Raw genomic sequence first — 57,259 nt, forward strand, 5'->3', positions numbered from 1 at the left:
CCAGTTTTAGCGGCCCGGACAGGAAACGGCGCACCCATGTTCGTAATACTTGGCACCCTCATCGTCCTCGGCTGCATCCTGGCCGGCTTCGTCCTGGAAAAAGGCAACTTCGACCTGATCCTGTCGGCCGCCCCGCCGGAACTGCTCATGATCGGCGGCGGCGCGCTCGGGGCCCTGGTCATCAGTTCGCCCAAGGAAGTGCTTATCGCCACCTTCAAGGGGGCCATGACCATTTTCGGCGGCATGACCACCAGCAAGGCCTATTATACGGAACTGTTGACCACCCTGTCCGGGCTGTACATGAAGATCCGCCGCGAGGGTCTGGTGGCCATTGAAAAAGACGTGGAACGGCCGGCGGAAAGTCCGATCTTCGCCAATTTCGCCAAGAACAAGAAAAACCACGAAGTGCTGGTTTTTATCTGCGACACCATGCGTATTTTTTCCACGGTCAACATCGAGGCCCACGAGTTCGACACCATCATGGAGGCGGATATCGAGGCCACGGTGCACGAGGCGCTTTTGCCGGCCCACAGCATCAGCAAGGTGGCCGACGGTATGCCGGCCCTGGGTATCGTGGCCTGCGTTCTGGGCGTCGTCATCACCATGGGCAAGCTCAACGAGCCGGCCGAAGTGCTCGGCCACAGCATCGGCGCGGCCCTGGTCGGCACCTTCATGGGCGTTTTGCTGGCGTACGGCTTCATCGGCCCCATCTCCACCAACATCGAGTACCGGGCCAAGGAAACCGAGTCCATTTTGCTGGTGGCCAAGGCCTCGCTGACCGCCTTTGTCGGCGGCAACCCGCCGCCGGTGGCCCTGGAAGCCGGCCGCCGGGCCATCCCCATCCACCAGCGCCCGACCTTTGAAGAACTCGAAGAAGCCATCAAGGCCAGCAAGGGCAAATAGGCCGCTACAGATAATCCGGCACGGCCAGGGCCGGGCAGGGCAGCGGACTGGCCCTGGCCACCAGATCGGCGATGACGCCGATGTCCAGGGGGAAGGAGGCAAAGGCCCCGCCGGCCGTGTAGGCCTGTCCCTCGGCCGAGACGAAATCAACGGTTCCGTTTTTGCCCACGGCCAGCGACAGGATCAGAAAAGCCCGGGCCCCAAGCCGACTCCCGGCGGCCGGGGCCGGACAGCCCAGAGCCGCCTTGCCCGGAGCGTATTCGACGGCCAGACGCACGAGCGGTTCCCCGGCCGGGCCGTCGTAGGACTCCCAGGTCGCACCCACAAGGCCCGGAGACACGGCAATAAGTTGCCCCAGGCTCTGGCCGCCGGCCCCCTGCGGCCGCCAGTTGCGGGCCACCGCCTCGGGTCCGGGAGCCAGGCAGCCCGCCACCGCCAAGACCAGGACCATCGCCGCCGCCATGGCTGCCAATCGACCCATATGCCCTCCTGCTGCCGCCAATCGCCCCTGTCCCGGACAATCATCCGGAACAGGGTTTCTTTTCGGCATTTTTTTGCTAGTCATCAAACCTCGGCAGCCGCGTTTCGCCGCCGCCAAACCCCATACCCGGAGAATACCCATGATCCGCTTCATCCGCATCGTCAGTCTGGCCTTCGTGGCCCTGACCATGTGCTGCGGCACCGCCCTGGCCATAGCACCGTATGATGTCTACGACGGCAGCGTCCTGCATCAGGTCGTCAAACGCGGCAAACTCGTCGTCGGCATGGAACTCAAGTTCTGGCCCTTCGAATACGTGGACGAGCAAGGCAAACCCGTCGGCTTTGACGTGGACATCGCCCGCACCCTGGCCGAACGCCTGGGCGTGGAACTGGAAATCAAGGACATGGAGTGGACCGGGCTTATCCCGGCACTCACCGCCGGCAAAGTCGACATCATCATTTCCGGCATCACCGGCACCCTGGAACGGGCCAAATCCATCACCTTCTCCTCACCCTATTTCACCACCGGCCTGTGCGCCCTGGTCAGCGTCAAAAAGGCCCCGGACCTGACCGACGTGGCCGCACTCGACGCCCCGGGCCGGGTCATTGCCGTCAAGACCGGCACCACCGCCGACCTGACCGCCGCCAAGCGCTTCCCCAAGGCCACCATCAACCGCTACCAGGAAGAGACGGCCTGCGCCAGGGATGTGGCCACCGGCCGGGCCGACGCCTTTCTCTACGACCAGATCTCCATTGCCAAGCACCAGAAGCAAAATCCCGACACCACCCGGGCGCTCCTCACGCCGTTTACCTACGAGCCTTTCTGCATCGCCCTGCAAAAGGGTGATTTCGACTTGTGGCAGTATCTTGAAATGTATATCGCCACCATCAAGGCCGACGGCACCCTGGAGACCCTGCGCGCCAAGCACTTCAAGGAACTCCTCGGCCAATAGGCCCAACCCTGGTCCGCCGCCCGAAGCCGGGTCGCGCGCCCCACGCAACTGTCCCGGCAAGGCCCGACGCCGCGCCTTGCCGGGACCCGCCGGCCGGATTTGCCCTGCCGCCCGGACCCTGCCGGTCCCGGCCCAGGCAGACCCCGCCGGCAAAAGGAATCGGCATGACCAAGCCTTTGCGCCTTGTGCTTCTGGCCCTTTTTACCCTCTGCCTGGCCGGGCCTGTGCCGGCCCGGGCCGACACCGTGCAGGTTTTTGCCCATGTGTTTATCGTGCCGGCCACCCTGGCCGACGGCTCGGACGCCGCCGTACGCGTGCCGGACTTCGAGGCCTGGCTGGCCGAGACCTTCGGCGGCTACACCCGGCTTGGGACCGGGGGCGGCGGCTGGAAAAACGAAACCGGCCAGGTTGAGACCGAGGTCAACACCACCTACCTGACCACGGCCGGGCGCGACTGCTCCAAGGACATCGCCGCCCGGCTGGTCCAGGAGTTCGGGATGCGGGTGCCCTACGTCCTGGTGGTGCCGGCCGGGGCCTTTGTCGCCCGGAGCCGCTAAATGGTCCGGATTGCGGTTCGGTTGGCCATCCTGGCCGTGTTTGGCGGGCTGTTGTGGCTGGTGCTGTCCCGGCTGCAGTACCACTGGGACTGGTCGGCGGTCTGGGCCTACCGGGAGCTGTTCGTCCGGGGCCTGGGCATGACCGTGGCCGTGTCGGTGGGGGCCATTGCCCTGGGGCTGGGCTTGGGGCTGGCCTCGGGCTTGGCCGCGGTCTCGGGCAATGTGGTCCTTAGCGAACTGGCCGCCCTCTATGTCGGGGCCTTTCGGGGCACGCCGCTTTTGGTGCAGATCCTCATCTTCTATTTCTGCGTCGGCGTGGTGGTCCGGGTGGACAGCCCCTTTCTCATCGGCACGGCCACCCTGGGCTTTTTTTCCGGAGCCTATATTTCGGAGATGGTCCGGGCCGGGGTGGAATCCGTGGAGCGCGGCCAGTGGGAGACGGCCCTGTCCTCGGGCATGAACCATCGCCAAACGCTCCTCTACGTCATCCTGCCCCAGGCCGCCCGGCGCATCGTGCCGCCGGTGACCGGCCAGTTCGTGTCGTGCATCAAGGATTCCTCCCTGCTTTCGGTCATTAGCCTTCGCGAGCTGACCAAGGCGGCCGAGGTGGTCAACGCCACCACCTACCGGACCTTTGAGACCTACCTGCCCCTGGCCGTGCTCTACCTGCTTTTGACCTGGCCCCTTTCGCACTTGACCCGGCGTCTGGAAAAAGGAATACGAAACGGAACGTACTATACGCCACGTTAGTGCCTCGCTTTCAAGGAGAATGCCATGACTGCGGAAATCAAGGTCTACGCCCTGACCACCTGCGTGCATTGCAAGCACGCCAAGGAATTTCTCGACGATAAGCACATCCCCTACGATTGCGTCCATGTGGACAATCTGACGGGCGAAGAGCGCGCCGCAGTCATGGACGTCGTGCGCAAACTCAACCCGGCCCTGTCCTTTCCCACCATCGTCATTGGCAACAAGGTCATCGTGGGCTTTCGCCGCGATGAACTCGAAACCGCCCTCGGGGCCTGTGGCAAATGATGGACGCGCAGGAACTCTACGAAAAGCTCGCCCCCATCCAGGCAGCCAAAGGCTTTTTCTTCAATCCCGACACCGCCATGGTCCTCGACCTCATGGCCGGACTGCTGACCAACAAGGCGCGCTACGGCTACATGGCCTGCCCCTGCCGGCTGGGGTCCGGGACCTTCGAACTGGATAAGGATGTCGTTTGCCCCTGCGCCTACCGCGCGGCCGACGTGGCCGAATACGGAGCCTGCTTTTGCGGCCTGTACGTCTCGGCCGCCGTGCGCGACGGCGAAATGCCCCTGCCCACGGTGCCGGAACGACGGCCCGTGGAAAAGACCCTGGCCGCCCTGGGCTGAAAACGGCCGGCACCTCCGTTTGCACCTTCGCGCCCGGGCCGTCGTACTGCCGGCCGGCTCCATCCGGCCTTAATCGTACAAAACCCCGGCACGCCGCAGCTCCCCCCGGTGGAGGGCGGCAGGTGCCGGGGTTGATCTCCTGGAGAGCCCGGGCGTGGACATGATTTCATGGACTGCTGCAGCCGCCTTCGCAGTGCTGCTTGCCCCGGCCGGCCTCTTCGCCGGCCGGGCCTTGTTCGGCCGGCGGACCGGCCGCCTCCGCCATGACGATCCCTTTCTGGCCCGGGTGGTCGACACCATGTCCGACCCGTTTTTCGTCAAGGACCCCGAGCATCGCTTCTTCCTGGTCAACGATGCATTTTGCGCCCTGGCCGGCCGGTCCCGGCAGGCTATTCTCGGCCGCACGGCCGAGGCCGTGTTTCCCGAGGCCAAGGCCGCCTCCTCCATCATAAACGACGCCATGGTCCTGGCTTGCGGCCAGGAGGACATTGCCGAGGAAAGGGCCTACGACGCCGATGGCGGGCGGGGCACGTTTATGACCCGCAAAAGCCTGCATATCGACGACGCCGGCAACCGCTACGTTGTCGGCGTCATCCGCGACATCACCACCCGCAAACAGGCCGAACGCCGTCTGGCCGACAGCGAAGCCCGCTACCGCCGCATCGTCGAAACAGCCAACGAGGGCATCTGGGCCGTGGACGCCCATTGGCACACCACCTACGCCAATGCCGTCATGGGAACCCTGCTCGGCCTGTCCCCCGAGGATATGCTCGGCCGGCCGGTGTCGGATTTTCTGTTTGCCGAGGACGAAGCCCTCAACCGGGCCATGGTCCGCCGCGAGGCCACGCCCCCGGGCGGCGGACTCTACGAGCGGCGGTTGCGACGGGCCGACGGCCGGGAATTGTGGACGCTTATTGCCGTCAGCAGCGAATACAACGCGGCCGGCGGATTTGTCGGCGGGTTTGGCATGTTCACCAACATCACCGAGCGCAAACTGGCCGAGGAGTCCCTGCGCCTGTCCGAAACCCGGCTGGCTGCGGCCAAGGAAGCCGCCGACGCCGCCAACAAGGCCAAGAGCGAATTTCTGGCCAACATGAGCCATGAAATCCGTACCCCCTTAAACGGCCTGCTCGGGATGCTCCAGCTCCTGGAAGACACCGGCCTTGATACCGAGCAACGCGACTGCGTGGCCACGGCCCTGGACTGCGGACGCCGCCTCACCCGCCTTTTGACCGACATCCTCGACCTCTCCAGGGTCGAATCCGGCAAGCTCGAGCTGGCCATCAAGCCCTTTGCCCTGGACGAGGTCATAAGCGCCACCCGGGCCGTGTTCCAAACCGCCCTGGCCAACCAGGATATCCGCCTCAAAAGCGCCATCGACCCGTCCGTGCCGGACCGGCTGCTTGGCGACGAGGGGCGCATCCGGCAGATCCTGCTCAATCTCGTCGGCAACGCCATCAAGTTCACCCGCAGCGGCGTCATCACCCTGGAAGCCGGGGCCTCCCCCGACACCGCCCCCGGCCGGATCCGCCTGGTGCTGTCGGTCAGCGACACCGGCATCGGCATCCCCGGCAACATGCTCGGCACGGTCCTGGACCCGTTCACCCAGGTCGATGCCTCGAACACCCGCATCCACCAGGGGGCGGGGCTTGGGCTGTCCATTGTCGACCGTCTGGCCCGGCTCATGGGCGGCGAGGTGCAGATCGAAAGCGAACCCGGAGTCGGCACCCACGTCCTTTGCACCCTGCTTGTGGGCCGGGCCGAGCCCGGCGAGCCTGCGGCCACGGTCGAAGCTCCCGCAGCGGCCCTGCCGCCGCTTCGCATCCTTGTGGTCGAAGACGAACGCATCAGCCGCCTGACCCTGGGCGCGTTGCTGCGCCGCCACGGCCACACGGTGCTGGAAGCCTCGTCGGGCCAGTCGGCCCTGGATGTTTTCGAAACCGAACCCGTGGACGTCGTGCTGCTCGACATCCAGATGCCCGGCATAAGCGGCCTGGACACCATGGCCATACTGCGCGACCAGAGCATCCACGGCCCCAAGGCCACGGTGCCGGTCATCGTGGTCACCGCCCACGCCATGGCCGGCGACCGGGAACGGTTCCTGGCCGCCGGCGCCGACGGCTACCTGGCCAAACCCGTGGAGGATGCGGCCCTGCAGGCCGCCCTGGCCGGGGTCATGCGGGAAAAAAGCGGAGAAGAGGCGGGGACGGAGGTCTAGGCCGGGGTCACAAGCGGGACACGCAAAAAATATTTGTCATTCCGGAATTGTTAAAGTAGTTTGTATAAAATTTCTATACTTACGATTGTTCCATAACTTATTGATCTTCAATGCCTTTGTGCAATGAGCCGGCGCAATTGCCGCGGGCAGGAAGATTTCTCTACAAAAAATCATTCCGGACATCCCCTCAACGCCCATTGGCCGAACAGTATACCCTTTGCCCGAGGAACCGGATTCGATTGAACAATCTACGCCAACAACGCGGATTGGCTAAGAAATGTGCATATAAACAACAGTCAAGAACATAATACTGATGGAGAGAAGCCATGCGCCTCGGTAATAGTATTTTCCAAAAGCTGGCCCTTGTCTTTTCATTGGTCCTGTTTCTCACATCAAACAGCGTGTCGTTGGCAAGCATTACGCCAAAGCAGGCTGAAGAATCCGCAGCTACAGCCTCTCAAGACTCGCCACCATCTGATGTTGGCCTTTCCGCCGCTGCCATGGAAAATTTCAAGCAGCAAATCACAATTTTGAATGAAGAAAAGAAAAATCTGACACCGGCTCAGAAAAAAATAAATTCCGCTATTGTCCGCACGCTGCACAGCGTCGTCCTTAAAGATAAGCAATCCGGTCTTCCGATGCTTGAGAACAGCATCAAACTGACGGAATCAAATACAATTACAGTGGACATCAAAGCCGATGTCACGGACGTCCTGCTGGACTTCATCAGAGCCCAGGGCGGAACCATCATCAACTCCTTTCCGCAATATAATGCCATCCGGGCACAGATTCCGATAACCGCGGTGGAGACCATTGCCGCCCAGTCCGGCGTGCGTTTCATCGACAGGGCTCAGGAGTATATCCTGCACAAGTCCACCACCACGGAAGGCGACGTCGCCCACAGCGCGCCAATCGTCAGAACGGCCGGCTACACGGGAACAAGCGTCAAGATCGGCGTCATTTCCGATTCCGTGGACTATCTGGCCCAGCTCCAGGCCACAGGCGACCTGCCGGCCACCGTGACCGTGTTGCAAGATGCTCCGGGCAACACAGGGGAGGGGACGGCGATGCTCGAAATCGTCTACGATCTCGCCCCCGCCGCTTCGCTGTACTTCGCCACCGCCTGGGGCGGCATGGCCAATTTCGCCAACAATATCATTGCCCTCAAAGATGCCGGATGCAAGGTCATCGTGGATGATGTCGGCTATTTTGCCGAATCCTCCTTTCAGGATGACGTCATCTCCCAGGCTGTGACGACGGTGACGGATGCCGGGGTCTTCTATTTTTCATCCGCAGCCAACGATGGAAATCTTCATTCCAATACTTCGGGAACATATGAGGGGAACTATAACGACGATGGGTCCGCTAACCATTGGCATATGTTCAGCGGCACGAACACATATAATACCATCACAGTCGACCCCGGAGTCATTACTCTACAGTGGTCTGATCCCCTTGGTGCCTCGGCGAACGATTACGATCTGTATCTTCTTGATAGCGCAGGAAATGTCTACAACACGTCGACGAACACTCAAGACGGTACACAGGATCCGTACGAACAGATCAACACCAGCGCAAACCTCACCGGATACAAGCTCGCCATCCAGCTGTGGTCCGGGGAAGCGAGATTTCTGCATCTAAGCGCCAGCCGCGGGGTTCTCACCTACAGCACCAACGGCGCGACCAAGGGCCACTCCACCGTTGACAAGGCCTTCGGCGTGGCCGCCGTCTCCGCCTCCGGACGCACCACCGCGTTTACGGGCACCGAGGCCGTGGAGACGTTTTCAAGCGACGGCCCGCGCCGCATCTTTTTCAACCCGGACGGTTCAGCCATCACCCCCGGGGACTTCCTGGCCAGCGGCGGCCGGGTGCGGCAAAAGCCCGACATCACCGCGGCCGACTGCGTGGCCACCTCCTGGCCCGGACACACCAGATTCTGCGGCACCTCCGCCGCCGCCCCCCACGCTGCGGCCATCGCCGGACTGCTCGTCTCCTTCAAACCGACCATCACCTCTACGGAGATGTTTCGCGCCCTCACCTCCACGGCCCTTCCCTTGCCGTCCACATGGACAGACTATTCCGGCCTGGGCATCATCATGGCCAACAAGGCCTACGACTCGCTCATCCCCGGCAACGGGCTCGGATGCCAGCCGTCCATGCTGCTTTTATTGCAATAATGGGGCATGCCGCCGGTGAGGACCAACCCCTTGAATGAACGGATATTCAAGCGGCCAGTGGTTTGCCGGTGTTTGCCCACGTTCGGGCACGTCCAGCACAATTCCCATCAACACTCTAATTTATTTAACTTTTCCGAGTAAGTACACCCTGTGCTTGCACCGAAGTGCCTGCCAGCTCTGGAAGTGGTCGAACGCTCGCCCGTGAGCGTGGTGCGGCCCCCCAGGACGCCCTGGCCCGGGGCATGCGGGGAAAACGCGGGAAGAGGCGCAGACGACGGCCTCGGCCGTATGTACAGGGAGCAATCCTGTCCGGCAGGAAAAACGATGCTTTGTTTCGGAGGGAAAGCCGGCAGAGGCTGCCGGCAAATGGGGCAATAAATCCTACTGCGCCGCCAACCGGGCGGACACGGCCTGCCACACGGCCAGGGCCACCGCGTCCGGAGCGGGTGTCGCGTCGATCCGGACAAACCGCTTGGGCTGGGCTGCGGCCAGGGCCAGATACCCCTGGCGCACGCGGGCGTGGAAATCGAGATGTTCGGCCTCGAAGCGGCCTTCGCTGACAGCCGTGCCGGCGGCGTCATTGCGGGCCAGGGCCCGGGTCAGGCCCGTGGCCGGATCGAGGTCGAGCAGGATCGTCAGGTCGGGCATGAGGCCATCGACGGCCACGGCGTTAAGCCGCAGCAGCAGGTCCACATCAAGCCCCCGGCCATAGCCCTGATACGCCACCGTGGAATCCACATACCGGTCGCACACCACCACCTGCCCGGCCGCCACGGCCGGCCCGATAACCTCGGCCACATGCTGGGCCCGGTCGGCCAGATACAGAAACAACTCGGCCCGGTCGCTCAAATTGCTGCTCTGCTGCGAGAGCAGGATGGCCCGCAGGGTGCGCCCAAGCTCACAGCCGCCGGGCTGGCGCGTGACCAGAACCGGGCGGCCAAGCGTTTCCAGGGCGGTGCAAAGCCGTCCGATCTGGGTGGATTTGCCCGAGCCCTCTACGCCTTCAAAGGTAACAAACACTGGTGGGCGTCCTTTTCCTTGGGTTTCGGGGCTTTTTTCGGGCACGGCCCGGGGGGTGCGCGGCGGATTGTAGAGATAGCGTTCAAGGGTGCGCACATAGGGCGACCACGTTCCGGCCTCGTCGGTTTCGTCGTCAAAGGTCCCGAAAATCTGGTTCATCTTGGCGTCGATGTTGTCGGCGAAATGGAGCACAAAGGCTTCGGCGGTCTTGGGCCGGCGCGGCGAACCAAAGGCGTATTCACCGTGGTGGGCCAGAAGGATGTGCTTGAAATGGAGCGCCAGTTCCGGTTCGACCCCGCTTTTTTTGAGCACCGGCTCCAACAGTTCCATGGCGATGACGATATGGCCCAAAAGCCGCCCGGCATCGGTGTAATCCCGTCCCGGACCGCTTGTCAGTTCCCAGGCCTTGCCCAGGTCGTGGCACACGGCTGCGGCGAGCAGCGTGTCGCGATCCAGGGTCGGATAGCGGTCGCAGATGGAAAGCACCAGCCTGGACACGGCCAGGGTGTGCTCCAAAAGGCCGCCCCGGTAGGAATGATGCACGCTCTTGGCTCCGGGAGCCTCGATCAGCCGGTCCCGGAAATCGGCATGGGTCAGGACCCGGGCCGTGAATTTGCGCCACGGCGCATGGGAAATCTCGGCCCGGCACAGCTCGGCCAGCTTCTCCAAAAGCCCCTCGGGCGGCTCGGCGCTCGACGGCACGAAAAGCGCCAGGTCCGGGGTGAACTGCTCGGGTGAAAGCACCTGCAGCCGGTCGATATTGACTTGCGGCCGGTCGCGGTAGGCCCCGACCTGGCCCTCGACCCAGACGAACTGGCCCGGGGCCAGATCAGCGTAGGCCTGGGCCGCCGGACTCCAGATCTTGGCCTCGATCTGGCCGGTGACGTCCTCAAGGACCAGGGTCCAGAACGGGCCGTTTTTGGCCTGCCCCAGCCGGGCCGCGCCGAGGCAAAACACATCGGCGGCGGTCTGGCCGGCAGCAAGATCTTTGACGAATCGGCTTTTTTCTATCACGGCGGCAGCGTCCGGCATGGCTTGGGTTACGTGGGTACGCGAGGTTGCCCGTGGCGGCAGCGGTTGTCAATGCCAGCCGCCTTGGGCATACTTCCCCGGCCGGACCACATACGGCCGGCCGGGAGACACCATGCGCATTCTTTTGACCAACGACGACGGCATCCAGGCCGTCGGCATCCGCCATCTTTACAAGGGCCTCGTGGCCGCCGGGCACGACGTGGTGGTGGCTGCCCCCATCTCCGAGCAGTCGGCCGTGGGACACGCCATCACCATTGCCTCGCCGCTTCGGGTCAAGGAATTTGCCGAAAACGGCTTCCGGGGCCTTGGCGTTTCCGGCACCCCGGCCGATTGCGTCAAGCTGGCCCTGACCACGCTCATGACCGAAAAACCCGACCTCGTCGTTTCCGGCATCAACGCCGGAGCCAACGTCGGCGTGGACATCCTCTATTCCGGCACGGTCTCGGCCGCAACCGAAGGCGCGCTCATGGGCTACCCGGCCGTGGCCGTCTCCGCCGACAACTACGCCCCGACCGATCTGACCGGCCAGGGCGAATACGTGGCCGGCTTCATTGCCAACCGGCCCTGGGAAGCCGCCCCGCCCCGCTGCGTCCTCAACCTCAATTTTCCCAACCGCCCGGTGCCCGAAACCCTGGGCCTTCGCATCTGCCCGCCAACCTCGGCCGTCTACAATGACTGGTACGTCACCCGGCAGGACCCGCGCGGCCGCGATTACCATTGGCTCACCGGAATCATCCCCCCCGAAGCGCTCACCCCGGACACGGACCGGGCCCTTCTGACCCAGGGCTATATCACCCTGACGCCGCTGCGCTTTGATTTCACCGACCGCGATACCATGCACAGTCTCGCCACCCATCTGGGACTGCCGCATTGCGGTTGACGGTTGCTTTTTTCCCGCGATCCGTCATTATCTCCATCGTGAAATACAGCATCTCCGGCATGGTCAGCCAGGACGCGCCACGGAACATTGCGTCCTTTGCGACGACCAAACGTCCCTTGAACATATCGTGGCAAACAGTCTCCTTGGGACCGGCATGAATATCCTCATCGTGGACGACTCGGATTCCTCACGACTGCTCCTTTCCACCATTCTTAAGGGAGCCGGATACGTCGATCCCCTGTGTGCCGGATCTGCCGGTGAAGCCCTGGCCCTGCTTGACGATCGCTGCCGCAAATACGACATCCCGGACATCGACCTCATCCTCATGGACGTGGTCATGCCCGACATGGACGGTATAGACGCCACCCGGCTCATCAAGGCCGACCACCGGCTGCGCGACATTCCCATCATCATCGTCACGGTCAAGGACGAAGCTGTGAGCCTGGAACGCGCCTTCGAGGCCGGGGCCATGGATTTCCTGGCCAAACCGGTCAACAGCATGGAACTGCGCGCCCGGGTCCGCTCCGCCCTTCGCCTCAAGGAAGAGATGGACCAGCGCAAGGCCCGCGAACGCGAACTCGAAGCGCTGACCCGCAAATTCGAACAGCTCTCCAACCAGGACGGCCTCACCGGCGTGCCCAACCGGCGCTGCTTCGAAGACGCCTTTCGCAAGGAATGGCTGCGCTCGCGCCGCGACGGCACCCCGCTCTCGGCGCTCATGATCGATATCGACTGCTTCAAGGCCTACAACGACACCTACGGCCACCTGCAGGGCGACCTGTGCCTGCGGCGCGTGGCCGAAGCCCTGGTCGCCGCCCTCAAACGCCCCGGCGACTTTGCCGCCCGCTATGGCGGCGAGGAATTCGTGGCCCTGTTGCCCGGCACCGACCCGGCCGGCGCGCTCTCCATCGCCGGCCTGATCCGCAGCAATGTCCGGGCCGCCGGCATTGAACACGCCACCTCGCCCGTGGCCGATCTGGTCACCGTCAGCATCGGCATCTCCGGCGTGGTCCCCAACATGGACCTTGAACCGGAAACCCTGCTCGCCGCCTCGGACGCCGCCCTCTACCAGGCCAAAAGCGCCGGGCGCAACCGCGTCGAAGTCCGCCCGCCTGTGTAAGGCGGGACATTGCCGCCCCGCCGCCGCTTCCCCATGCCCCCAAAAGCCTCCCGGCCAATACCAGCGACCTGGCCGGCCGTTACCGCCGGGACCAGTTCGATGCGATAAACGAACGCTTCCAGCACGAATTTGCCTAGTTTCGCCACCCCAGGCTGTAACGGGGGGAGAGCTTCAAGCCAAAGCGGGCCGCCTCAGGTGAGGCGGCCCGCTTTATTTCGGGCTCCGACCAGGGGGGGAAGGCGGCGCGGTCCTAGGGCGAAACGACAAGCCGCATGATGTCGGCCGGAGTGCGGTTGTTTTCCAGGGCCAGCTCTTCAAAGCTCATGTCACCAAAGGCGGTGATGCGGTGCCGGCCCAGGCGTTGCACGGCCGTGGACAGCGGGATGTCGTATTCGCGGCAAAAGCTTTGCAGCATCATTTTTTCCAGGCCCGGCGGCGGCGTGGCCGGCGCGGCCACGGCCGGCGGGGCAAGGGGGACGGTCCCAGAGCCCGGGGCATGGCCCGGGAGGGCCGAACCATAGCCGGGGGCGGCCGGGGCATAACCGGGAGCCGACGGCGCAACGCCCGGGGCGGCAGCCGGGCCCGGCGGAGCCGGCACCGCAGCCGAGCCATAGCCCGGAGCCGAGGCCGGCGAGGCAGCGCCATAGCCCGGCGCGGCCGGGGCCGGGGCCGGGGCGGCAGGCTGGGGCGCATGGCCGGAAGTGGCGGCACTGGTCCCCGGCGCGGCCGGCGCAGAGCCGGGAGCCGGGGGGATGGCGGCGGGTTGCGCGGCCGGCAGGGCCGGTGTCGGGGCCGGTGTCGAAACCGGGGCCGGGGCCGGGCTGGCGTGCTGGGCCGGCGTCGGCGTGGCTTCGACCGGGCTGGCCGAGGGCTGCTTGACCGGCTCACTGCCCGAAGTCACCTCCACCGGCGTGGGCGTGGGAATTTTTTCCGAGCGCAGCGCCTCATACACCGTAATGGGCAGGATATTGTTGGCCTTGGCCGTCTCGGTCAGGGTCCAGGCCGGCTGGGCCTTGTAGCCGGCGGCCGTGAGCCGGGACAGGGCCTGGGCCATATCCAGGCCGTATTCTTCACAGATGTCGGAGAGCTTGCGCCGTCCAAGGCCCGGAGGCGGGTCCTTGGGCAGTCCCGGCGGCGTGCCGCCGGAGGGTTCCATGACCATTTTGAGGGCCTCGAACACGCCGCCCGGGGCCACCCGGTTTTGCCGGGCGATCTGGGCCAGGGTCAGGTCGGCCGACTCGGCCTTGATATTGCGCAGGCGAAGAAGGGCCAGGGCCTTGTCGGTCTCCAGGCCCATGCGCCGGGCAAAATCGGCCAGGGTCGAGCGTTCGGCCAGGGAGTACGGCGGCTCGCCGTAGGTTTCGACCGTGCGTTCCTTGATGTGCCCGGACAGGGCCACGAGCTGGCCCACGGGCGGCAGCCCGGCCAGGGCTGCGGCAAAGACGCCGATGGTGAGCAGCAGGCCAAGGACAAAGGGCTTGGTAAAAATGACGACCATCCCCTCGTCGTCGCGCAAATGGTCGAGGAGTTCGTCGATGTGGAGCAGCAGATGGGCCACGCCGGCAGCCAGAAACAGCAGGCCCATGGCCAGATGGGCGCCCTCCCAGGCCGGGCGCGAGAGGCCGAGAAAACTCCAGTCGGCCCAGGAAGCCACCCGGGTCGGCGGAACGATGTACATGACAAGGGCTGTCAGGAACATGAAAAAGATCGAAAAGAACAGAACCATCGTGACTATTTTTTTGGGCATCAAAAGACTCCGTGGCCCGGCGGCAGGCCGGTCGCGTCGTGTTGCCGGCCATCTAGCACGCCTCGCCGGCTTTGCCCATCCCCGGCGGCGGCCCGGTCCCGGCGCGCCCTGGCCGGCGTCCCCCGCATCAGTTGACGAGGCGTTGCAAAGGCGCTACCTCCCGGCCACGCAAGCGGCAGGCTTGCGCGGCCAAGGCCGCGCCACAGCCCGCTCCCGGACCGCGATCCACATTCCGAGGCCAGTCCCCGTCACCTAAGTATCCGGAGCCTTTATGAGCACCATCGTCACCCGTTTCGCCCCGAGTCCCACGGGCTATCTGCATATCGGCGGCGCGCGCACGGCCATCTTCAACTGGCTGCTGGCCCGCCATTTCGGCGGCAAGTTTCTGCTGCGCATCGAGGACACCGACCTGGCCCGGTCCCAGTCGGACATGACCCAGTCGATTCTCGACGCCATGGCCTGGCTTGGCCTCGACCATGACGGCGAGATCACCTACCAGAGCCAGCGTTTCGACATCTATAATGAATACATCGACAAGCTGCTGGATACCGGCCACGCCTACTGGTGTTCCTGCACCCCGGAAGAGGTGGAGGCCATGCGTGAGGAGGCCCGGCAAAAGGGGCTTAAGCCCAAGTATTCCGGCCGTTGCCGGGAAGCCGGCCTCGGACCCGGTCCGGGCCGGGTGGTGCGCCTCAAGGCCCCGGTGACCGGGGCCACCGTGGTCCACGACATGGTCAAGGGTTCGGTCTCCATCGACAACGCCGAGATGGACGACATGGTGCTGCGCCGGGGCGACGGCTCGCCCACCTACAACATGGCCGTGGTGGTGGACGACGCCACCATGGGCGTCACCCACATCATCCGGGGCGACGACCATTTAAACAACACCCCGCGCCAGATCCTCATCTACAAGGCTCTGGGCTTCGAACTGCCGCGCTTTGGCCATGTGCCCATGATCCTTGGCCCGGACAAAAAGAAGCTGTCCAAGCGCCACGGGGCCACGGCCGTGATGGAATACGAGACCGAGGGCTTTTTGCCCGAGGCCATGTTAAACGGCCTGGTGCGCCTGGGCTGGGCCCACGGCGACCAGGAGATTTTATCGCGCGAGGAGCTGGTGGACCTTTTCACCGCCGACAACCTCGGTTCCTCGGCCGCCGTCTTTGACAAGGCCAAGCTCCTGTGGCTCAACGCCCACTACATCAAGGAAAGCCCGGCGGCGCGTCTGGCCGTCATCGTCAACGCTTTCCTGGAGCGCCGGGGCCATGCCGACCTCGACCTCGACTATCTGGCCCACATCGTGCCGCTGTTGCAGCCGCGCGCCCAGACCATGGAAGAGATGGCCCAAAAGGCCGAATGCTTTGTGGTGGCCGATGCAGCCCTGGAATACGACATGGCTGCGGTCAAAAAGTTTTTCACCGACGACGTGCGCGGCCATCTGGCCCGGCTGCGCGAGATCCTGGCCGGCCTTTGCTGCTTCAACCAGGCCTCCATGGAGGCGGCGGTCCAGGGCTATCTGGACGAACGCGAACTCAAGTTCAAGCTCATCGCCCAGCCGCTTCGGGTGGCGATCACCGGAGCCACGGCCAGCCCCGGCCTGTTCGAGACCATGGAAGTGATGGGCCGCGACCGGGTGCTCACCCGCCTGGACCGGGCCCTGTCGGTCTAGCGGCCGGACCGTGAAACGACCAAGCCCCCGGATGCGTGCCGCATCCGGGGGCTTTTTGCGTCTTTTCCCGACACTGGCCGCCAGCCTCAGGCCCGGGGCCTGCGCCGGCCCGCCCAGGCCCGGGCGATGGTTTGGCGCAGGGCCTCGAAGTCCACGGGTTTGGCCAGGTAGGCGTCCATGCCGCAGGCCAGGAAACGCTCCTCGTCGCCCTTCATGGCGTGGGCGGTCAGGGCGATGATGGGGATGCCGGCCGGCCCGTGTTCCATGGCCCGGATAGAGCGGGTGGCCGCCTCGCCGTCCATGACCGGCATCCGGATATCCATGAGCACTACATCAAATCGCTGGCGGGCGAGCAGTTGCAAGGCCACCTGCCCATTTTCCGCCATGACGGCCACATGCCCCATCTTGTCCAGGAACTTGCCCATGGTGATCTGGTTGATGCGTTCGTCCTCGACCACAAGCACGGTCAGGCCGCCGGCCAGCCCGACAGCGGCATCGGCCTCCGGGGCCTGTTCCCCACGGCCTTGCCGGATGGTGTCCGGCCCGGCCGGGCGGCCCACCCGCACCGTGAGATAAAAGGTCGTGCCCTGGCCCACCGTGCTGTCCACGCACACGCAGCCGCCAAGCAGCCCGACAAAGCGCTGCACAATGGCCAGCCCCAGTCCCAGTCCGCCGTATTGCCGGGCCAGCCCATCGTCCACCTGGCTAAACCGGTTAAAGACATAGCCGATCTTGTCGTCGGCAATGCCCGGACCGGTGTCGGACACCATGAAAAGCAGCGTCCAGCCGCCATTGGCCGGGCGCACCGGCAGCGGCCCGGCCCATAGTTCGATGCGCCCGGAGCGCGTGAACTTCGCGGCGTTGCCCACAAGATTGAACAGAATCTGGCGCAGCCGGCCCTCATCGGTCACCACCGCCTCGGGCATCCCCTCGTCCACCACCACGTCCATGGCCAGTCCGCGTTCGCGCACGGCCGCAGTGAAAATGCCGGCCACCGACGGCAGCAGGCGGCCCGGGTCCACCTCCTCCTGGCACAGCACCACCTTGCCGGCCTCGATGCGGGCGATGTCCAGGATGTCGTTTAGGATGGTGAGCAGCTTGCGCGAGGACTCCAGGGCAATGGAGACGATTTCCGCCTGCTCCGGGGGCAGGCTCAGGCTGCTTTGCATCTGCAACATGCCCATGATGCCATTGAGCGGCGTTCGCACTTCATGGCTCATGGTGGCCAAGAACTGGGTCTTGGCCCGATTAGCCGCCTCGGCCGCTTCCCGGGCCGCCTCAATGGCTTCCTCGGACCGCTTGCGCCCGGTCACGTCGCGGTTGCTGCCGCGCCGGCCAAGAAAGGTGCCGTCCGGGGCGAAGATGGCCCGGCAGCAGTGTTCGATCCACACGAGGCTGCCGTCACGGCGGATGATGCGAAAATTGAGGGTGCACATGTCCGGGGTGGCCTCGGTGGCCACACGCATGTGCGCGGCGATGATCGGGCGGTCCTCGGGAGGGGCGATGGACACGAGAAAGTGCGGATCGTCCAGAAACCGCTCGGGCGGATAGCCGGTGATGCGCCGGCAAGCCGGGGCCACCCACTCAAACCGCCCGTCCGGGGCGATCCAGTATTCCCAGTCGTAGGTGAAGTCGGCAATGGAGCGAAAGCGTTCCTCGGAACGGTACAAGGCCGAAACATCCTTGCCGATGGCGAAATAGGCCGGTTTTCCGGCCCAGACGCCGCGCACAACCCGGGTTTCCATGGCCACGCGTTCCCCCTGGCTGGTCAGCATGGGGACGCCAAGCGTTGCCACCTCGCCTTCGGCCAGACTCTCCATGCGCTGGCGGATGCTCGTGCCGCCGGAGGCCTCATACAGCAAGAGCAGGCCCTGCCCGGCCAGCTCGGCCTCTGTATACCCCAGCCGGGCACACAGGACCGGGTTGGCCTTTATAATGTTGCCGCTCGTGGAAACGACCAGGAAGCAGGCATCCACGGTGTCGTAAAAGGCCTGGAAATTGGCCACCTTTTCCGACAGCTCGCCGTAAGAGCGGGCCAGCTCCCCGGACATGCGGTTAAACGCCGCCGCCACCCGGCCCAGTTCGTCATTGCCGACCAGCGGCACCGTGCCCCCGAAACGGCCCCGGCCCATGGCTTCGGAGGCAGCGACCAGCCCGCCAAGCTGGCGGGTGAGCCAGGAGCCGAGCAGCCAGGAAAAGACCGCTGACAGGGCCATGCCGGCCAGACCGGTGGTCAGGGCCTTTTGCCGGGCCGCGGCGAGTATGGCATCGAGGGAGGTGTCGCAAAGGACCACCGAGGTCCAGCCGAAAAGGACGCCGCTTTCGCTGATGTCGGCCCTGGCCTGGGTTGTCTCGCAGGCATCGACGGCCGCGACCGGGGCGGCATCGTCGCTGCGGGCCAGGACGCCCAGCCGGCTGCTGCCCACTTCGACAAACAGGATGCCCGGATCCCGGGCCAGGGTGTCCACCTGGCCCTGCAGGCCGGCCAGATTCATGGTGAGCAGATCGGCTTTGGCAGCGGTGGCAAACAGTCCGGCCATGGCGGTTGCCCGTTTGCCAAGCTGCTCACGGGTCGAACCGCGCAGGGATTCAAGTTCGCCGGCAATAAGAAAGCACAGCAAGGCCGCCTCAATGGCTGCGATGCCAAGAATGGTCTTCAGACGAAAGGTCATGGCAGCCCTGTCCGGTCCCCGGCGGCCGGCGGCAGGCCGAGAAGCCGGCGCACATCGTTCCAGTCGGCGTCCTCGCCGGCCTCGAAGCCGCGAAACTGCATCCGGGTGAGCACGTCACGCCCCTGGGGCGAGTCGGCCATGGCCACCAGCGCCGCCCTGAGCCGGGCCACGGCCGCCGCCGGCACCCGGGAATGGGCCGCCAGCGGATGCGGCGTGTACGGCGGCGACTCCCAGAGGATGCGCAACGCCTGGCGAATCTCCTCCGGGCTCTTGTCGTAGGCGCGCCGGATGCCGCCGCCGGCAGGATAAAAGCCCCGGGCCACGGCCAGGTAGACCGAGTCATGGGTGGAGACGTAGGCCGGCGTCACCGCAATGCCCCGGGCCTTGAACTCGGCCAGGGGCAACATGGCGGCGGCAAAGGCCCGGGGGGCTGGAAAGGCCAGGGTCGCCCCGGCCAGATCGTCGAGGGTCCTGACCGGACTGCTGCTTGGAACCACGACCAGCCCCTGCAACCGCTCGCCTGATTCCCGGGCAAAGGCACGATACCCGGACGCGATGCTTCGCTGCACATAGTCAGCCGGATTGCAGTAGACGATGTCGTAGCGGCCCGCATCCAGACGCACTTCAAAGGTGGGAATGTCCGTTGCCGTTTCAAAAGCCAAGGTCAAATCCGTCTCTTTTTCGAGATAGGCCAGCAACGGAAGCCATTGCCGGGCCAAATCCACGGCGGAACGATGGGGACCTATGCCGAAAACCAGTGCCGTCTGCTGACTTGCAGCCAGGCCGGCCGGCCCCGGAAAAAGAGCCAGGGACACAATCCACAGGAACCGCCACGACCGCTTGGATATACAGCGAATCATCCCCATATTCCTGGAATATTCAGAGGGGCAAGAAAGAATGGGCGGTTCATCCTCACTCCTGTAAAGATTGTGAACGCCATTTATAAATATGTTTACTCACTACAATACCCCACCGGTTTGCATCCGGCAAGGCTCCCCCGGCCGGCCATTGCCCACAAGGCCCGGCCGGTCTAGACTGGCCTGTCTGGTCGCCGACCAGGCAATCCGTACCCGGGAGTATGCATGACTGCCGTGCCCTTTGAACTGCTGGCCGTTGCGGCCCTTATTGGCGCCAACGGTTTTTTTGCCATGGCCGAAATGGCCCTTGTCGCCTCGCGAAAAGCCCGGCTGGCCGCCCTGGCCGAGGCCGGCAGCCGCCGGGCCGCGGCCTGCCTGCGCCTGCTGGAGCGGCCGGAGGCCTTCCTGTCCACCGTGCAGATCGGCATCACCCTGGCCGGGGTGCTCGGCAGCGCCTACGGCGGCGCCACCCTGGCCCCGGCCCTGGCCGCCGTCCTGGCCGACGTGCCGGCCCTGGCCCCCTATGCCGAGGGCCTGTCCCTGGCCTGCGTGGTGGCCCCCATCACCCTGCTCACGCTCCTTTTCGGCGAACTGGTGCCCAAACGCCTGGCCCTGGCCCGGCCCGAACAGGTGGCCCTCATTGCCGCCCCGGTCATGGGCGGGCTCATGCTGGTCAGCCGGCCGGCGGTCTGGCTTCTGGGCGTGGCCACCCGGACATCGTTGCGCCTGCTCGGCCTTGGCGGCGGCGACGCCCCTTCGGTAACCGAGGAGGACATCCGGGGCATGCTGCTCGAAGGCCGCCACCATGGGGTTTTGGAGGATGTCGAACATGACATCATGGAACGCCTCCTGCGGCTGGCCGACCGGCCCCTTGGCGTCATCATGACTCATCGCTCCCGGGTGGACTGGCTGGACATCGAAGCCGACGAAGCCACGCTCATGGCGCAGATGCTTGGGAGCAGCCACACCCGGTTTGCGGTGTGCCGGGGCGATTTCGACAACGTCCTTGGCGTGGTGCGGGCCCGGGACGTGCTGGCCGGGCGCATCCGCACCGGCCGCTTCGACCTGACCGCCCACCTCACCCAGCCGCAGTATCTGCCCGAGACCATGCGCGGGCTGGACCTGCTGGCCGCCTTCCGGGAAACCCCGGGCCTCAAGCTGGCCCTGGTGGTGGACGAATACGGCGAGGTGGTGGGGGTGGTGACGGTGGCCGACGTCTTTGCCGACATGGTGGGCGAATTGGCCGGCCAGGCCGGAGCGGCCGAGGCCGATCTGGTGCGCCGGCCCGACGGGTCGCTTTTGGCGGATGCGGCCACGCCCATGGACGAGGTGGCGGCGGCGCTGGGGCTGCCGCGCCCCTGGCCCGACGACTTCGCCTCCGGCACCCTGGCCGGGTTCATCTTAAGCCGCCTGGACCATATCCCGCACATCGGCGAGACCTTTACCGCCCACGAGGCCGTCTTTGAGGTGGTGGACATGGACGGCCGGCGCATCGACCGGGTGCTGGTCACGCCGCCGTCGGAAGAGGAGGAAGGCTCGTAGCGAGGGGCGCGGACACAAAAAAAGACGGTCCGCCAAAGCGGACCGTCAGAAAGCTTTACAACCGGACGCGCTAGGCGGCAGCGGTCTTGGCCACCGGCTTGATCACTGCGCCGGAACGCAGGCAGCGGGTGCACACGGTCACGGTCTTGACCTCGCCCGAGGGCAGCTGGGCGCGGACGTTCACGAGATTGGGCTCGAAACGGCGCTTGGTCTTGTTGTTGGCGTGGCTGACATTGTTGCCGCTCTGGGGCTTTTTGCCGCAATGATCGCAAATCTTGGCCATTATTTGATTCCTCCGGAAACATGATTCGCGGTGTTGCCCGTCAAAAAACTCCGTGTCGGAGCCTGGGCAAACGCGCGTTTTTCACAGTGACGCAAAGAATTTTGTGAGGTACATGGGTTGGAAGACCTTGGCAAGCTTTTTCTTGACAAGACGACACCGAGGGTCTAGCACACTCTTCTTCGCGAGGGGTACCCATGTCCGAACTGTGGCTCGATATCACCGACATCCCGGCAACCGGCCGGGAATTTTCTTTTTCCGACCAGTCCCTGTGGTCCGGTTCCATCGCGGAATTTGCCCTGCCCTACCGGCTGGATCTCCCGGAAACCGGCCTTGCCGCCGAGTTCACCGTGACCCCCCAGGGCCGCGGCGTGCTCCTGGCCGGCTGGCTGCGCGGGGCGCTTGTCACCCCGTGCGACCGCTGCGCCGAGGATGTCCTTTTGGCCGTGGACACGAGCTTTGACCTGTATGAAGAATTGCCCCTGGACGACGAACAGACCCTGGAACCAGGGCTTGTGCGCCGCCGCGGCAAAATATTGGAGCTTGACGCGGGCAGCCTTCTCTGGGAGCAGTTCCTGCTCGCGCTGCCGGTCAAACCGCTTTGCGATGATGACTGCCCGGGGCTGTGTCCCCGCTGCGGCGTCCGGCTGGCCGAAGGGTCCTGCGACTGCGAGACCGAGACCAGTGACCCGAGAATGGCCGTCCTGCGTAACCTGAAGGTGCCGCGCGGTTCCAATTAGGCTTTGTCGCCTGTTTGTCGCGCTTTGTTTGCTAGAATTCCCAAACCCTTGATGCGAGGTAATCGCCATGGCCGTTCCCAATAGAAAAATCTCCAAGTCCCGCAAAGGCATGCGCCGCTCCCACGACCACGTTCCGGTTCCTGCGGTGGTCCTTTGCTCCTGTGGCGAGCCCAGCCTGCCCCACCGTATCTGCCCGAGCTGCGGCACCTACCGCGGTCGCCAGATGCTGCGGAAGGACGATGCCGAATAACAAGCCGCGCATTGCCGTGGACGCCATGGGCGGGGATTTCGGTCCCCACGTCGTGGTGCCCGGCGCGTTGCACGCCGCCAAGGCCGGCAAGGCGGAAATCATCCTTGTCGGCGACGAGGAGAAGGTCAAGGCCCAGTTGGCGCGCTACGACGTCAAGGGTCTGCCTGTTTCCATTGTCCACGCCTCCCAGGTGGTGGAAATGGAGGAGAAGCCTTCCGAGGCCATGCGCCGCAAGAAGGATTCGTCCATTCAGGTGGCCTGCAACCTCGTGCGCGACGGCGAGGCCGACGGACTCATTTCCGCCGGCCACTCCGGAGCCACCCTGGCCTGCGCCATGTTCACCATCGGGCGCGTGCCCGGGGTGGACCGGCCGGCCATTGCCACGTTCATGCCCACCGAACGCTCCCACTGCGTCATCATCGACGTGGGAGCCAACGTGGACTGCAAGGGCTTCCACCTGCTCCAGTTCGGCGTCATGGCCTCGGTTCTGGCCAAGACCATGCTCGGCCGGGAAAACCCGACCGTTGCCCTTTTGTCCAACGGCGAAGAGTCGGGCAAGGGCAATTTGCTGGTCAAGGAAGCCTTTGACCTCTTGCGGGCCAGCTCGCTCAATTTCGTCGGCAACATCGAGGGCCGCGACCTGTTTACAGGCAACGTGGACGTGGTGGTGTGCGACGGCTTTGTGGGTAACGTGGTGGTCAAGCAGGCCGAAGGCCTGGCCTCGTCGCTTGGGCGTCTGCTCAAGGGCGAACTGCGCCGGGGCTTTTTCGGCCAGATCGGCACCATGCTGGCGCTTAACGCCCTCAAACGCTTTTCCCGGTTGGTCGACTACGCCGAATACGGCGGAGCTCCGCTTCTGGGCCTCAAAGGCAGCTGTCTGATCTGTCACGGCGCATCCAATGCCAAGGCCATGTCCAGTGCCGTGCGCATGGCTGCCCGCTTTGTGGAGATGGAAGCCAACTCCCATCTGTCCGAAGCCGTGGCCGCAAATATCGACTTGGCCGGCACACGCCGGCCGGCCGTCAACGACCAACGCTGAGACGGTTCCCCTTCATGACACAAGATTTTTTCATTCGCGGCCTGGGTTTTTATGTGCCGGAAACGGTGGTCACCAATGCCGATCTGGAAAAGATCGTCGATACCACCGATGAGTGGATCACCACCCGCACCGGCATCCGGGAGCGCCGCGTGGCTGCTCCGGGCGAAGCCTCTTCGGATCTGGCCCTGGGCGCGGCCAAGGCCGCCCTGGCCGATGCCGGGATGGTTGCCGACGAGCTGACCCACATCCTGGTCTATACCCTCACCCCGGATTTCTACTGCCCGCCGACCGCCTGCCTGCTCGAAGAAAAGCTCGGCATCCGGGGTCGGTTCGCCCAGGACCTGAATGCCGCCTGCTCCGGCTTTGTCTACGGCCTGGAAACGGCCCGGTCGATCGTGGCCCTGCACCCCGAAGCCAAGGTGCTCCTGTGCGCCGCCGAAGTGCTCACCTCGCGCACCAACTGGGCTGACCGGCGCACCTGCGTCCTTTTCGGCGACGGCGCCAGCGCCGCCATCATCGCCGGCACGCAGGGGAAAGGCTCGGCCCGCATCGTCGACGCCCGCCTGTACAGCGACGGGTCCCTTGGCCACCTGCTGACGGTCAAGGGCGGCGGTTCGGCCGCACCCTTGAAGCTCGGCGACGTGGTCGATGAAAATTTCTTCGTGCAGATGGCCGGCCAGGAAGTCTTCAAGCACGCGGTGCGCAACATGACCTCGGTGTGCGAGGAAGTGCTGGCTGCCGCCGGCATCGCCACCGACGGGGTGGATTTCCTCATCCCGCACCAGGCCAACCTGCGCATCATTGACGCCGTGGCCAAAAAGCTTTCCATTCCGGCTGAGCGGTGCGTCATCACCATCGACCGCTACGGCAATTCCTCGGCCTCGTCCGTCGGCATCGCCCTGGCCGAAGCCCGGCAGACCGGACGCATCCAGCCCGGAGCCGTGGTCCTTTTGGCCGTCTTTGGCGGCGGATTCACCTGGGGCGCGTCCCTGTTGCAGTTCTAGTCCCGGCCGGGCGCGGCCCGTCCGGCGGACAATTGCGGTAACGCCTTGATTGTTTTACGATTTTAGGTTCGACAGACCGTCCCGCCTGGAGCAAAGGCCGCACGCGGGACAACCGGAAAACGGGTTTGCCGTCCGGGGACGTTTCGGCTAGGGTGTCGCCCTGCCCGCCCTGGATGGGGCAATTGCCGTCCGCCTTTCCCGTAAACGATTGCGCAGCGTGCCCCGGGGCGTCCCCCCGAGGCCGGCCACAAGGAGTCAAGCCATGCCTACGGCGCTTATCACCGGCGGCTCGCGCGGCATCGGCGCGGCCGTAGCCAAACGCCTCGCCGCCGACGGCTACGCTGTGGTCGTCACCTACGTCAGCAAGCCCGAAGCCGCGGCTGCCGTGGTCGACGAGATCGTCACGGCCGGCGGCATTGCCCGCGCCCTGCCGCTCGATACCGGCGACACTGCGGCCGTGGCCGCCTTTTTCGCCGAGCACATGAAAGACGCCGACCTCCACGTTCTGGTCAACAACGCCGGCATCACCCGCGACGGGCTGATCGTGCGCATGAAGGACGAGGATTTTGACGCCGTTATCCGTATCAACCTGATCGGGGCGTTCGTCTGCCTGCGCGAGGCCGCCAAGATCATGATGAAGCGCCGCACCGGCCGTATCATCAATATCACTTCCGTGGTCGGCCAGTCCGGCAATGCCGGCCAGGCCAACTATGCCGCGGCCAAGGCGGGCCTTATCGGCCTGACCAAGTCCGCCGCCCTGGAGCTAGCCGCCCGCAACATCACGGTCAACGCCGTGGCCCCGGGCTTTGTGGAAACCGACATGACCGCTGTTTTACCCGACGCTGTCAAAGCGTCCTTTGCCGACCGTATCCCGGCCAAGCGCGCCTGCGCCCCCGGGGAGATTGCCGCTGCCGTCAGTTATCTGGCCAGCGACGACGCCGCCTACGTGACCGGCCAGGTTCTCGGTATTAACGGCGGCATGTACATGTAACCGAAACGTCATACGGCCATTACTTGGAGGAAACCATGTCTGTCGCGGAAAAAGTCAAAGAGATCATCGTGGATCAGCTTGGCGTGGACGCCGCTGAAGTGCTCCCCGAAGCCAAGTTCGTGGATGACCTGGGCGCCGACTCCCTGGATCTGACCGAACTGATCATGGCCATGGAAGAGGAGTTCGGCGTCGAAATCTCGGATGAAGATGCCCAGCAGATCCAGAAAGTCCAGGACGCCATCTCCTTTATCGAAAAGAAAAAGGGCGAATAAGCCCCAAACGCCCAGTCGGGCCGGGGCGGCGTGCGCGTTCTCTGCCCGCCCCGGCTCGCGGACGGAAGCGCCATGACCTTACACCGGGTAGTTGTTACCGGCCTTGCGGCCATCACCCCCCTCGGCAACGATCTGGCCAGCAGCTGGCAGAACCTCGTGGCCGGCGTCTCTGGCGCCGCCCCCATCACCAGGTTCGACGCCTCGGCCTATGACACGCGCTTTGCCTGTGAAGTCAAAAACTTCGATTCCAAGCCGTATGTCGCCGCCAAGCTGGCCAAACGTCTCGACCGTTTCACCCTTTACGCCCTGTCCGCCGCCATGATGCTCATGGAGGACGCAGGGTACACGATCACCCCTGAGGAAGCCGGCATGGTTTCCGTCATCATCGGCTGCGGCCTGGGCGGCCTCGAAACCCTCGAAGCCACCCACACCAAGCTTATGGAGCAGGGCCCGTCCCGCGTTTCGCCTTTTTTCATCCCGACCATGATCGCCAACATGGCCGCCGGGCAGGTTTCCATTGCCACCGGCGCGCGCGGCTCCAACGTCTGCACCACCTCGGCCTGCGCCTCGGGACTGCACGGCATCGGCTACGCCGCTTCGGACATCATGCTCGGCCGGGCCTCGGCTGCCATCTGCGGCGGCGTTGAATCCACCGTCACGCCCCTGGCGGTCGGCGGCTTTAATGCCTTAAAGGCCCTCTCCACCCGCAACGACGAACCGGCCAAGGCCTCGCGTCCCTTTGACGCGGACCGCGACGGGTTTGTCATCGGCGAGGGCTGCGGCCTGCTGCTGCTCGAATCCCTGGAGCACGCCACCGCCCGCGGCGCGCGCATCTTGGCCGAAGTGGCCGGGTTTGGCGCGTCGGGCGACGCCTACCACATGACCGCCCCGCCCGAAGACGGAGAAGGCATGGCCCTGGCCATGCGGGCCGCCCTGCGTGAAGCGGGCCTGGACGCCTCGCAGATCGACCACATCAACGCTCACGCCACCTCCACCGGCCTGGGCGACGCCTGCGAGACCACGGCCATCAAGAAGGTGCTGGGCGACCATGCCTACAAGGTGCCCATCACCTCCAACAAGTCCATGATCGGCCACTGCTTAGGCGCTGCCGGCGGCATCGAGTCGGTCATGAGCGTCAAAACCATCCTGGAGGGCGTCATCCCGCCCACCATCAACCTCGACACCCCGGACCCGGTGTGCGACCTGGACTATACGCCAAACGTCGCCCGCAAGACGGCCGTGGGAAATGTGCTTTGCAACTCGTTCGGGTTTGGCGGCACCAACGCCAGCCTGATCTTCAAGGCTTTTGCCGAATAGTCGAGCCGCCGGACCATGCGCCCGGCGACATTGCCGCACACGGGGGGATGTCCGATGACCGGGCCTCCCCCCGAACGCATTGAGAAGGAGACGCCCATGGAAGAACTGCTTATCGCCGATCCCGAAGTCGGGCGGGCCGTGTGCCTGGAAATCGAACGCCAGACCGGCAAGCTCGAAATGATCGCCTCGGAAAATTTCGTCTCCACGGCCGTGCGCCAGGCCCAGGGCAGCGTCATGACCAACAAGTACGCCGAAGGCTATCCGGGCAAGCGCTACTACGGCGGCTGCGAATACGTGGATATCGCCGAGGATCTGGCCCGCGACCGGGTCAAGACCCTGTTCGGGGCCGAGTACGCCAACGTCCAGCCCCATTCCGGCTCCCAGGCCAATATGGCCGTCTATTTCGCGGCCATGAAGCCCGGCGACACCCTGCTTGGCATGGACCTCTCCCACGGCGGCCATCTCACCCACGGCTCGCCGGTCAACTTCTCGGGCAAGCTGTTCAACATCGTTTTCTACCACGTCCGCAAAGAGACCGGCACCATCGACTATGACGAGGTCGAGCGTCTGGCCAAAGAGCATCGCCCGACGGTCATCGTGGCCGGGGCCAGCGCCTACCCGCGCATCATCGATTTCCCGCGTTTTCGGGCCATTGCCGACGAGGTCGGGGCCAAGCTCGTGGTCGACATGGCCCATATCGCCGGACTGGTGGCCACCGGCCACCATCCTTCGCCCATCCCGTATGCCCACTACACCACCTCGACCACGCACAAGACCCTGCGCGGCCCGCGCGGCGGCCTTATCCTGTCCACCGAGGACAACGGGAAAACGCTTAATTCCCAGATTTTCCCCGGCATCCAGGGCGGCCCGCTCATGCACGTGATCGCGGCCAAGGCCGTGGCTTTTGGCGAGGCGCTCAAGCCCACGTTTAAAATCTATCAGGGGCAGGTGGTCAAAAACTGTCAGGCCCTGGCAGCCGGCCTGACCGCCCTGGGTTATGATCTGGTCTCCGGCGGCACGGACAACCATCTGGTGCTCATGGACCTGACCAACAAGGACGTGACCGGCAAAGACGCCGAGCACGCCCTGGATCTGGCCGGCATCACCTCGAACAAGAACACCGTGCCCTTTGAGACGCGTTCGCCCTTTGTCACCTCCGGCGTGCGCCTGGGCACGGCGGCGCTGACCACCCGCGGTCTTCTCGAAGCCGACATGGCCAAAATCGTGACCTGGATCGACGCGGCCATCAAGGCCGTTGGCAACGACACCAAGCTCGAAGAAATCCGCAAGGAAGTGCAGCCCTACGCCAAGAGCTTCCCGCTTTTCGCGTGGTAGAGTGAGTCATGCAATCGGGAGCGGCGGCCTGCCACTCCCGATTCCGCCGCCGGGGAGGGGAGACCTTCCCCGGCGGCATACAACGGGGCGGGACCGGCAGAATGTCGGTTCCGCCCCGTTGCCGTTTGGGGACTGGATGGAGGTTTTCCTGCGCGATGCCTTCTGGGGGAAAAATGCCTCGCCTGCCCGGCCCTCAAAGCCCTGTTCGACGATCTGCTTGCCTTTGCCCAGGCCGCCAACGCCTGAAACGCCCGCCGCTTCCCTACGCCACCACACCTCGCGCCCCGCGCCCCCAAATAAAAAAACGCGCTGCGGGAGGACACACCGCAACGCGCTTTTGGCAAATCAGCCGGGCGTAAAATCGTCTAGCGCATCCAGGGGCTGCCGAAACCCGTGCCGTCCTGGGGAGCCGGCAGGCTGCCGTCGCCAAAACCCAGGCCAAGCCCGAGGCCGGTTCCCGCGCCCTGGTTGCCCATGGCCCCGCCACCCAGGCAGGTGCCGCACACGCCGCTTCCCGCCGCCAGGGGCGCTTCATCGCCGTCCATCCACCAGGCGCCCAGGCCGTCGCCCCAGGCAGCCATGGCCTGGGTCGAGGCCAACAGCATCACCGCCAACATCAGGCTCATTGCAATCGCTTTCATCGTGTCCTCCATGGAAACAGAATGAACTTTTCAAGCAAAAGCGATGCCATAAAAAACGTCCTGCAATGCAAGCGTGTTGCATATTCATTGCAAACCTGAATGGATACTATTTATACAGACTACCTGCTTGTGCATGCGAAATCCGTTTACACTGTATACCAATGGTGCAAAATTCATAGTACATAACTCCAGAATTGCGGCTCCTGGACGGACCTTCCCACCCTGACAACAGCCTGAAACAACTCCAGGCCCGGCAAGGAAACTGCAGCACGCCGCCGCCGCACAGCGCCGGCCGACAGGGCCAAGCCACATCCTGCGTCGCCCAGACCATGAAATATCCATCGACGGGCCACTTCACCGGCGAGACTCCTTCCCATCGGCTCCGTTGCAATGCTAACAGACAGTTTGGAATCTGCGTACGCCCGTCGACACCGGAACGTGCCCAGTCCCCGGGTCGCCTCCCAATGTGTCACCCCGGCAAAGCCCGGAACCCTTCAAGGAGCTTTCCCATGAACGCAGTCTCCCGTCGCAAATTCATCGGCGTGGCCCTCGGCGCTGGCTCCATGGCCCTGCTGCCCGGCATGGCCTTCGCGGCCGCCACCGAGAAAAAGACCGCACCCAAAAAAACCAGTCTGGCCACCGGACAGGCCATGGCCCGCATCAAGGCGCTTATCGACGAACTGCGCGCCGAGGGCCGGGCCTTTGCCGCCGACGCCCTGGCCAGCGACAACAACGCCCAGTGGGATCGCCTGCTGGACCACTATTTCGACCGCAAAGGGTTCACGTCCATTTCCGTCAACGCCGCCAACCTGTGCCCGTCCATGAAGCCGGTCAACCGCATGGCCGCCCTGGTGCGCGACCTGCTCGAAGCCGACATCTCCTTTCCCATGCGCGGCGAACTGGCCCAGGCCAGCCTGGGGTACGGGCTTTCCGCGGTCAAGGACTGGTTCGGCCTGGGCGGCTCGGATGCCAAAGCCGATTTCCTGCTGGCCCTGACGGCCAATTCCACCATGGGCAACAACTTCGTGAACAACGGTCTGGTGTCCTCCGGCTTTCTGGACCCGCAAAAGGACAATGTCGTGGTCTGGGACGTCAACCATCCTACCAACTACGACGCCTGGATGTACCGCAAGGCCACCCAGGGCTGGGGAGCCGACTCCATCAGGATCCTCAAAACCAAGATGTTTGCAAGCAGCGTGACCGAGGAGGAACGCAAGGCCGGCACCATCCCCTCGGACCCGCAAAGCGAGGACGAGATCATCGCCGCCCTGCTCGCCCTGGTCGACGAGCGGACCAAACTGGTGGCCCTGTCCTGGCAGTCCAACGAATGCGGCATGGTCTTGCCCATGCAGCGCATTGTTTCGGAACTGCGCGCCGTCAACAAGAACATCCACATCCACGCCGACAGCGCCCAGACCTTCGGCGTCCTCGACCTCAAACTCGGGCAGGTGGACGTGGACAGCATTGCCGGCAGCTTCCACAAATGGCCCTGCGGCCCCAAGATGGTCGGCATCCTGTACATGAACAATAAAAACGGTGCGGCCGAACGGTTCACCCCAAGCATCTGGGGCTACGACGAATACATCAACACCCCGGCTGATTACGGCTTTGCTGCCAGTACCGGCACCATCGACCCCAATGCCAAGCGGTTTTCCTATCTCGGCCAGCAAAACGACGCCACCCTGGTCGCCACCTGGATGGCCGCCCTGTTCCACACCGGCCAGTTGCACCCGGGCGTGACCCCGGCCAAAATCGAAGCCCGCATCCATTACCTGGGCGGGCAGGTCAAAAACGCCCTGTTTACGCATCTGCCCAAGATCTTCCCGGACTTCACCCCGAAGACCGCGGCCAAATGGATCGCAACGCCCACCAGCAACGACCGGCTGCGCAGTTCGGTCTACCTGTTTAAGACCCCGGACGGCATCGTTGCCGGCGACGTCATGAAGCACGTCTACGAGCAGCACCGGTTCGCCATCGCCAACCTCAAGGTCATGGGCCACGATCTGCTGCGGGTGTCGCCGACCATCTGCAACAACGCCAAAGACGTCGATGACGTGGTGGCGGCGGTGGTCGATGTCGTTATGGCCATGAAAAAGAAGACCCTGGCCAACAACACCCACACGCGCTCCTACGCCTAGCGCGGCCAGGGCGCATTCCTCCCCCCTGCCGCCCCGGTGCAGCGGCTCCGATCCCGGCAGCCGCTGCACCGCAAGGCGGCAGCCGGCGGGAAGGGCCGGTTGCCCGCCGTAGCCATGAAAAGCCAAGTCTGGTAAGAAGCCCGGCCGTATAGGCCGGATGCACCGGCGAACAAGCCGGGCCCCGGCTCCCCCGACGCCAAAACGCCCAACCCTGCCCGAAGCGACTGACGGCATGAAGCCTATTTGGAAAACACTCCTGAGTGCCTGCATCGTGCTCGGCGTGACCCTGGCCATCGGGCTTGCGGCCGAGGCGACGCTGCGCCTGTTCGTCAAATCCGCCCCGACCTATCTGACCTACGAATTCTACAGCAATCTGCCCGGCGACCTGCAGCCGAACGCCGATGTCGTGGACAACCTCATTGCCGGACTGCCCTACCATGTCTCGACGGATGCGGCGGGCTTTCGCGGCAAATGCGGTCCCCGCCCGACAGCCGCCGGCAAACGCGTCGTCCGGATTCTCTGCCTGGGCGACTCCTTCACCTACGGCATCGGTGTCCCCAATGAGGAAACCTACCCCAACCTGCTGCGCACCATGCTGGAGGAACGGTTCCCGGACATTGCCTTCGACGTCATCAATGCCGGCATCCCCTTTTTCGACATCGTCGACGCCCTGGACTACTGGGAGGAAAAGGGCCGCAACCTGAAGCCGGATCTGGTCATCTGCCAGTTTTACAACAACGACATCCAGACCATGAACGGCAGCTCGTTTCGACGAACCCGGCGCCTTCCCGCCCGCCAGTACCATCCCCTGGCCACCTTCCTGGCCAATACGCGCATTTCCCAGCTGACGGCGGCCGTGGCCTACAAACTCGATGCCGGCCGATTCCGGGCCGGGGACACGGGCCGGCCGGTCGATCCCTGGTATGCGGGGCGCTACTGCCCGGACCAGGACGAGCGGCAGGCCGCCATACTGGGCGACACCGGCAAGCTGCTCGACGCCGCCAACAACGAGGCCCTTGCCTGCCGCTGGGCGGCCTACTACCGCAATCTGCTGGAACTGAAAAACAGCGTGGCCAAGACGCAGGCCCAGTTCGTCTTCATCAACATCCCGGACAGGGCACAACTCTCCCGCAACCTGACCGGGCCATCGACCTATTTAAACAGCCGACTCGCCGCCGACGGCATTCGCGCCATTGATTACCTGCCGCTTTTCCGGGAGCTTTTTAACAGGCACGACACCGAACTCTACAACCATCCCTACGACTTTCACACCAACAAGACCGGCAATGCCGTCATTGCCCACGAACTGGCGGCCATCCTGACTCCTGGCCAGACGGCCGGCGGGCTTTCCCTGGCCGACCACCCCAATCCCGGCTACCCCGCCCTCCGGGAAATCCGGCTGGCCTATGACGGGACCACCCTCGTTCCCCAAAACGCCGACAACGTCCTGGCCGTGGAAACGTCCCGGCAGGGAATCCGCTTCCAGGGCCAGGACACCGACCGGGACCATGTCGAAGCCACAAGCGACAATGCGGTTGCCGGCGAACTGGAGATCCGTATCCTCTTTGCCAAACCCTGCACCGACTTTGGCCTGGGCCTCAACCCGGTCATCTGGACCGATGGCCCAAACGGGGGAGTCAGCGGTTATGCCGCCTTTGACGGCCAACAAGAGACCGCCATCATCAGCCGGACCCGGCCTGTCGCCAGGAGCGACAGGTTCCTGTTTGAACACCACTCCCCCGACGCCCCCTTCAGCCAGGTCACCCTCCGCTTTCGCATCGCCAAGGAGACCGGGCTGGTTTTTGACAAGGCCAGCGCCCAAAACGGGCATTTCACGATCCTGAGCAATGCCGCTGCCAGCCCGGATCATGCCCCTCCCCCACTGGCGCACCAGCCCCAACCGGCGTATTGAAAACCGGTTGCGCGCCTTGCCTGACCGCCAGCCCGTTTGGATGTCCGGACCCGGCAGGGCTGTCAGGGAAGTCGCCGGCTCAAACCGCCACGGCCCCCCGGCCGGACCGGTCGGCCGGACCGTTAAACCGGACTGTTTGTGCCGGGCCGTTTCATCGGACAGCAAGCCGCAAGGCCACGCGTCCATTGCCAAGGAGTCGCCATGACCGTTGTATCGCTTGCCAGCGGGCTCTACTGCCAGGGGGAGGCCGTTGTTGCGGCCGTTGCCGGGGCCACGGGACTGGCGATCGTCACCGATACCGACCTTATCCAGGCCGCCGACAGCCTGTCGGGGATGGGGACGGAGGCGCTTGGCCGGACCTTTGCGGCCAGGACGTCGCTTCTGGCCCGGTGCACCCACGAAAAAGAGCAGGGCCTTGCCTGGCTGCGTCTGGCCCTGGCCACCCGGCTGGCCGCCAACGAGCCGTTGCTCCTGGCCGGCTGGTGCGGCCTGCTCGTGCCGCGGGCCATCAGCCACAGGCTCGGGGTCTGCCTCGTGGCCGACGCCGCCAGCCGCTTGCAGGCCGCCCACGACGCCGGGCTGCCGGCCGGCGAGGCCCGGCAGGCCATCGAGCGCAGCGACAAGGACCACGCCGCCTGGACCCGCCGGGCCACCGGCCTGGCCGATCCCTTTGACCCGGCCCTCTATGACATGGTCGTGCCCATGGACAAGACCGACCCGGCAAGCGCCGCCGCCTGCATCGTCCGCCACCAGACCGATCCGGCCGTGCGCCCGACCGAGGCCTCCCGGGCCGCGGTCCGGGACTTCCTCCTGGCCGCCCGGGTGGGGACGGTCCTGGCCGGCCAGGGCCAGGCCGTGACCGTCTCGGCCAGAAACGGCCGGGTCACCCTGACCATTGACAAGCGGGTTCTGTTCCTGGCCCGGTTGGAACGGCATTTGCGCTCCACGGCCATGGGCATTGACGGCGTGACAGACGTGATGACCAAGGTGGGCCGGGGCTTTTACCAGAGCGACATCTACCGCCAGGCCGATTTCGAACGAGCGGCCCTGTGCCTGCCGGACAGCGAGTCCCGGGAATTTACTCCGACCTTGTCGGAGCGGCTGGAGCGTGAGGAAAGTGGTGTGCGCCCGGCCTGAGATGCGGGGAAAGGCGGGCCAGGAATACTCAGAAACCGGGGAAGCGGGCGGTAAACAGGCAGCCGCCGCCGGGGCGGTGCTCGTAGGTGATGTCGCCGCCAAGGCCCCGGGCCACGCCGCGCGCCGCCGCCAAGCCCAGGCCGCTTCGGGTGTTGGAATCGCGGGTGGAAAAAAACGGCTCGAAGATGCGTCCGGCCACGGCCTCGGCAATGCCCGGCCCGTCGTCGGCCACAGACAGGGTAAAGGCCCCGTCGCCGGCTGTTGCCTCGATGCGCACCCGGCCGCCGCGTCCTTCCACCGCATCCAGGGCGTTGTCCACCAGCACCGAACCGACCAGCTCCAAGGCCCCGGGCGGAAAGCAGACGACAAGGGCCTCGGGCACGGCATTGTCGCACACGATGCCAAGCTCCCGGATGCGCCCGGCCCGGTCGGCCAGGACAGCGGCCACGGCCTCGTGGGGACGGATGTTCGAGGGGCGCGGATCAAAGCGGCCGCCGCACTTGAGCAAGTTCAGCATCACCGACTTGATGCGCGTGCCCTGCCCGGCAATCTGCCGGGCCGACTGGCGGATTTCGGTTGCGGTCTCGGCACAGGACCCGGGCAGATCGTCGCACAGGTCCTCGATCCAGCCGGCCAGGGTGGTCATGACCGTAACCGGGTTGTTGATCTCGTGGGCTGCGCCCTCGGCCACCCGGCCAAGGGCGGCCAGACGGTCGACCTCAATGACACGGACCGATTCGGCCCGGTCGAGCTTGCGGCCGTAGGCCCGGGTGAGCGCCGCCACAAGCTCGCCGAAGTCCTGGCTTTTGGACAGATAATCGGCTGCTCCGAGTTTCATGCCGGCCACAGCCGATTCCACGCCGGCCTGCCCGGTCAGCATCAGGGCCTCGCCGGCAAATCCGGCCCCCTTGAGATCGGCCAGCACCTCCAGGCCGTTTTTCCCCGGCAAATTGACGTCGAGCAGCACCAGGTCGGGCGGGGACGCGGCAGCCGCGCGCAATGCCTCGTCCCCGTCGGCCGCGACCGTCACCGTGAAGTCGCGGCTGGTCAGCCGCTGCGCCAGAAGCGCCGCGTACAGTGGCTCGTCGTCAACGAGCAGGACGGATATCGGCATCGGCCGTCTCCCCCATGGTCCCTGCCTACGCCCCGCGCCGTGCGGCGCGGCCACGCGCTTGGCCACCCGTCGTTGGACGCAGCGCCCTAGTCTTTGTCCTCGTTCAGGATGTCATGAGCCTCATCGAACGCGCCGGCCTGGGCAAAGGTGGCGGCCACCATGGCGTCGTCGAGCTTGTCGCGGTAGGCCTTTTTCACCGTGCCGAGCAGTTCGTCGATTTCCACCGGCTTTTTGTGGTAGTGGAAGGCGCCGAGCTTTTTCACTTCCTCTTCGATGGCCTCGTTGCCATGGCCGGTCAAGATGACGACGCGCACCTCGGGGTTGCTCTTGCGGACCTTGCGCAGCACTTCCATGCCGTCGATGCCGGGCATCCGCAGGTCGAGCACCACGACGTCCGGGGCGTCGGACTGCACCGCCTCAAGGGCTTCCTCGCCGGAATAGACCACCCGGGAAGGCACATCGCGCATCTTGAGTCGCTCGGACAGGGTGTTGACGAAGTTTTCCTCATCATCGACCAGCAGCAGCTTGATCTTTTTCATGGCAGTCTCCTTATGAGGCCCCGTCCGCCTGGGGCGGACACGAAGCCGGTGGTGTCGTTGGCTGTTCCCGAAAAACAAGGGTCAGGGGTTGGCCGGGGACGGTCTCGACCCCGGCGGCCCGGGCCGCGTCCAGGCAGGCCTGCCGGGCTTCGTTACACAATTCGCCTTCCCCGGAGGTGAAGGTCACGGCCAGGGTATCGGCGGTGGCCCGGCAGGCCAGCCGCACCTCCCCGCCCAGGGGCAGATGGGGCAGGCCGGCCAGAAGCGCCAGCAAAACCGGCCCCAGGTAGTCGGCCCGGCGTATGGCCGGCCAGGCCACGCTTTCTTCGGCCGGCGCAGCCTCCAGGACCGCCGTGATCTTGCGGCGCTTGAGCAGCCGTTCGGCCAGGAGCAGCACGGCGGCCAGGGCTTCCGGTGGGCTGGCCGGCCGGCCGTCGCGGTCGAGGCTGTGGGCGGCCAGGGCCAGGGCTTCGGTCAGGCCCACGGCCCGGGCCAGCTGGCCCCGCATCATGGCCAGGAGTTCCACAAACCGCTCACGATACTCAAAGCCGCCCTTGATGCCGAGGGTGCGGCGACGGGTGCGGGCATCGGCGGCCAGACAATCCTCCATGAGGCCAAAGGCCTGGGTGAAGGTGGCGTAGATGTTCATGAGGTCGTGGCAGGCCGTGCCTGTCACGGTGCCCAGGAACCGTCCGTCGCCATCTTCAACCTGGGGCATGTTCATTGGGCCTTCCCTCCGACAGCGGCCGCTTCGGCGATCTTGGCCAGGAGGGCGTCGAGCTCCAGGGGCTTTAATAAATAGTCAAACGCGCCAAGCTTCATGCCTTCCATGCCGTCACGGGTGCCGGCCTGTCCGGTGAGCAGGATGACCTGGATTTCCGGGTTGGTGGCCTTTAAGTGGCGCAGGATGTCCAGGCCCTTAAGCCCCGGCATCATGACGTCCATGACCACCACATCGGGTTTTTCGGCCGCGATTTCCCGCAGGGCTTCCTCGCCGGAATAGACGCAGCGCACCCGCAACCCCCGAAGGGCCATGCGTTCGGCCAGGGTGGCGGTAAATTCCTTCTCATCGTCCACAAGCAGGATATTGACGTCGTGTATGCGCATCGTGTGCTACGCCTCGTGTTTGGGATGTTTGGGAAAGCGCAGGGTAAAGGCCGTGCCCTTGTCGACTTCGCTCTCAACGCCGATCTCGCCGCCAAGCCGCTTGACGATGCCGTAGGTGATGGACAACCCCAGGCCCGTGCCCTTGGTCTTTTTGGTGGTGAAAAACGGCTCGAAAATGCAGGAGAGGGTGTCCTTGCTCATGCCGCAGCCGTTGTCGCGCACTTCCACCACCACGCCGTCGGCCTCGCCCCGGGTGCGCACTTCGATGTGTCCGCCGTCGGGCACGGCGGCCAGGGCGTTGTTTAAGATATTGAGGAACACCTGCTGCAGCTGGCCCCGGTCGGACACGATGCGCGGAGCGGCGTGGTCGAGATCAAGGACCAGTTCGATCTTGCGGTGCAGGGCCTCCTGGGTGAGGAAGCCGCTGGTCTCGAAAATCACGTCGTTCAAATCGAGTTCTTCCAGGCTGACATCCAGGCGGCGGGCAAAGCCGAGCATCCGCCGGGTGATGTCGCGGCAGCGCATGACGGTCTTTAACACCGAGTCGATGAGGAGCAGGTAGCGCTCCTTGTCCGGGAAATCCTCGCGCAGTCCGATCAGGTCGCGCATGAGCCCGGTCTTTTCGTTGATGACGGCCAGGGGATTGTTGATCTCGTGGGCCACGCCGGCGGCCAGCCGGCCGATGGAGGACAGCTTCTGGGCGTGTTCCACCTGGCGCAGGGCCAGCTCCCGGTCCTCCTCGGCCTCGCGCATCCGGCGCAACAGCAAGTCGGTGATCTTGTAGGAGGCCACAAACACGATCAACACCCCGGCGCAGAAGATGAAGACCAGATCGCCGCGCACCGTGTACCAGGTCCGCAACATCTGGGCCTTGGGCTTGATCGCCGCCAGCACGAAGTCGCTTTCCGGGAAATAGGTGTAGGCCAGAAAGATGTCTTCGCCGTCGGCGTCCTGCTGCTGCAGCACCGTGGCCTCGAAGGTCGGCGGCGGCATGGGCAGGGAAAAGGTGTCGAGCACCTTGCCAAAGCGCTGGGAACTGGTCTGGAGAATGCCGGCCCGGTTGAGCAAAAAGGCGTCGGAGCCCGGTTCCAGGCCCATGGAAGCAATGATCTTGTCGAACTGGTGGGTGTCGAGAGTGGCGCGCACGATAAACGGATCGCCGGATTCCAGGGTGTGGCGCACGGCCACGACCACGTGGGGAAACTTGCGGAACCCCATGAACACGTCGGAAATATAGCGGCCCTTGACCCGCACCTCGTTAAACCAGGTCTGCTCGGCGTAGTTGTGGCCCTTCAAGGCATAGGGCCCGACGTAATTGACCAGTTCGCCCTTGTCGTTAATGAGGCCCAGATCGACGAAGCCGACGTATTCGGTCTGCAGGATCTTGAGCACCCGGGCCAGATCCTTTTCATTGGCCAGCTCGTTAAACGTATAGGCCTGGGCAATGAAGCCCACGGCCGAGGTGCGCTCGGCCAGGAACAGCTCAAAGGAATTTTTCGACTTGTTGACGATGACCCGCAGCGGATTCTGGATCTCGCGCGACAGGGCCTTCTGGTATTCGTGGTAGTTAAGCCAAGCCATGATGGCCAGGGGCAAGGTGGCGGTGATGAGCATCAGGGCCGTGATCTTGCGGCGAAGCGACCGATAGACCCGGGGGGTGACGACCACGTCGGAGGAACTGAGCCCTTCCAGGTGACGTTTGAATACGGCACGAAACATGATTATGCCCCGCCTTGGGGAAACAGGATGTCCCCTGAACTCAGCCGTCCCCGGGCCAGACGCTCCAGCACCGGGTCAAGTTCGCCGGCCACGTTGTCGATGACGTCCACGCGCTTCCAACGCAGGTAGTGGTAGTATTCCTCTTCCACCGCCCCGGCCACCACCGTATCGATGCCGTGGGCCAGGACATACTCGCACAGGTCTTCGCCGGAATTGCGGGCAAAGATGATCTCCGAACGGGAAACCACCGTGCCAGCATCGTCAATATCGCACACCAGGGCCTCGGCCGTCTTGTCAAAACGCCAGGCCACCTCGTTGCCGCGCAGGGCAATCAGCACCCGATGTCCGCTCATGACCCGCTCCTTTTACCGGCCGGGTCTTTCCTGGCCTTGGCCGTTTTGGCTTTGGGCGCGTCCCCGGCCGGTCCCTGCCCGGCGGCCTCGGCCTCGGCCGCAACCGGGCGCACAGGCACGTAGACCGGCAGGTTGGCCGGCACGATCAGGGAGGTCTTGGAGGTCATGACGGCGTATTCGACGATGTTTCGCAGTTCGCGCACATTGCCGGGGTAGGGATATTCGGCCAGGACGCTCATGGCTTCCGGGGAAAATCCCTTGACGTTTTTCTTAAAGCGCTCGGCAAAGCGCTCGGCAAAATAGGCCAACAAAAAGGGCAGGTCCTCGCCGCGCTCCCGAAGGGGCGGCAAATTGAGGCGCAGAATGCTCAAATGTTTGTAAAAATCCGGGTCGAGCAGGCCTTTTTCCGCCAGTTCCTCGGGATTTCGCTGGGTGGCGAAAAGCAGCCGCAGATCAAGAGGTTGCGGCGTTTTGCGGCCCTGGGGGCAGACACTGCCGGTGTCGAGAAAGGCCGCCAGACGCTGCTGCAGGGCCAGGGGCACATCGGAGAGTTCCGGGAAAAACATGCTTCCCCCGGCCGCCTCCTGGAAACGGCCGCGAATCTCTTCCAGGCCCGCCCCTTCCTCGGCCACCCGGCCAAACAGTTCGGCCTCCAGCAGATTGGCCGGCAAAAACCCAAGGTTCATCCGTAAAAACGGCCGTTTGGCCCGCAGGGAGCTCTCATGGATCAGTTCGGCAATGAGATCCTTGCCCGTGCCGGTCTCGCCGACCAGGAGCACGGGCCGGTCGGACCGGGCAAACTCCGGCAGCACCGAGAGGATGTCCTCCATCACCGCGCTCTTGCCGATCAGCGCCCCCAGGCCGGACTTTTTCGTCAACATGCCGTCGGTCCCCCGCTGGGCCAGTTCTTCCACAAAGTCCACGCGGTAGAGGGGTTCGCCGTTGCTGCCGCGCAAAAGCCGGGAGCTTAAGCGCACGGGTATCTTGCGTCGGGCCCGGTTGACGATGTCCGTGTCCAGGGACTGTTCACAGCCGCCCTGGCGCAGGAGGGGGCAGTCCCGGCCGCACGATGCTGTCCGCAGCACGTGCCGGCAGGGCAGCCCCCGAGCCTCGTCGAGGGAGAAACCGGTCAACCGTTGCAAATACGCGTTGAGGTGAAGGACTCGCCCGAGGCTGTCGTAGACCGCCGCCCCAAGGGGCATGGCGTCCAGGAAATCGGGCAAGTCCAGCACATTTTCGGCAAACCAAACCGCCTTGTCCGTTGCTGCCACCATTACTCCTCCATGCCTGCGGCGCTTCGCATGATGCGATGTCTCACGATAGTCGAACCGCCGGCCACATGGAAGCGGAGAGGCCTAGTGTCCTCCGCTGCCGACGATGCCGGAAGCGGCAAAGGCGAGCACCAGGATTTCCAGCACGGCGATGGTGGCGAAAATCGGCTCCTTCTTCTTCATGTACGCGCCAATGAGCGGCGCATAGCACAGAATGGTCATGCCCGCCAAAAGCACAATGCCGGTAAAATTGAGGAAATCGCCCTGGCCGATGAGCTTGAACCAGCCCCAGCCCGTGGGCACGTTGCCCTGCTCCAGGTAGACCTTGACCGGCTGGGACCACAGCTGGGTCACGGTATCGAGCGGCACATGGGGGGTGACCAGGCCGCTTATGTAGAGCACATAGGTCACGGCCATAAGGGCCAGGGAGCCCCAGCAGCCGTAAAAAAGCATGTTGGAGTACAGGACCTGTTCAGGAGGGGTCTTCGAGGTATCGAGGCTCATGGCAATCTCCGTTTCGTGTCGTGTCGTGTCGTGTCGTGGATGGGTTCAAACCGTGGTTCAACCGATGCCCAGGCCCTTGAGCAGCGCCTTGGCTCCGGCAAAAAGGAGCACGCCGATGACCATGTAGCGGATGAACTTCGGCTTGGCCTTGGCCAGCAGGCGCACGCCCACGAAGGAACCGAACATGAGGCCCACGATGGACGGAATGGCCATGAGCGGGATGACGCAGCCCTGGTTCAGGTAGACCCAGGCGGCCGAGGTGTCGGTGATGGACAGCAGGAACTTGGAGGTGCCGACAGCGACCTTGAGCGGCACGCCCATCATGAGGTTCAAGACCGGGACGTTGGCCCAGCCGGCGCCAAGGCCGAACATGCCGGCCATGACGCCGATGATGATGAACATCAAAAGGCCCGGCAGGGTGCGGTGGGTCTTCCAGGCATAGTCCTGGCCCGACGAGGCGTCATGGTAGACGCCGTTCATGCCAAGGGCGATACCCAGGGCATCGGGGTTTTTGACCTCAGGCACGGCCACGTTTTTCGACTTGAGGATCAGGATGGCGATGAAAAGGATGGTGGCGCCCAGGGCGATCTGGACGACGTTGGTCGGCAGGGCCAGACCGATCATGGCTCCGACGATGGCGCAGGACGAGGCGATAAGGGCCACGGGCAGGGCCAGACGCAGCGAGGCCAGATTGCGTTTGAGCAGACCGGGACCGGCAGCCAGGGCGCCGGCCAGGGCCACCATCAGGCCCGCGCCGCGCACGAAGTCCAGGTGGAACGGGAAAAAGCCGCTGACCAGCGGCACGTAGAGCACGCCGCCGCCAACACCGGCCAGCACCGCGATGATGCCGAGGATGAAGCAGAAAAACAACAAGATGAGGGGCCACATCCACCAGGGGCCGGAGGCCCCGGCCTGGGTCAGGGCCTGGGTGACGGCCGCGTCGTTCTGGGCCGCCATGGCGTAGACCGCGATCAGCAGGGCAGCCGCGAGGACCGGCAGGCCCGCTTTCAGAAAAATTTGCCGTTTCATGATCCTCTCGTTCTCCTTTTCCAAGTGGTGTGGTGGGGTATGGCCCGACTCCGGCCGACGGCGCGGGGCCAGGCAGTGGTTCGCGGCAACCGGGTGCGAACCGTCCCTTGCCACCCCTCTTATCAAGGATTGTGCCTTTTTGAATTAGCTTTAATTTTAGTATGTTATCCTTTTCAGCCCACCCCAATACGGCAAACATCTGCCGGCCGGCGGCAATTTTTTGCCGTTGTCATTTTGGGGCCAATAGCGCATGGTGAGCCGTACCAAGAAATGCCCTGATGCCCGACGCCACGGACGGTGACGCGAAACATGATTGATTCCAGCATGTTGCTCGGCGGCAAATATTTGCCGCTGGACGCCGACGACCCCGTCACCGCCGGACAGGCACCGCCGGAGGCCGAATTCCTCTTTTGTTCCGCCGAGATGCAGGCCGTCTACGACCTCGCCACCCAGATCGCACCCTCCGATGCCTGCGTGCTCATCTCAGGCGAAACCGGCACCGGCAAGGAACTGCTCGCCCAGTGCATCCACAACTTGAGCCGCCGACGCAAAAAACCCTTTGTCCCGGTCAACTGCGGCGTGCTCAAAGGCGAACTGTTTGCCGACAAATTCTTCGGCCACGAGGCCGGCGCCTTCACCGGCGCAGCCAAGCTCTCGCGCGGCATCTTCGAGATGGCCGGCGACGGCACCCTCTTTCTCGATGAAGTGGGCGAAATTCCCGGCATAAACCAGGTGGATTTCCTGCGGGTGCTGGAAGAACGCTCCTTTCGCCGGCTCGGCGGAGAACGGCCCATCCGCTTTGCCGCCCGCATCGTGGCCGCCACCAACCGCACCCTCACCGAAATGGTGCGTCAGGGAGCCTTCCGGGCCGATCTCTACTACCGCCTAAACGTCGTGCCCCTTGTCCTGCCGCCGCTTCGGGAACGCAGCGGCGACATCGTGTTTCTGGCCGAGTATTTCCTGTCCATCTACCGCCAGCGCTACCACAAGCCCGGACTGCGCTTCACCGAATCGGCCCTGAACGAACTGACCGCCCACGACTGGCCGGGCAACGTGCGGGAGCTTAAAAACCTCATCGAACGCCTCGCCCTGCTCAGCCGCGAAGGCCCTATCGACGCCGGCGATCTGCCCGAAGACATGCGCCTTGGCGGCGAAATCGCGCCCCGCGGCACAGACCCCGACACAGCCGTCACCCTGGACGAGGCCGTGCGCCAAGCCAAGACCCAGGCCATCCTGCGGGCCTTTGCCGCCTGCGGCGGCGACCGGACCAAGACCGCCGAACGCCTGGACATAAGCCCCCGCACCCTGCGCCATCTGGTGCGCGAATTGGGCATTCGAAAGATATAGGAGGCAAGAGAAGAGGAAGAGGGCCTCCGGCGGCCAAAGGGCTGAGCCCTTTGGAATCCCACCCGGGGGGAGTGATTTGACTGCACTTTTTCTGCTTGCCCGCAACATCCGGCCGATGCGTCCCGAAGCGCTCCCAAGCCAGGCCCAGGGCGCAATGGCGTTGACCTGCGCGCCCGGGCAGCCTATGGCCTTTCGCGCATTCAATACTATTTTTCCAGGGCAGCGCCCGACCACGCTGCGGCGCACAGCCGAAGCATTCCCGGCTGCGGCCGCCGGCGATGCACCTTTTCCCCAAACGACGCCGGCCGCCAGCGCCAGCCCAACACGGTACCCCAAACGCCATTGAGGCCACGACATGCAAGACCAGTTAAGCGCCCGGGAACTGCGCCGGGAGACTGCCCGGCGGCGCACCTTCGCCATTATCAGCCACCCCGACGCCGGCAAGACCACCCTGACCGAAAAGCTCCTGCTCTTTGGCGGAGCCATCGATATGGCCGGAGCCATCAAGCCCAAAAAAGCCGGCCGCCACGCTACCTCGGACTGGATGGCCATTGAGCGCGACCGCGGCATCTCCGTCACCTCCTCGGTCATGAGCTTTGAATTCAACGACTGCACCATCAATCTGCTCGACACCCCGGGCCACCAGGACTTCTCCGAAGACACCTACCGGGTGCTGACCGCCGTGGACTCGGCCCTCATGGTCATCGACAGCGTCAAGGGCGTTGAAACGCAGACCAAAAAGCTCATGGAAGTCTGCCGGATGCGCACCACGCCGATCATCACCTTCATCAACAAGCTCGACCGGGCCGGCCGCACCCCGTTTGAACTGCTCGACGACATCGAACAAAGCCTCGGCATCGAAGCTGCCCCCATGACCTGGCCCATCGGCATGGGCAAGGAATTCAAGGGCGTCTACGACCTGCGCACCGGCAGCCTGCGCTTTTTCGCCCCCCAGTCCGACAAGGGTTCCCGCCCCCGGGAGTCCGTGGTGGTCAGGGGCCTGGACGATCCGGCCCTGGTCGAACATCTCGGCCAGGCGAGCGCCGACGAACTGCGCCAGGAAGTGGAACTGCTCGCCGGAGCCGGCTATCCCTTCGACATGGAACGCTACCGCAGCGGCAAGCAGACGCCGGTCTTCTTCGGCAGCGCCATCAACAACTTCGGGGTCAAGGAACTGCTCGAAGCCTTTGCCGAGCTGGCCCCGCCCCCCCGGGCCCGCATGGCCAAGACCCGAGAAGTCTCCCCTCTGGAAGACCATTTCTCCGGCGTCGTCTTCAAGATCCAGGCGAACATGGACGCGGCCCACCGCGACCGCGTGGCCTTTGTGCGCATCTGCTCGGGACAATTCACCCGGGGCATGAAACTGCGCCACCACCGCCTGGGCAAGGACATCAAGGCCGCCAACGCCATCCTCTTCATGGCCCAGGACCGCACCGGCGTGGACGAAGCCTGGCCCGGCGACATCATCGGCATCCCCAACCACGGGATGCTCAATGTCGGCGACTCCCTAAGCGCCCGCGAACCGCTGATCTACCTCGGCATCCCCCACTTCGCCCCGGAACACTTCCGCCGGGTGCAGCTGCGAAACCCGTTCAAGGCCAAACAGCTCGAAAAGGGACTCGGCCAGCTCTCGGAAGAAGGGGCCATCCAGTTCTTCCGGCCCACCCTCGGCACCGGCATCATCCTCGGGGCGGTCGGCGTGCTCCAGTTCGAGGTGATCGCCGAACGGCTGGCCACGGAATACGACGTGCAAATCGATCTGCTGAGCACCAAATTCATGGCCGTGCGCTGGCTGGCCAGCGAATCCAAGGACACCCTGGTCCAGCTCTCGCGCGAAGAACCCCAAGCCATGGTCAAGGACGCCGGCGACCATCTGGCCATGGTCTTCACCAGCGAATGGGAACTCGGGCGCACCATCGAAAAATGGCCGGGCATCCGCTTCGAAACCACCCGCGAATGCGGCGGCGAACAGGCCTGAGGCCACACCACAGAAGATAGAGAAGAGGAAGGCATGCCTCCGGCGGCCAAAGGGACTGAGTCCCTTTGGAATCCCCTCCTGGAGAACGTTTGTATCGACCGTGGGCGGGGCCGCGTCGGTGAAGCCTGATTGTATGCGGCAGCCCCCTCGTTTCACCCTTTCCCTGTGCAGGGGTCCGGGGGGATCATCCCCCCGGGCCGCCGGAGGCATCTTCCTTCCTCTCTCTTCCATCTCTCTTCCCTCTCTCTTTCATCGCTTCTCCTCTCTTCTCCACTACCGCAGCAACTGTCGCGGCTGACAAAGCGCGCCTGTCCGCGTACCCTGGCGGGTGAAGCCAGCGGCCGTTTCGGCCGGAAACCTCCGGGGGGACGCATTGCGCACACTGACGCTGCCCTGGGCATCCCTGCCCCACCTCACCATTCGCCAGAAGGTCTTGGCCGGGGTCATCATTCCCGTGCTGATTTTCACTGCGGTCGGGGTGGTGTCGTATAATTATCTGATTCGCCTTGAAGGGACGCTTGGCCTCATGGAAATGGCCGACGACCTTTCCAACGCCATCCTGGAAGTGCGGCGCTACGAGAAAAACTTCCTGCTCTACGGCCACAGCGAGGATTTCGACGAATCCCTGCGCTACGTTGACCAGGCCCGCGCCATGCTTTCCGCCACCGCAGCCGACGTCCGCGACGACCGGGCCAGACGGGGCATTGCCGCCCTGACCCAGGCCCTGGACAACTACCAGACCAAGGGTCTGGCCCTTCGCGCCGAACAGGGAGCCGCCGCCTCGGCCCAGCTCCTCGACGACCTGCGCCAGTCCGGCAAGGACATGGTGGACCTGTCCCTGGAGATCAAGAACACCGAACGAAGCCGCACCCTCCAGTTGGTGGCCACCCTCAAGCGCCAGCTCCTGGTTTCCGGGCTTTTCATCACCGTATCCGGCATCGTCCTGGCCCTGCTCCTGGCCCGAAAGATCCTGCGGGCCCTTTCGGTCATCACCCAGGCCACGGCCGAGATCGGCCAGGGCAATTTCAAGGCCCTGACCGTGCCTGCCTCCAACGACGAGACCCGGCACGTGCTGGAGGCCTTCAACCGCATGAGCCGGGAGCTCAAGCGCCGCCAGGAACAGTTGATCCAGGAAAAAAAGCTGTCCTCCCTGGGTGTCCTGACATCCGGCATTGCCCATCAGCTCAACAATCCCCTCAACAACATCTCCACCTCCTGCCAGATTCTTATCGAGGAGCAAGGCGAGTGCGATCCCGCCTTTGCCGCCAAGATGCTCGGCAACATCCAGCAGGAGATGCTGCGGGCCAGGGACATCGTCAAAGGGCTGCTGGAATTTTCCCGGGCCAAGGATTTCAGCGTCAAGCCGACGCCTCTGGCCGGGGTGGTGGCCAATGCCTTCCGGCTGGTGTCAAGCCAGGTGCCGTCCGGCATCAGCCTGTCCCAGGCCGTCCCACCCGATCTTGTGCTGGAGCTGGATGCCGCCCGGATGCAGGAGGTGCTGATCAACCTGCTTTTAAACGCGGCCCAGGCCATCGAGACGCCCCCCGGCTCCATCACGGTCACGGCCGGGCCGGACGCGACGCCGGGCCTGGCCGCTATTGTCGTCGAAGACACCGGTGTGGGCATCCCGGATGAGGACCTCGGCAAGGTGTTTGATCCCTTCTACACCACCAAGGAGGTGGGCAAGGGCACGGGCCTTGGCCTGTCCATCGTTTTTGGCATCATCGAAAAGCACCACGGCTCCATTGTGGCGGAAAAGTCCGCCGGCAAGGGCGCGCGTTTCGTCATCCGCCTGCCGCTCCCCGGCAGCCTCCCCCCGGAGACGGCATGACCGGCGGCGCTGTCCTTATCGTCGACGACGAGGCCATTGCCGTGGAGAACCTCAGCCATATCCTGGCTCGGGAAGGCTACGCCGTTTCGGCCGCAGCCAGCGGCGAAGAGGCCCTGGCCATCCTTGGCGAGCGCGAGTTCGATCTGGTGCTGACGGATTTGCGCATGAAGGGCATCGACGGGCTGGCTGTGCTTGGCGAATCCAAGCGCCTGTGGCCGGACACCGAGGTGGTGGTCATGACCGGGCACGCCACGGTGGCCACGGCGGTCGAGGCCATGCGCCTGGGGGCCTGCCACTACCTGACCAAGCCCTACGGGCTGGCCGAGGTGCGGGCCACCGTGGCCGAGGCCATGGACAAGCGGCGGCTTCGCCTGGAAGTGGCCCGGCTGTCCCGGCAGGTGGCCGAACTGGGCCGCACGCCGCTTATTATCGGCGAAAGCCCGGCCGTCCAGGCGCTCAAGGACAATATCCACCACATCGCCCCGACCGATTCCACGGTACTCATTCTCGGCGAGACCGGCACCGGCAAGGAGCTCGTGGCCCGGGCCATCCATGAGTCCAGCCTGCGCAACGACCGGCGCTTTTTGGCCATCAACTGCGGCGCGTTTAACGAGGACCTCCTGGCCAACGAACTGTTCGGCCATGAGAAGGGGGCGTTTTCCGGGGCCTCGACCCTGAAAAAGGGCCTCCTGGAAGTGGCCGGCGAAGGCACGCTTTTTCTCGACGAGATCGGGGAGATGTCGCTGACCATGCAGGTGCGGCTGTTGCGCGTGCTTCAGGAACGCCATTTCTTCCGGGTCGGCGGCACCCAGGAAATCCCGGTGGCCGCCCGCCTCCTGGCCGCCACCAACAAGGACCTCAAGGGCGACGTGGAGCGCGGCCTTTTTCGGGCCGATCTCTATTACCGGCTAAACGTCATCACCCTGCGCGTGCCGCCCCTGTCCGGCCGCCGCCAGGACATCCCGCTTCTGGCCGGCTATTTCATCGCCAAATACGCCGCCGCCATGGGCAAGAAGCTCTCGGGCTTTTCTGCCGAGGCGGTGCGGCGGCTTATGGCCTACGAATATCCCGGCAACATCCGGGAGCTGGAAAACATTGTCCAGCGCACGGTTATCATGGCCAAGGGCGACGTCATCGAGGCCGGCGACCTGCCCCAGGATTTAAGCGGCGACGCGCCGCTCCTGGTCAAGCACGAGGCTCCGCCGCTCGTCACCCTGGAAGAGCTGGAGCGCCGCCATATCCGCGACGTCCTGGCCGCCTGCGACGGCAACAAGACCCGGGCGGCCGAGATTCTCGGCATCGACCGGGTGTCGCTGTGGCGAAAGGCCAAGCGCCTGGGCCTGGATGAGGCGTAGGAGAGGCAGGAAGAAAAAGAGATGCCTCCGGCGGCCGGGGGAGTGAGAGAAGAGAAAGCGTGCCTCCGGCGGCCAAAGGGCTGAGCCCTTTGGAATCTGTGAGGAAGCGAGCGATTTGAGACGGTTTTAGCGTGCTTTTGATACATTACCGCTGCTCAATCGAGCTAGAAAAGCAGAAAAATTGTGGGTGGTGAACGGCGAGGCCCCCTTCTCGTTTGCGCCGTGACCTCGTATGGCGCTCCAAGTGGATGCCCGCGCAGCAGCCGGAGGATATGTACCACATCGCGCTCGCCGAAAGTTTTATAGGCAATTTGCCCGGGTCATATCGCGCCCATGACGATTGAGTACCTGCCCGTCATAGACTTTCCGTCATTCCCAGCATATTCTATAAAAAATCGAAAATACTCGTCCTTTACTGTCACCTTTGGTTCTATGCAGAGGGTGCCCGCATGCCTACCTTGGTTGTCCGCCATGTCCCGGCCAGTGACCCGCCGCTGTTTCAAGTCGAACGCGCTTCCGACAACAAAGCCTCCAAGACGTACCCAGTGCCGACCCCGTTCGGCTACCCTGTGCAGGATCGGCCCGATGGGCTCATGGCCGAGCTGCAATGGTATCTGGAGCAATTCCTGGACTACCCGTTCCACCCGGAGACCAAGCATGCCGAGCGGGTGCTTGCGTCCCTGAAGTCCTGGGGCGAGGCGGCCTTCAACGCCCTGTTCGATGCTCGGGATTCGGGCGGTATTTTCGATGAGGCCACCAAAGACGGCTATCATCACCTCCAGCTGCGCGTCATCAGCGACGACCCCAAGGTGCAGTCCTGGCCCTGGGAGGCCCTGCGCGACCCCAAGGCAGACTTTCTCGCCCATGACTGCCAGGTGGAACGGCGCATGGACAGCGTTAAGGATCCGGTAAAGCTTCACCCCGACCTGCCCACGGACCAGGTGAACGTCCTGCTGGTGACGGCCAGGCCCTATAAACAGGATGTGGCCTACCAGTCTGTGTCCGGCCCTCTGGTGGAGCTGATTGAGTCCAAGTCCCTCCCGGCCCGGGTCCATGTGCTGCGCCCGCCCACCTTCGCCCGCCTCACGGAGCATCTGGAGGAGCGGCCTGGGTTCTATCACATCGTGCACTTCGACGGGCACGGGACGCTCGACGGCAAAGGGCCACCCAATCAACTCACCTTCAAGGCCGAGGGCAAGCTGGTCTTCGAGGATGAGCACGGTGAGCCCGACGTGATGCCCGTGGACCAGCTCGGTCCGTTGCTGCGGGAGCACAACATACCCTGCGTGGTGCTCAACGCCTGCCAGTCCGGCATGCACGACGCCGCCGGGGGCGACCCTTTCGCCTCGGTGGCTTCGGCGCTTCTGAAGGCGGGCATCCGCAGCGTGGTGGCCATGGCCTACACCCTGTACGTGAGCGGGGCGCGCACATTCCTGCCGGACTTCTACCGGCGGCTTTTCACTCGCGGCAGCGTGGCCGAAGGCGTCCGGGCCGGGCGGAAAGCCATGCTCAAGTCAAAGGGCCGCGTGTGCGCCGCACCCAAACCACACCCCCTGGAAGACTGGCTGGTCCCCGTGCTGTACCAGCAGGAGCCCCTGGACTTCACCTTTGCCGCTGCCGCCAGGAAAGACGGCCAGAGCGAAACCCCTTCCTTGCCTGAAGAGGCATGCGATCTTGGCTCTTCCGGCTTCGTGGGCCGCGAAGGGGCCATCCTGGCGCTGGAGAGGGCCATGCGCGGCAGGGCCGCCGGAATCCTAGTGCACGGCATGGGCGGAGTGGGTAAGACCACGCTGGCCAAGGGCTTCCTGCAATGGCTCTCCCGCACCGAGGGCTTGGGCATGGGAGCGCTCTGGCTTTCCTTCAAGGATATCCGCAGCGCCGAATACGTGCTGAACGCCATGGGAGGCCCGCTGTTTGGCGAGCCGTTCTTGCGCTGCGACATCGCAAGCAAAGTGGAGAACCTGACGAAGGTGCTCCGAGAACATCCCTTCCTCTTCGTCTGGGACAACTTCGAAACCGTGGCCGGGATACCAGGCACCACCATAGCCCCCCTGCTTTCGGAAGCCGACCGACAGGTACTGAAGGATTTGTTGCGCCGGCTTGGAGGCGGGAAGACCAAGGTGCTGATCACCAGCCGCAGCCCCGAGGCGTGGCTGGGCCGGGAGCAGCACCGGGTGATTGAGCTTGGTGGACTTCGGGGGGACGAGCGCTGGGAATACTGCCAGCGCATCATAGACAACCTGGGGCTTAGGATTGATCGCAAGGATATGACTTTCAAGGAGTTGATGGACCACCTGAGGGGGCACCCCTTAAGCATGCGGGCCATCCTGCCGTCTCTGGAGAAGCATTCGGCAGCGGCTGTGCTGGCGGCCCTGCGGGAGAATATTGAGGCACTTGGCCCCCAGGTCGAAGAAGCGCAACAAGCGGTGCACGCCACCCTGCGCTACGCCATGGAGGCCGTTCCCATGGAGCTACGGCCGCTTCTCTATCCGTTGTCCCTGCACGAAGCTTACGCGGATGCCAATCATCTTGCGGCCATGGCCAAATTGGCCGAATTGGATCTGAAGCAAGACGATATCAACCAGTTCTTCGGTATTCTCGGCATCCTGGGGGTCGCCCGGGAGGTCAGGCAAAACATCCACGAGCTGCACCCGGCCCTGACCGGATATCTCCGGTCCAACTCCAAAGCCGAGCCGCCGAAAGAGGAGGCGCGCTTGTCCTGGCGAAGCGCCTTTGCCAGGGTGATGGCGGGGTTGGCGAATGCTATTAGGCACTCGCCGCTGCAAGCCCAGCGGCGAGTGTTCCATGTGCATCAGACCAACATCCACCAAGGCCTGGAGTTTGCCAAGGAGTATGGGCTTGTAGAAGAAGAACGGGCCATCCTGCAATGCCTAGCCGGTTATGCCTTGGACACCCTGGCCTTCGAGGAGGCTAGGCGACGCTATCAGGAATTGGCCGAGCGAAGCCGCGCCCAGGGGTTCAAGAAATACGAGGCCATAGCGTTCCACCAACTTGGCAGGGTGGCGCAGGGGAAGGACGACCTAATCGGCGCAAGGGAGTGGTATCGGAAGGCCCTGGAAATCACGGAATGTCTCGGCGACGAGATCAACGCGGCTACGACCTATCACGAACTGGGCTTTGTGGCGCTGCAGGAGGGTGACCTGACCGGCGCGCTAGTGTGGTATCAGAAGTCCCTGGAAGTCTGGGAGCGGCACAACCACGAGGCCTTAGTGGCCAAGACCTACCACCAACTGGGCAGGGTGGCGCAGGAGGGAGGTGACCTGCCCAGCGCACGGAAGTGGTGTATGAAGGCCAAGGAAATCTTCGAGCGGTGCGGCGACGAAGCCGCAGTACCCGTGACTTACCACCAACTGGGCAGGGTGGCGCAGCAGGAGGGTGACCTGACCGGCGCGAGGGAGTGGTGTCTGAAGGCCCTGGGAATCATGGAACGGCACGAGGACGAGGCTGGAGCGGCTGGAACCTACCACCAACTGGGCATTGTGGCGCAGCAGGAGGGTGACCTGACCGGCGCGAGGGAGTGGTATCTGAAGTCCTTGGAAATCAAGGAACGGCGTGGTGACGAGGCCGGAGCGGCCAGAGTCTACCACGAACTGGGCAGGGTGGCGCAGGGTGAGGGTGACCTGACCGGTGCGCGGGAGTGGTATCTGAAGGCCCTGGAAATCAAGGAGCGGCGAGGCATTGAGGCCGGATTGGCACTTACTTGCGCCCAGTTTGGCACCCTGGAACAGGCTGCGGGCGATTCCCCGGCAGCCAGGAGCTGGTTCGAGAAGGCCCTGACCATTTTCGAAAAACGCAGAGACGAGGCGAACATCGCAAAAGCAAAAAAAGTTCTGGTTTCCTTGGCCTGAGAAACGAGGGGAGATGCATCCATGGAATATGTTCTAGACACTATCACCGACCGGCGGGCCGTGGAAATCCTGGCCAGGGTGGTCAAGGGGCGCGGGCTGCTGCAGGAGGCCCCCGGCATCGAAGTGCGGGAAGCCCAGGCCGCACTGGCTGCGGCCTTCGAGAAGCCCGGGCCGGGCGACATCCCCACCGAGGGAGACTTGGCCCGGCAGTGTCTGCGCCTGCTCTCCCAGGACCCGGATACGGCCCAGGCCATCGCCGTGATGGCCGAACAGCCGGGTCAGGGGCCGCAACGCTTTTTTCTTGCTGAAGTGAGTGTGGTCACCCTGGCCCTGGTCGTGCTGGGCACGAGGGTGCGCTACGAAAAGGACAAGTCGGGGAAGGTCTCGCTGGTGGTGGAGAAGGAAGCCCTGAGCGACGCGGTGCTGAAGAAGTTCGTGGACATGATCCAACGGTTCCTTCCCGGCCAATGAGCTTGTTGTTCCATAATCCGGCTTCTTCCCCCGAGAGGTCAGGGTCATCCTCGATAGCTGCAAGTTCCTTTCTCGACAGAACGCGAGCCTCAATGTTCACCTTATCCGGGCCAAAGTACCTGCCGGCCCGGTAGTGCCCTCCCCGTAAAGACCGGACGCGGACGATGCGGGTATCCATGAAACCTCCTAGCCCAGCCAGGGCGTGACGAGTAACTCGCACAGGCCCTTGTTGGGGTTGTCACCGCCGTTGGCCAGACGGTCGGCCAGGACCACTTCATGCGCCTTGACCCGGAGCATGGGCGGAACCACCAGGAGCGTGGGGCGGATGCCGAGGGGGCGGCCGCCGTCCGCCTTGTAAGACGCCATGGCCGCGTAGGCCGCATTGAAGTTCTCGGAATTGAGCGGCAAGCGGGAGCAAAAGGCCATTTGCCAGAAGGCGAAGCCGGCGTTGCAGCGGTAGCGGATGCCGAAGCGGTATTCATCCTTCATGAAGACGGCTTCGTCGCGGGTATCAGTCAAGGACGTCAGCTCGGGCTTGGTCCTTTCCTGGAAGATCACGGGCTTGATCGTCCGCGAGTCGTCGAGGAGATACCACGCGGGATCGGTGCCGGAGGCGCAATTGGAGACCAAGGCCGGCGCGCCCGTGCCGTCCACGTTCGGGTAAACGGGGTGTTCCGTGTCGAAATAGTTCTGCCCATCGTAGCAGGAAATCGCGCCGCCCTTGGAGAGCAGGCCGAAAACCAGCTCGTCGGGGAAGACCTTGGCCGCACGGCCCATCTCCCCAAAAATGGGCTTGTAAACGCCGACCTGGTCGTCTTCGATGTCCACCCGACTCACGGAAACGGTGGACTCGTATTTCTTGTTGGTGATGCTGTAGGCGTGCGCCTTCATGTCCCGCAAGACACGTTCGCCCACCCACTCCCGGAACTGCGGAAACTGCCCGAGCCAGCCGTAAATATTGGCCCTGGAAGTTGAAGAAAGCCGCGTGGCCACCTTGTCCCATGCCGTGGGCGTCTTCTCGAACTCGCGGTTAAATTCGCCACGAAAGCCGACGGACAGCGCATCCAACAGGCCCGGGGTGACAAGAGCCATCTATAGCCCCTTCTTTCCGGCGAGATATTCCACTTCGCTCAGGCCCAAAAGTCTGGCCGCTTCCTTTTCCGCGTCCGACAGGGCGGCCACGCAAACGGGGTTTTCAGACAAGGCAACAAGGCGCTTGCCTTCCAGGAACTCCGCTTCCGTCCGGCCCAGGAGCCGCGCGGCCTCACGGTCCGCGACCGACAGGGCTACCCGGAAAGCTCCGTTGGGAGAATACGACGTACCGGGACGAAGTTTTCCCAGGAAGGCCCGCAACTCTTGGGGGTGTTGCGTGCCCAAATCCACGGCCCACCCTTCCAGGGCCTTGGGCAAAATACCCTCGGTGATGGCGGCTTTGACCAGCCTCGGGGCCGGGGTGTTCCCGTCCAGGTCCAGGGAAGCGTCCACGGCCATGAGTCCATCAAGGGCGGGGGTGTTGGTGAGCCCGGCATTGATGAAGCGCCGGACCGCTCCGGTTTTGTTGTCGAACTCGAAGAAGGGGCTGATGTAGCGGTATTCGCCCGAGGCGATACAGGCCCGAGCGCGGTCGGTCCAGGTGGCTTTGGCGAAAAGGCCCTTACCGGGAAAGTAGGCGAGAGCCTGAATCCAGCCCGCCGCCGGGGCGGGTTGGCCGTTTTCGCGTGCTCGGATGCTTTGGTGCTCGTAGTCCACCACGGGGCGGGCCTCGCGCGCGTCCACGTCCGCGATGATATCCGGGGCGATGGCGGCGTCCATGAGCCAGACTTTCGTCTCACAGCCCGGGATATTGCCGGGCCTGCCGTCGCTCGCCGCGAACTGGCCTTCTGGGAAAAGCTGGACGTTGTAGCCCGTGGGCATTTCCTTGGGGTCCTGAGGAAGCTGGATGGCCAGCGAGGCCGTAAAGTGGCCGGGGTGATGTTCCATTTTTGGCTCCTAGTTGGTTTTCAAGGGCACGGACCCGTCCGGCGCTCCGGAGGCGCTCTCTTTGTCTTGGCCAACAACCCGGCGTCTACGCCGCTCAACCGTGACGGCCTCCGGGTCCGTGCCCTTGAGAATCGACCAGATGTGGCGATCGGAGAAATTGTATCGTCTTGCGAGGATATTGACGGCTTCCTGTGCGCTCGCGCCTGTCCGAAGTGTCTCCTCATACTCAAGACAAATCGAAATATTGCGGTGCAACAGGATTTCTTTGTGGCGACGCGGAACATACAGCTCGCTACCGCAGAAGACCGCGAGAAGTTTCTTCGTACTCTCTCTTCCGAGAACAGCTTCAATGTCCCGAGGCCATGCACGCTTCCCCAGGGGGATGCGAATTGTCGTACCGCCAAAATGCTTTATGAGCTTTGTGGCCGCGTCATATCCGATGTGGTGCACCAATTCGGACAGAACATCGCAGAACTTGCCGGAAGGATGGTGAAGAGCTTCGCGTTGACACATGCGAAACAGATACATTCATCGCTCGCCTCGCGCGCGGTGAAGCTCTTCACTTAGTATGGAATGAGGAGAAAGGAAGGATTTATGCTATGTTAACGGCACCAGCTTCTTTGTCAATGCGGTCACGCGCTTGCCGAGCACGCCGATAACCGCCTGAAGCTGCTTGCACGTGGCGTATTCCAGCCGATCCAGGCCCGTCTGGCGGTTTAGAATGCCCGACGCATAGGCCCAGGGCATGAAGCGCCCCTCAAGGCGGCCAAGATCGGCAAGAAGCGCTTCGATCTTGACCATATAACGCTCCCGGCCCTGTCCCGTGTCGTCATGCTCGATCGTGTGGGGAGCCTTTTGCCGGGCGCGAGTGCCGGGGCCGCGACCGGGTTGCCAGCCGAGGGACTTGAAATAAGCCACCAGCTTGTGCAGGGCGGGAACGTCCAGCTCGGCAGACGAAGCCACGTTGAAACGGTACTCAAGGATGGCGTGATAGGCATCCGGGGCAAGCCCAAGCTGCTTGCGGGCTATATGGACCTTGGCCAGCAGCGCCCGCCGGGCCTCTTCCGCCTGTTTGGCCTTGTGCTCTTCGGGGGATTGATTGTTGCCGGCGTGCCGGCGCATGCGGCGTGCCTTCAGTTCACCCAACGCCGTGGGCATTTCCAGAATGGTCGCCATGGTGCACTCCCTTTGGTTGCTCGGCTGCTCATCAGGCTGGACGCGCCACCGTCCGACGACCGCCCACGCAGGGCGGTTTCGCATCGCTTTGAAAACAGGAGGTTAGCTCCTGAAGAAATATGCGTCCTCAATGGGAACGTCCTTCCAATCCATCCGAAGCATGGGGATTCTGGCCAGGGAGCCGTCCCCCCAATAGCCGCCGTGCGGCCTGGGGGAACCGTTGAAGGCGTAGCTGCCGTTTTTGAAGCAGACGCCGCGCAGTTCCTGCACGATGTCCGCCATATCCCGGGCGGCTTTGTTGTAAGCATTGGCCAGCACGCCGGATTTGATGCGCACGACCTCCGCTTCGTATTCTTCCAGGTCCGTGGCCAGGGCCGCCAGATGGGCTTCGCAACCCTGTATGGCGGTCAGGTAGGCCGCTTCTTGGTCTTCCAGAAGGCTGCTGCCCCTGGCCAAGTCCTGCAGCTCCTGTTCGCCCGCTTCGATCCTGGCCGTGATGTCCGCGTAACCCCGCCCCTTGGCGATGGCGTTTTGGCGTTCCAGGCGCAGGGCCTTCACAGCCTGTTCCTTGACGTCCAGGGCTGTGAGCTTTCCCCGCGCCTCCTCCAGGGAGTGCTGGAGCCCGGCTTTTTCCAGTTGCGCCGCCGCGATCTTCTTTTCGTGCTGCTCCTTTTCGAGCATGGCCTTCTGGAGCGCCTCCAGGGTGCAGGCTTCAAGCATCTTGTCAGACTTCATTATGCTCCTCCGTTCCGTTCGTTGTTTTGCCGCTGCCCGCCGTGCTGCCGCATAGCGTTAGAGGGCTGTTAGATTAGCGCAAATTCGACGGGAACCCGCCTTCTCGGGAGAGACATCGGAGAACTGTCTTTTGGCGCATATTTGTCCATTTTGAGCGTCCGACCGATTCGCTAGACTAACAGTCTGTCCCTGTCCGGCCTTCCAAGCAGGAAGTGAAGCCACTCACATTGTCATTGGAATGGGTCGACGCTTTTTCCTGCTGAGTGAAATAGTCCAGAAGATAATTCCTCGCGCGTTCCAGGCGTTGGTAGGACTCTCTGACGACTACACTCATTCCGATGTATCCAGTTCTTGAAAGAATGGATTCAGCATCAAGAACTTCTTCCAAAAATTGTAAGCCGAAAATGATGTCTGAAATAGCCACGACATGATCCAACGGCAGGGTGTTGTTTTGTTCCACTTCCATTGCCTCCCCCTGTTTCTCAAGTTGCAAGATGCTATCGCCTTGCTGCGAAATGCCTCCGTCCAATTGCGAACGTTCTCCCTGTATTCTGATCGATGACCACACCTCGCGCCTTGTTCCAGGCCGGGGCTTCCGGTCCGGTGTTGCCGGCCAGGGTCAACC

The 57,259-nt window shown here is 64.0% G+C and carries 52 protein-coding genes, 1 other RNA gene and 1 pseudogene (1 of these 54 cut by a window edge); 29 read left to right on the forward strand and 25 right to left on the reverse strand.

Annotated features, from left to right (window positions below):
* Positions 1–36: 36 nt before the first annotated feature.
* Positions 37–903 (forward strand): flagellar motor stator protein MotA, encoded by an 867-nt coding sequence (gene motA, locus DVDV_RS04600; protein WP_075353539.1) that lies wholly within the window; start codon positions 37–39, stop codon positions 901–903.
* A gap of 4 nt (positions 904–907) precedes the next feature.
* Here motA and DVDV_RS04605 read toward each other — a convergent pair whose 3' ends face one another.
* Positions 908–1,384, reverse strand: coding sequence for a hypothetical protein (locus DVDV_RS04605; RefSeq protein ID WP_075353540.1), 477 nt, complete (start codon positions 1,382–1,384; stop codon positions 908–910).
* Positions 1,385–1,523: 139 nt separating this feature from the next.
* On the opposite strand from DVDV_RS04605, the gene DVDV_RS04610 reads away from it, so the two are divergent.
* The 7 genes from DVDV_RS04610 (at position 1,524) to DVDV_RS04640 (ending at position 8,664) form a co-directional block, all read left to right on the forward strand.
* Positions 1,524–2,336 (forward strand): transporter substrate-binding domain-containing protein, encoded by an 813-nt coding sequence (locus DVDV_RS04610; RefSeq protein WP_075353541.1) that lies wholly within the window; start codon positions 1,524–1,526, stop codon positions 2,334–2,336.
* A gap of 164 nt (positions 2,337–2,500) precedes the next feature.
* Positions 2,501–2,893 carry a hypothetical protein gene (locus tag DVDV_RS04615; RefSeq protein WP_075353542.1) on the forward strand — a complete coding sequence of 131 codons (393 nt, stop codon included), beginning with the start codon at positions 2,501–2,503 and terminating at the stop codon, positions 2,891–2,893.
* Entirely contained in the window at positions 2,894–3,643 is a 750-nt protein-coding gene (locus DVDV_RS04620; protein ID WP_075353543.1) for an amino acid ABC transporter permease, read from the forward strand.
* A gap of 24 nt (positions 3,644–3,667) precedes the next feature.
* On the forward strand, positions 3,668–3,928 hold the full coding sequence (locus DVDV_RS04625) for a glutaredoxin family protein (RefSeq protein ID WP_075353544.1): 261 nt from the start codon (positions 3,668–3,670) through the stop codon (positions 3,926–3,928).
* Positions 3,928–4,269, forward strand: coding sequence for a ferredoxin-thioredoxin reductase catalytic domain-containing protein (locus DVDV_RS04630; protein WP_075353545.1), 342 nt, complete (start codon positions 3,928–3,930; stop codon positions 4,267–4,269). The genes DVDV_RS04625 and DVDV_RS04630 overlap by 1 nt, the downstream gene beginning before the upstream one ends.
* A gap of 160 nt (positions 4,270–4,429) precedes the next feature.
* Entirely contained in the window at positions 4,430–6,487 is a 2,058-nt protein-coding gene (locus DVDV_RS04635; RefSeq protein ID WP_083634633.1) for a PAS domain-containing hybrid sensor histidine kinase/response regulator, read from the forward strand.
* A 326-nt stretch (positions 6,488–6,813) separates the two neighbouring features.
* The gene (locus tag DVDV_RS04640) at positions 6,814–8,664 is read left to right on the forward strand and encodes a S8 family serine peptidase (RefSeq protein WP_083634634.1); all 1,851 of its coding nucleotides are present in this window, start codon (positions 6,814–6,816) and stop codon (positions 8,662–8,664) included.
* A 381-nt stretch (positions 8,665–9,045) separates the two neighbouring features.
* Here DVDV_RS04640 and tmk read toward each other — a convergent pair whose 3' ends face one another.
* Complete coding sequence (gene tmk / locus DVDV_RS22125; RefSeq protein ID WP_075353548.1) at positions 9,046–9,684, reverse strand: dTMP kinase; 639 nt, start codon at positions 9,682–9,684, stop codon at positions 9,046–9,048.
* Between the two features lie 222 nt (positions 9,685–9,906).
* Positions 9,907–10,716 (reverse strand): annotated as a pseudogene (locus DVDV_RS22130) (3'-5' exoribonuclease YhaM family protein); the annotation flags it as partial.
* A 112-nt stretch (positions 10,717–10,828) separates the two neighbouring features.
* Here DVDV_RS22130 and surE point away from each other — a divergent pair.
* Both surE and DVDV_RS04660 read left to right on the forward strand, forming a co-directional pair.
* On the forward strand, positions 10,829–11,596 hold the full coding sequence (gene surE, locus DVDV_RS04655) for a 5'/3'-nucleotidase SurE (protein ID WP_075353549.1): 768 nt from the start codon (positions 10,829–10,831) through the stop codon (positions 11,594–11,596).
* A gap of 154 nt (positions 11,597–11,750) precedes the next feature.
* Complete coding sequence (locus tag DVDV_RS04660) at positions 11,751–12,716, forward strand: diguanylate cyclase (RefSeq protein ID WP_075353550.1); 966 nt, start codon at positions 11,751–11,753, stop codon at positions 12,714–12,716.
* 250 nt (positions 12,717–12,966) lie between these two features.
* Here the strand turns inward: DVDV_RS04660 and DVDV_RS04665 are convergent, their stop codons facing one another.
* Positions 12,967–14,463, reverse strand: a complete 1,497-nt coding sequence (locus DVDV_RS04665; RefSeq protein ID WP_075353551.1) for a DUF4405 domain-containing protein — start codon at positions 14,461–14,463, stop codon at positions 12,967–12,969.
* A 271-nt stretch (positions 14,464–14,734) separates the two neighbouring features.
* Here DVDV_RS04665 and gltX point away from each other — a divergent pair, with 271 nt between their 5' ends.
* The gene (gltX, locus tag DVDV_RS04670; protein WP_075353552.1) at positions 14,735–16,129 is read left to right on the forward strand and encodes a glutamate--tRNA ligase; all 1,395 of its coding nucleotides are present in this window, start codon (positions 14,735–14,737) and stop codon (positions 16,127–16,129) included.
* An 86-nt stretch (positions 16,130–16,215) separates the two neighbouring features.
* Here the strand turns inward: gltX and DVDV_RS04675 are convergent, their stop codons facing one another.
* Positions 16,216–18,801 (reverse strand): PAS domain-containing hybrid sensor histidine kinase/response regulator, encoded by a 2,586-nt coding sequence (locus DVDV_RS04675; RefSeq protein ID WP_075353553.1) that lies wholly within the window; start codon positions 18,799–18,801, stop codon positions 16,216–16,218.
* A complete protein-coding gene (locus tag DVDV_RS04680) occupies positions 18,798–19,661 on the reverse strand; it encodes a phosphate/phosphite/phosphonate ABC transporter substrate-binding protein (protein WP_075353554.1) in 864 nt (287 codons plus the stop codon). The genes DVDV_RS04675 and DVDV_RS04680 overlap by 4 nt, the downstream gene beginning before the upstream one ends.
* Positions 19,662–19,883: 222 nt before the next feature.
* Between DVDV_RS04680 and DVDV_RS04685 the strand changes: the two genes are divergently transcribed.
* The gene (locus tag DVDV_RS04685) at positions 19,884–21,200 is read left to right on the forward strand and encodes a hemolysin family protein (protein WP_075353555.1); all 1,317 of its coding nucleotides are present in this window, start codon (positions 19,884–19,886) and stop codon (positions 21,198–21,200) included.
* A 70-nt stretch (positions 21,201–21,270) separates the two neighbouring features.
* Here the strand turns inward: DVDV_RS04685 and rpmB are convergent, their stop codons facing one another.
* Positions 21,271–21,483, reverse strand: coding sequence for a 50S ribosomal protein L28 (rpmB, locus tag DVDV_RS04690; protein WP_075353556.1), 213 nt, complete (start codon positions 21,481–21,483; stop codon positions 21,271–21,273).
* A gap of 194 nt (positions 21,484–21,677) precedes the next feature.
* On the opposite strand from rpmB, the gene DVDV_RS04695 reads away from it, so the two are divergent.
* The 8 genes from DVDV_RS04695 (at position 21,678) to glyA (ending at position 28,428) form a co-directional block, all read left to right on the forward strand.
* On the forward strand, positions 21,678–22,220 hold the full coding sequence (locus tag DVDV_RS04695) for a DUF177 domain-containing protein (protein ID WP_075353557.1): 543 nt from the start codon (positions 21,678–21,680) through the stop codon (positions 22,218–22,220).
* A gap of 67 nt (positions 22,221–22,287) precedes the next feature.
* Entirely contained in the window at positions 22,288–22,470 is a 183-nt protein-coding gene (rpmF, locus tag DVDV_RS04700; protein ID WP_075353558.1) for a 50S ribosomal protein L32, read from the forward strand.
* Positions 22,460–23,509 (forward strand): phosphate acyltransferase PlsX, encoded by a 1,050-nt coding sequence (gene plsX, locus DVDV_RS04705; protein ID WP_075353559.1) that lies wholly within the window; start codon positions 22,460–22,462, stop codon positions 23,507–23,509. The genes rpmF and plsX overlap by 11 nt, the downstream gene beginning before the upstream one ends.
* A 14-nt stretch (positions 23,510–23,523) precedes the next feature.
* Complete coding sequence (locus tag DVDV_RS04710; protein WP_075353560.1) at positions 23,524–24,513, forward strand: beta-ketoacyl-ACP synthase III; 990 nt, start codon at positions 23,524–23,526, stop codon at positions 24,511–24,513.
* 262 nt (positions 24,514–24,775) lie between these two features.
* Positions 24,776–25,504 carry a 3-oxoacyl-[acyl-carrier-protein] reductase gene (gene fabG, locus DVDV_RS04715; RefSeq protein WP_075353561.1) on the forward strand — a complete coding sequence of 243 codons (729 nt, stop codon included), beginning with the start codon at positions 24,776–24,778 and terminating at the stop codon, positions 25,502–25,504.
* Between the two features lie 35 nt (positions 25,505–25,539).
* On the forward strand, positions 25,540–25,776 hold the full coding sequence (locus DVDV_RS04720) for an acyl carrier protein (protein ID WP_075353562.1): 237 nt from the start codon (positions 25,540–25,542) through the stop codon (positions 25,774–25,776).
* Between the two features lie 72 nt (positions 25,777–25,848).
* Positions 25,849–27,093 (forward strand): beta-ketoacyl-ACP synthase II, encoded by a 1,245-nt coding sequence (gene fabF, locus DVDV_RS04725; protein WP_075353563.1) that lies wholly within the window; start codon positions 25,849–25,851, stop codon positions 27,091–27,093.
* A 96-nt stretch (positions 27,094–27,189) separates the two neighbouring features.
* Positions 27,190–28,428, forward strand: a complete 1,239-nt coding sequence (gene glyA / locus DVDV_RS04730; RefSeq protein WP_075353564.1) for a serine hydroxymethyltransferase — start codon at positions 27,190–27,192, stop codon at positions 28,426–28,428.
* 365 nt (positions 28,429–28,793) lie between these two features.
* Here the strand turns inward: glyA and DVDV_RS04735 are convergent, their stop codons facing one another.
* Positions 28,794–29,069, reverse strand: a complete 276-nt coding sequence (locus tag DVDV_RS04735) for a hypothetical protein (RefSeq protein ID WP_075353565.1) — start codon at positions 29,067–29,069, stop codon at positions 28,794–28,796.
* A 509-nt stretch (positions 29,070–29,578) separates the two neighbouring features.
* Here DVDV_RS04735 and DVDV_RS04740 point away from each other — a divergent pair.
* From DVDV_RS04740 to DVDV_RS04750, 3 genes are all read left to right on the forward strand, one after another.
* Entirely contained in the window at positions 29,579–31,207 is a 1,629-nt protein-coding gene (locus DVDV_RS04740) for an aminotransferase class V-fold PLP-dependent enzyme (RefSeq protein ID WP_075353566.1), read from the forward strand.
* A 232-nt stretch (positions 31,208–31,439) separates the two neighbouring features.
* Complete coding sequence (locus DVDV_RS04745) at positions 31,440–33,119, forward strand: SGNH/GDSL hydrolase family protein (RefSeq protein ID WP_139311527.1); 1,680 nt, start codon at positions 31,440–31,442, stop codon at positions 33,117–33,119.
* Between the two features lie 201 nt (positions 33,120–33,320).
* A complete protein-coding gene (locus DVDV_RS04750; protein WP_075353568.1) occupies positions 33,321–34,256 on the forward strand; it encodes a cytidylate kinase family protein in 936 nt (311 codons plus the stop codon).
* A gap of 28 nt (positions 34,257–34,284) precedes the next feature.
* Here DVDV_RS04750 and DVDV_RS04755 read toward each other — a convergent pair whose 3' ends face one another.
* The 9 genes from DVDV_RS04755 to DVDV_RS04795 form a co-directional block, all read right to left on the reverse strand.
* Positions 34,285–35,370, reverse strand: coding sequence for a sensor histidine kinase (locus DVDV_RS04755; RefSeq protein ID WP_075353569.1), 1,086 nt, complete (start codon positions 35,368–35,370; stop codon positions 34,285–34,287).
* Positions 35,371–35,456: 86 nt separating this feature from the next.
* A complete protein-coding gene (locus tag DVDV_RS04760; RefSeq protein WP_075353570.1) occupies positions 35,457–35,909 on the reverse strand; it encodes a response regulator in 453 nt (150 codons plus the stop codon).
* Between the two features lie 10 nt (positions 35,910–35,919).
* Entirely contained in the window at positions 35,920–36,627 is a 708-nt protein-coding gene (locus tag DVDV_RS04765; protein WP_254845251.1) for a hypothetical protein, read from the reverse strand.
* A 2-nt stretch (positions 36,628–36,629) separates the two neighbouring features.
* Positions 36,630–37,016, reverse strand: coding sequence for a response regulator (locus tag DVDV_RS04770; protein WP_075353572.1), 387 nt, complete (start codon positions 37,014–37,016; stop codon positions 36,630–36,632).
* A 6-nt stretch (positions 37,017–37,022) separates the two neighbouring features.
* Positions 37,023–38,735 carry a PAS domain-containing sensor histidine kinase gene (locus DVDV_RS04775; RefSeq protein WP_075353573.1) on the reverse strand — a complete coding sequence of 571 codons (1,713 nt, stop codon included), beginning with the start codon at positions 38,733–38,735 and terminating at the stop codon, positions 37,023–37,025.
* Positions 38,736–38,737: 2 nt separating this feature from the next.
* Positions 38,738–39,088 carry a NifB/NifX family molybdenum-iron cluster-binding protein gene (locus tag DVDV_RS04780; RefSeq protein WP_075353574.1) on the reverse strand — a complete coding sequence of 117 codons (351 nt, stop codon included), beginning with the start codon at positions 39,086–39,088 and terminating at the stop codon, positions 38,738–38,740.
* Positions 39,085–40,362 (reverse strand): sigma 54-interacting transcriptional regulator, encoded by a 1,278-nt coding sequence (locus tag DVDV_RS04785; protein ID WP_254845252.1) that lies wholly within the window; start codon positions 40,360–40,362, stop codon positions 39,085–39,087. Before DVDV_RS04785 ends, DVDV_RS04780 begins: the two co-directional genes overlap by 4 nt.
* A gap of 81 nt (positions 40,363–40,443) precedes the next feature.
* Positions 40,444–40,863 (reverse strand): DUF1634 domain-containing protein, encoded by a 420-nt coding sequence (locus DVDV_RS04790; protein WP_075353575.1) that lies wholly within the window; start codon positions 40,861–40,863, stop codon positions 40,444–40,446.
* Positions 40,864–40,920: 57 nt separating this feature from the next.
* Positions 40,921–41,820, reverse strand: a complete 900-nt coding sequence (locus DVDV_RS04795) for a sulfite exporter TauE/SafE family protein (protein ID WP_254845257.1) — start codon at positions 41,818–41,820, stop codon at positions 40,921–40,923.
* Positions 41,821–42,201: 381 nt separating this feature from the next.
* Here DVDV_RS04795 and DVDV_RS04800 point away from each other — a divergent pair, with 381 nt between their 5' ends.
* From DVDV_RS04800 to DVDV_RS04825, 6 genes are all read left to right on the forward strand, one after another.
* Positions 42,202–43,239 (forward strand): sigma-54-dependent Fis family transcriptional regulator, encoded by a 1,038-nt coding sequence (locus DVDV_RS04800; protein WP_075353577.1) that lies wholly within the window; start codon positions 42,202–42,204, stop codon positions 43,237–43,239.
* 355 nt (positions 43,240–43,594) lie between these two features.
* Positions 43,595–45,217 carry a peptide chain release factor 3 gene (locus DVDV_RS04805; protein ID WP_075353578.1) on the forward strand — a complete coding sequence of 541 codons (1,623 nt, stop codon included), beginning with the start codon at positions 43,595–43,597 and terminating at the stop codon, positions 45,215–45,217.
* Between the two features lie 373 nt (positions 45,218–45,590).
* Positions 45,591–47,048, forward strand: coding sequence for a sensor histidine kinase (locus DVDV_RS04810; protein WP_254845253.1), 1,458 nt, complete (start codon positions 45,591–45,593; stop codon positions 47,046–47,048).
* Entirely contained in the window at positions 47,045–48,403 is a 1,359-nt protein-coding gene (locus DVDV_RS04815) for a sigma-54 dependent transcriptional regulator (RefSeq protein WP_075353579.1), read from the forward strand. The genes DVDV_RS04810 and DVDV_RS04815 overlap by 4 nt, the downstream gene beginning before the upstream one ends.
* Before the next feature lie 449 nt (positions 48,404–48,852).
* The gene (locus DVDV_RS04820; protein ID WP_075353580.1) at positions 48,853–52,272 is read left to right on the forward strand and encodes a tetratricopeptide repeat protein; all 3,420 of its coding nucleotides are present in this window, start codon (positions 48,853–48,855) and stop codon (positions 52,270–52,272) included.
* Between the two features lie 21 nt (positions 52,273–52,293).
* Entirely contained in the window at positions 52,294–52,743 is a 450-nt protein-coding gene (locus tag DVDV_RS04825; protein ID WP_075353581.1) for a hypothetical protein, read from the forward strand.
* Positions 52,744–52,929: 186 nt separating this feature from the next.
* On the opposite strand, the gene DVDV_RS04830 is transcribed toward DVDV_RS04825, so the two are convergent.
* The 8 genes from DVDV_RS04830 to DVDV_RS04865 all read right to left on the reverse strand — a co-directional run.
* Positions 52,930–53,835, reverse strand: a complete 906-nt coding sequence (locus DVDV_RS04830) for a Mu-like prophage major head subunit gpT family protein (RefSeq protein ID WP_075353582.1) — start codon at positions 53,833–53,835, stop codon at positions 52,930–52,932.
* A complete protein-coding gene (locus DVDV_RS04835) occupies positions 53,836–54,723 on the reverse strand; it encodes a phage protease (protein WP_075353583.1) in 888 nt (295 codons plus the stop codon). It abuts the gene before it with no gap.
* 9 nt (positions 54,724–54,732) lie between these two features.
* Complete coding sequence (locus DVDV_RS04840; protein WP_075353584.1) at positions 54,733–55,251, reverse strand: Mor transcription activator family protein; 519 nt, start codon at positions 55,249–55,251, stop codon at positions 54,733–54,735.
* A gap of 69 nt (positions 55,252–55,320) precedes the next feature.
* A complete protein-coding gene (locus DVDV_RS04845) occupies positions 55,321–55,899 on the reverse strand; it encodes a regulatory protein GemA (RefSeq protein ID WP_083634639.1) in 579 nt (192 codons plus the stop codon).
* Between the two features lie 18 nt (positions 55,900–55,917).
* Positions 55,918–55,983, reverse strand: an RNA gene (locus DVDV_RS04850) — hammerhead ribozyme type II.
* Between the two features lie 18 nt (positions 55,984–56,001).
* Complete coding sequence (locus DVDV_RS04855; protein ID WP_075353585.1) at positions 56,002–56,634, reverse strand: hypothetical protein; 633 nt, start codon at positions 56,632–56,634, stop codon at positions 56,002–56,004.
* A 175-nt stretch (positions 56,635–56,809) separates the two neighbouring features.
* Positions 56,810–57,127: a hypothetical protein gene (locus DVDV_RS04860; RefSeq protein ID WP_075353586.1), complete on the reverse strand. Its 318-nt coding sequence runs from the start codon at positions 57,125–57,127 to the stop codon at positions 56,810–56,812.
* Positions 57,128–57,131: 4 nt separating this feature from the next.
* On the reverse strand, positions 57,132–57,259 hold the final stretch of the coding sequence (locus DVDV_RS04865; protein ID WP_139311528.1) for a winged helix-turn-helix domain-containing protein. 313 nt of this gene lie beyond the right edge of the window; the window shows 128 of its 441 coding nt (coding positions 314–441); its start codon lies off the right edge, out of view; it ends in the stop codon at positions 57,132–57,134.

This window comes from Desulfovibrio sp. DV, assembly GCF_001936595.1.
Lineage (GTDB): Bacteria > Desulfobacterota > Desulfovibrionia > Desulfovibrionales > Desulfovibrionaceae > Solidesulfovibrio.

Coding starts and splice junctions, on each gene's coding strand:
- motA (WP_075353539.1), top strand. CDS start 37: ATGTTCGTAATACTTGGCACCCTCATCGTCCTCGGCTGCATCCTGGCC.
- DVDV_RS04605 (WP_075353540.1), bottom strand. CDS start 1,384: ATGGGTCGATTGGCAGCCATGGCGGCGGCGATGGTCCTGGTCTTGGCG.
- DVDV_RS04610 (WP_075353541.1), top strand. CDS start 1,524: ATGATCCGCTTCATCCGCATCGTCAGTCTGGCCTTCGTGGCCCTGACC.
- DVDV_RS04615 (WP_075353542.1), top strand. CDS start 2,501: ATGACCAAGCCTTTGCGCCTTGTGCTTCTGGCCCTTTTTACCCTCTGC.
- DVDV_RS04620 (WP_075353543.1), top strand. CDS start 2,894: ATGGTCCGGATTGCGGTTCGGTTGGCCATCCTGGCCGTGTTTGGCGGG.
- DVDV_RS04625 (WP_075353544.1), top strand. CDS start 3,668: ATGACTGCGGAAATCAAGGTCTACGCCCTGACCACCTGCGTGCATTGC.
- DVDV_RS04630 (WP_075353545.1), top strand. CDS start 3,928: ATGGACGCGCAGGAACTCTACGAAAAGCTCGCCCCCATCCAGGCAGCC.
- DVDV_RS04635 (WP_083634633.1), top strand. CDS start 4,430: ATGATTTCATGGACTGCTGCAGCCGCCTTCGCAGTGCTGCTTGCCCCG.
- DVDV_RS04640 (WP_083634634.1), top strand. CDS start 6,814: ATGCGCCTCGGTAATAGTATTTTCCAAAAGCTGGCCCTTGTCTTTTCA.
- surE (WP_075353549.1), top strand. CDS start 10,829: ATGCGCATTCTTTTGACCAACGACGACGGCATCCAGGCCGTCGGCATC.
- DVDV_RS04660 (WP_075353550.1), top strand. CDS start 11,751: ATGAATATCCTCATCGTGGACGACTCGGATTCCTCACGACTGCTCCTT.
- DVDV_RS04665 (WP_075353551.1), bottom strand. CDS start 14,463: ATGCCCAAAAAAATAGTCACGATGGTTCTGTTCTTTTCGATCTTTTTC.
- gltX (WP_075353552.1), top strand. CDS start 14,735: ATGAGCACCATCGTCACCCGTTTCGCCCCGAGTCCCACGGGCTATCTG.
- DVDV_RS04675 (WP_075353553.1), bottom strand. CDS start 18,801: ATGACCTTTCGTCTGAAGACCATTCTTGGCATCGCAGCCATTGAGGCG.
- DVDV_RS04680 (WP_075353554.1), bottom strand. CDS start 19,661: ATGATTCGCTGTATATCCAAGCGGTCGTGGCGGTTCCTGTGGATTGTG.
- DVDV_RS04685 (WP_075353555.1), top strand. CDS start 19,884: ATGACTGCCGTGCCCTTTGAACTGCTGGCCGTTGCGGCCCTTATTGGC.
- rpmB (WP_075353556.1), bottom strand. CDS start 21,483: ATGGCCAAGATTTGCGATCATTGCGGCAAAAAGCCCCAGAGCGGCAAC.
- DVDV_RS04695 (WP_075353557.1), top strand. CDS start 21,678: ATGTCCGAACTGTGGCTCGATATCACCGACATCCCGGCAACCGGCCGG.
- rpmF (WP_075353558.1), top strand. CDS start 22,288: ATGGCCGTTCCCAATAGAAAAATCTCCAAGTCCCGCAAAGGCATGCGC.
- plsX (WP_075353559.1), top strand. CDS start 22,460: ATGCCGAATAACAAGCCGCGCATTGCCGTGGACGCCATGGGCGGGGAT.
- DVDV_RS04710 (WP_075353560.1), top strand. CDS start 23,524: ATGACACAAGATTTTTTCATTCGCGGCCTGGGTTTTTATGTGCCGGAA.
- fabG (WP_075353561.1), top strand. CDS start 24,776: ATGCCTACGGCGCTTATCACCGGCGGCTCGCGCGGCATCGGCGCGGCC.
- DVDV_RS04720 (WP_075353562.1), top strand. CDS start 25,540: ATGTCTGTCGCGGAAAAAGTCAAAGAGATCATCGTGGATCAGCTTGGC.
- fabF (WP_075353563.1), top strand. CDS start 25,849: ATGACCTTACACCGGGTAGTTGTTACCGGCCTTGCGGCCATCACCCCC.
- glyA (WP_075353564.1), top strand. CDS start 27,190: ATGGAAGAACTGCTTATCGCCGATCCCGAAGTCGGGCGGGCCGTGTGC.
- DVDV_RS04735 (WP_075353565.1), bottom strand. CDS start 29,069: ATGAAAGCGATTGCAATGAGCCTGATGTTGGCGGTGATGCTGTTGGCC.
- DVDV_RS04740 (WP_075353566.1), top strand. CDS start 29,579: ATGAACGCAGTCTCCCGTCGCAAATTCATCGGCGTGGCCCTCGGCGCT.
- DVDV_RS04745 (WP_139311527.1), top strand. CDS start 31,440: ATGAAGCCTATTTGGAAAACACTCCTGAGTGCCTGCATCGTGCTCGGC.
- DVDV_RS04750 (WP_075353568.1), top strand. CDS start 33,321: ATGACCGTTGTATCGCTTGCCAGCGGGCTCTACTGCCAGGGGGAGGCC.
- DVDV_RS04755 (WP_075353569.1), bottom strand. CDS start 35,370: ATGCCGATATCCGTCCTGCTCGTTGACGACGAGCCACTGTACGCGGCG.
- DVDV_RS04760 (WP_075353570.1), bottom strand. CDS start 35,909: ATGAAAAAGATCAAGCTGCTGCTGGTCGATGATGAGGAAAACTTCGTC.
- DVDV_RS04765 (WP_254845251.1), bottom strand. CDS start 36,627: ATGCCCCAGGTTGAAGATGGCGACGGACGGTTCCTGGGCACCGTGACA.
- DVDV_RS04770 (WP_075353572.1), bottom strand. CDS start 37,016: ATGCGCATACACGACGTCAATATCCTGCTTGTGGACGATGAGAAGGAA.
- DVDV_RS04775 (WP_075353573.1), bottom strand. CDS start 38,735: ATGTTTCGTGCCGTATTCAAACGTCACCTGGAAGGGCTCAGTTCCTCC.
- DVDV_RS04780 (WP_075353574.1), bottom strand. CDS start 39,088: ATGAGCGGACATCGGGTGCTGATTGCCCTGCGCGGCAACGAGGTGGCC.
- DVDV_RS04785 (WP_254845252.1), bottom strand. CDS start 40,362: ATGGTGGCAGCAACGGACAAGGCGGTTTGGTTTGCCGAAAATGTGCTG.
- DVDV_RS04790 (WP_075353575.1), bottom strand. CDS start 40,863: ATGAGCCTCGATACCTCGAAGACCCCTCCTGAACAGGTCCTGTACTCC.
- DVDV_RS04795 (WP_254845257.1), bottom strand. CDS start 41,820: ATGGCGGCCCAGAACGACGCGGCCGTCACCCAGGCCCTGACCCAGGCC.
- DVDV_RS04800 (WP_075353577.1), top strand. CDS start 42,202: ATGATTGATTCCAGCATGTTGCTCGGCGGCAAATATTTGCCGCTGGAC.
- DVDV_RS04805 (WP_075353578.1), top strand. CDS start 43,595: ATGCAAGACCAGTTAAGCGCCCGGGAACTGCGCCGGGAGACTGCCCGG.
- DVDV_RS04815 (WP_075353579.1), top strand. CDS start 47,045: ATGACCGGCGGCGCTGTCCTTATCGTCGACGACGAGGCCATTGCCGTG.
- DVDV_RS04820 (WP_075353580.1), top strand. CDS start 48,853: ATGCCTACCTTGGTTGTCCGCCATGTCCCGGCCAGTGACCCGCCGCTG.
- DVDV_RS04825 (WP_075353581.1), top strand. CDS start 52,294: ATGGAATATGTTCTAGACACTATCACCGACCGGCGGGCCGTGGAAATC.
- DVDV_RS04830 (WP_075353582.1), bottom strand. CDS start 53,835: ATGGCTCTTGTCACCCCGGGCCTGTTGGATGCGCTGTCCGTCGGCTTT.
- DVDV_RS04835 (WP_075353583.1), bottom strand. CDS start 54,723: ATGGAACATCACCCCGGCCACTTTACGGCCTCGCTGGCCATCCAGCTT.
- DVDV_RS04840 (WP_075353584.1), bottom strand. CDS start 55,251: ATGTATCTGTTTCGCATGTGTCAACGCGAAGCTCTTCACCATCCTTCC.
- DVDV_RS04845 (WP_083634639.1), bottom strand. CDS start 55,899: ATGGCGACCATTCTGGAAATGCCCACGGCGTTGGGTGAACTGAAGGCA.
- DVDV_RS04855 (WP_075353585.1), bottom strand. CDS start 56,634: ATGAAGTCTGACAAGATGCTTGAAGCCTGCACCCTGGAGGCGCTCCAG.